This window comes from Actinocrinis sp., assembly GCF_035946395.1.
Lineage (GTDB): Bacteria > Actinomycetota > Actinomycetes > Streptomycetales > Catenulisporaceae > Actinocrinis.
In genome coordinates, this window is the sequence record NZ_DASYZI010000109.1 from 1 (window position 1) to 52,201 (window position 52,201).

The window sequence follows — 52,201 nt, forward strand, 5'->3', positions numbered from 1 at the left end:
GATCCGGTCCTCGGTGAGGGGCACCAGCTCGCCGGACGTCGCGATGCTCTGGAGGCCGAGCCGCACGGCGGGGTCGTTCGCGGCGAGCCAGGCGAATCGCTCCACGATGAAGAGCCGGTCGGCCCACGGCCTCGGCGCGAGTTTCTGCCAGACGCCGCCGGGCTTGACGGCCAGCCGAGGCACTCCCCCAGCCCACGGCACCGGCACGGCGTCGGCGGGAAGAGCGCTCACCGCCAGCTGCGCCGCGCTGATCACGCGCTCGCTCTCCTCGTGCGGCAATTTCAGGCAGACGAGGTGAAGCGCCTTCCACAGTCGGCGGACGTCGTAGAGGTCGCCTGTGGCCGGCAGTTCGCCATGCGGGTGGCAGTAGCGGCCGTAGGCGGGCTGAGCGCGAAGCCCGTCCCACAAGCTTCGCAACGCTGCGGCGGCGGCCGGCTCGGGCGCGGGTTCCGGATCCGGGTCGACGACCGCGACGGGCGGCGCGGGGTCGTTCAACACCGGGTCATTCAACACCGGGTCGTCCAACACTGGGTTATTCAGCGCGGGGTTATTCAGCATGGGGCCATGCAGCACGGGGTCATTCAACACAGCGTCGCCCAGTACAGGGGCACTCGGTACAGGGTCGTTCAGCGCAAGATCATTCAGTACGGGGTCGTTCAGTACAGGGTCATTCGGTCCGATGTTGTTCGGCACGGCGTCACTCGGCGCCGTGCCATGCGGCGGGCTGTCGTCTGTCAGGGCTTCGACTGTCAGAACTTCGTCTGCCGCAACCGGCACCGCGGCGCCCTCCTTTGCCGGAGCCCCCTCGGCCGGAATCACAGTGTCCTGTGTCGACGCTTCCCTGACCTGGGCGCCGGTCTCTTGGCCGCCACCGGCCGATTCCGGATCGCGCGTCCGGTCGTGCAGGCCCATGAGCCGGTCGGCCAGCGCGCGGGCCGCGGGATCCCGGTCGCCGGCGGTCTCCTCGTTGATCAGCCAGATGAACAGTTCCCTGATCCGCTGCCGCAGCCCGGGGGCCAGCCTGCCGCCGCTCAGCGCGGCGAGCAGCAGGTCGTCCAGGGGCGGCGGCGCCGTCGACTGAGCCATGCTGCTTTTCCTCAGTGCCTTCCGTTGAAGGGGTCCCACAGGGGATCGCGTTCGGGGTCGTCGTGCCGCATCGCGCAGCGCAGCACGGCGCCGGGGTGCGCCTCCACGTCGCGCAGCGTGCCGGCCCTCCAGAAGGGCGGGTAGCCGCGGTGCAGGCTCAGCCTGCCGCGCAGATCGAGGGTCGCGGTGTAGCGGGTGGTGTTCCGGTTCCAGGCCGGGACCTGGATCGCGGCGACGTCGACGTCCACGCCCTCAGCCGACCTCAGCACGAGCCAGTAGTCGCGGCCGTCCTTCGGTGCGGGCAGCTCGGGGCAGATTCGGCCCGGGACGGCCACGTCCTCCATGCCCGCGTGCTCGTGCAGGTACTCCGGGAAGTACGCGGCGACCGGACCGTCCGGGGCCGGATCCCAGGCCGGGAAAAGCACCTGTTCACCCGTCGGATTGTCCTCACTGGGCTCACCGACGAGCACCACCGAGGCCGGGAACCTGCGCAGCCGCGACTCGCGCGGGTTCCAGCAGTCGCCGGGCAACACCGGACGCAGTTCGTAGCCGCCGGCCGGATCGACCAGGTAGTGCGGGCGTCCCTGGCTCAGGTGGAGCGTCGGGGTGAGCTTCTCGTCGATTTCGAGCTGGGCGTGCACACGGGCGCCACGGCCCGAGGAGTCCGCGAGCCAGACGGCCGGAACGGGCCGGAATCCGCGCTCGAACTTGGCCTCGCGCTGGAAGTGGTACGTGCCCCAGCACTCGGTCTTGCCCTCGCGGATCGGCCGGTGCACCTCGAAGGAGGGCACCAGCGTCGGCCACGGCTCCCGGTCGGACCACTCGCGCCGCGCCGCCAACCGCCCGTCCCGGTCGACCTCGGCCAGCGGGGTCCCGGCCGACAGCAGCGTGGACTGGTCGTCCTGGTTGCGCAGCAGGACGAACTCGCAGGGCAGCGAGGTGAACACGTCGCCGACGTCCACGGCCAGCACGCTGCGGCCGCGGGACAACTGGTCCCACTCGCCCTCCAGCCCCCTGCGCCGCCGGGACTGCACGTAGGCCCACGCGGCACCGATCGAGGCGGCCTGCTTGGCGTATTCGCGCTCGACGCTGACCGCGCCGGGATCCCAGGGCATGCCGCCCTCGGCGGCGTCGACCGCGAACTGCCGGCTGATCGCCTCCGCGACCAGGGGCATCCGGCTGGTCTTGCCGGAGAGCATCACCCGGTCGAGCCGCTCGCGCGACCCGGCCGGGAAGGAGCGGCGCACCAGCCAGCGGGCCAGCCCGGCCGCTTGGTCGAGCACCGGGCTCATGAGCGCGGCGAAGTCGGCGCGCGACAGCACGATCCCCTCCGGCGCGATCAGTGCACTGTCACGACCGAGCGGGTTCAGCACCTCGGCGACCAGTTCGCGGTCGAGCACGACCGCGCCCTCCGCGCCGTCGTCCCCGCCATCCGTGCTGTCCTGCGCGTCCTGCGGCGCGGCGAGCCTGACCTTGATGTCCTCTGCCAGGCCCCACAGCGCCCAGAACGCCTGCCTCGCCTTGTCGTCGCCCGCGCCCCCCTTTCCCCAGCGCGTGGGCATCAGGGCGTGCAGGATCGGGGCGATCCGCGCGGGCACCGGCGTCTCGGCGCCGTTCGCCACCACCATGGCCGCCAGCCGTGGCACGGTCCCGTCGCCCGCTCCCGTCTCCTGCCCCGCGCGGTCGAGCAGTTCCTTCCGGGCGGCCACGTGGTCTTGGCCGAACAGCAACGCGTCGGCGATCGCGGCCTTGAGCCAGTAGAAGACCCGCAGCGTCAGGTAGTTCCCGCCGAGCTGCGGATGGCCGGTGGAATTGACCACCTGCGGCGAGATGGCGTAGTACCTGCCGAGCACGGAGTCAGCGGGGGCCGGTTTCGCGCCCTGCCCCGGCACCGGCGGCGGCGCGGCGACGGACGCCTCACGCAGCGTCAACCTGACCAGCGCGATGTCGGTGGTGCCGGCGCCGATGTCGACCACCAGCATGTTCTGGCTCCAGGCCGGGTGGCCGCCGGGCACCCGGCGCGAGCGGGCGCGCAGCGCCTCGGCGCCGAACTCCGCACGGTTGCCGCCGAAGTCGCGCATCAGGAAGTAGAGCGCGGCGGCCACCGCCTCGTCGTACTGCACGAACGGCTGCGGGATGTCGAGCGTGCGGCTCATGATGCGGGTCAGCCGCTCACGGCTGGCGGGCGGCGTGATCGTCGGGAACGTCACGACCAGTTCGGCCAGCGCCCACGCCTCGTCGTCGTCGGACAGGCGCAGCGAGTCCTCGGTCAGGCCGATCAGCTTGTTGTACACGTGCGCGATCAGGTCGTCCGTGGTCGCGTCCTTGCCGTCGATCCCGCGGCGGCCGTCGCCGAGCGGCTCGGGCCTGAACAGCTTGGCCTTGACGTCGTGCAGGTTGTTCGCGCCCTGCGCCGCGAGCTCGATCTGGATCGGGTCGTCCTTGATCACGGCGACCGAGGTCGGCAACTCGTGCTTCTTGCCGGCGACGTCGAGGAGCACCGACCGCAGCGAGAGGGTGTCGAGCGGCGGGACCGAGAACGCCTCGTCGTAACAGTCCAGCAGCCGTGGTGCCAGCCAGGACTTCAGCGCGGCGTCCGCCTCGCTCAGCCGCGCCTCCAGTTCGGCGCACACCGTGTCGAGCAACGGGTCCGACTGCCCGTCAGCGGCGGCGGCCGGGGAGCGCAGCCCGGCGAACAGCGCCATGACCGAAGGCTCGAAGTCCGGCGTGACGGCGGTGACCGCGTCGGCCAGGTCGAGGACACACTTGTTCCAAGCGGACGCGAGGTGCGCCGGTGCGCCGGTCTCGAACAGGGCGGCGAGTTTGGCGCGCAGCCGGGCCGCCTGCCCCGGATCCATGTCCCGGCGCACCCGCGACCTGGTGTCGTACACGGTCACCGTCGAGGAGGAGGTGCCGAAGTCGACGGCGGCGAAGTTGGCGAAACGGCGGCGGGTCCCGATGCTGCGGATCGGTGCGGGAACGCCCTCGCGTTCGGCGTCGGGGTCGAGCATCGCGCGCCGGGGCGGGGGCCGCAGTCCGGGGCGCGCGAACTCAAGGCTCGTCTTGCGCGACGGGTACGCCTGGACGCCGTTCGCGTCGGTGTACGAGTAGCGCCATTCGACCTCGATGACGAGCGCCTCGTCCGGTCCGGCTGGGCGGGCCGCTTCGACCAGCCGCGCGGGCACGGCGCAGTCACGGGCCAACACGTGCCGGGCCGGGACGTGTTCGAGACCACGGCCCGTGCCCGGCGCCCACACCCGCCGGATCTCCTCGCACAGGCGCGGCGCGCCGATCCGTCCGGCCGAGACCTCGGCGATCACGACCTCCCCGACCTGCACGGACGCCGTGCCCACTTCGGTGGTGAGCACGACGTCGGGCAGCGGGTACGACTCGCCATTCTGATAGAGGACGTAGCGATACGCGCCGCGCGGGTCGACGTGCGGATCGGCCGCCTCAAATGCCAGGTCGAGCATTGCGTGCCCTCCATTCGCGCAGCAGTGAGCGCAGCGGCGAGCCCGCGGGCCGCGGGCCCCCGCCGCCGCCGGGATCCGCGGCGGCCTCGCCCGGGTCCTCGGGCGGCAGCGGGAACATCTCGCGCACCTGCTCGGGCTTGGGGATGTAGTCGTAGAACCTCTGCAACGCGCCGCCGAACTCGGCGGCGAACGCGGCGATGTCCGAAGTGAGCGTGCGCGACACCGCGTACGAGCCCGCCGTCGCCAACTCGCGCTGGGTCCGGAACACGTGGCTCTGGTGGCGCAGCCAGGCGTGCTCGGGGTCGCTGTTGCCGTCGTACATCGCCGGATGCCAGGGCAGCGCCCGATCACGGCGCAGCGGGAACACGGCGGCGATCTGGTCCTGGCCGATCGCACCCGGCAGCGTCTTGTCGAGCCGCTGGCGGGCCCAGCCGAAATCCACCAGGGCACGCAGGGCGCCCGCCCAGTTGACCAGCGGGCCGCCCGCCGCAGCGAGCCGGCTGCGCCCCGCCGCGAACAGACTCGCCACCTGCGGATCGTCGAGGCGGTCGCGCAACGCGGCGCAGTCGTCCTCCTGACGGCGGGTCCACTCGGCCACGGCGAACTTGAGGTCGGCGCGCGCCTGTTCGACAGCGGCCGAATACGCGGTGCTGAACCGCCCGAAGAGGGCCTCCGTCGTGTCGCTGCTCGTCGTGTCGTCCAACTGGCCGAACACATCCGTGATCCAGCCGAGCGAATCGTTCGAGGACTGCGCGGCGGTCCACGGAATCACGCCGCGGTCGGCGCGCTGGATCAGGTTGTGCCATTCCTGCCACGTCATCACCTCGGTGACGCAGCCCGACCTGGCGGACTCGATCACCGGGGCCCCGGCCGCGGCCAGCCGCAGCGGCTCGCGGAAGATCGCGGCGTTCTCGGTGAGCGCGGCGTGCCAGCGGCGGAACTCGTCGCAGAGCTGGTCGATCAGGATGCGGTCGCGCGCGGCCTCGTCCGCGCCGGTCTCTTCAGGCGGCAGCAGGGACTCGACCTGTTCGAGCGCCTCCTCAAGCCGCCGCCGCTTGGTGCGCAGCGCGTCGATCTTGTTGGCCAGGCCGTGCGCGCGGGCGTGGCTGCGGATGAGCTCGCGCAGCGACGCGATCCCGCCGTCGTCGGCGAAGGCGGCGAGGGACGCGGCCCATGGATTGCCGGGCTCGCCCGCTTCGAGGCGCCGCCCGATCCGGCCCCACTGCCACTGCCGATCGGCGGCACTCTGCCGAGCCTGCTCGAAGACCGTGCGCTGATGCTCGCTGAAGTCGGTCGGATAGCCGTACTTCCCCACCGCGACCACCGAGGAGACCAGCCGGATGCGGGAGTCCTGGTGCTGGATCAGCTCCGATGCGTTGACCGCCAGGTCCGCGAACCGCTGCGAGCCGTGCTTCACGTCGTCGAGGGTCAGCGGCGCGTCGTGCGAGAACTCGGGGGCCGGGATCACGTCGAAGGCGTTGCCCACCGCGATGATGTAGTCGCGCAGCCGGCCGGCGTCGTGGCCGTGGCTCTCCAGCATGCTGAAGAAGGTGTGCGGCACGTTGTTGCCGGGCTTGGCCGACCCGAAGACCGTGATGATGGTGTGCACCCTGCCGAGTTCGGTGCGACTCAGGAAGCGGTCGCGCCGGTCGGAGCGCGTCGAGGTCAGCCCGGGGAAGTCCAGCAGCACGATGCCGTTGCGCCCGGTCAGGCCGTCGAGGCGCCAGCACTGCGGGTCCACCTGGACGGTGTACGACACCCGCCGGATGAGCGGGAAAGTCCTGGCCAGCGCGGCGGAGTCGCGCGGGACGTCGTCCAGTTCCAGCCCCGGGCGCACGTCGCGCCGCGGGAACGACCGGGGCACCGCGTCGAGCGAGCCGAGGTCGAGCGCGGCGCGCACCACCTTGTCCGCGACGTCCACCCGGCCGCCGAGCACCGCGGCGGCGCTGAGGTGGGCGTCGCGCAGGGCGAGCAGCTCGGCGGCGATCTTGCGCGGTTCGAGGCTGCCGGGCTCGTCCGGCGCCGGCCAGAGCACGCGCTGGCACCACTGCTCCACCGCGTCCCAGCCCTCGCGCACCGGATCGCGGTCGAGTATGGCGGTGACGTCGGTGCCGTGCCTGACTTCCAGCGTCTTGGCGGCCAGCTCCTGGCACATGAAAACCGCGCAGTCCGCGAGTTCGTCCAGGGTCAGGTAGTGCACGGTCGCGCGGTCGGCCTTCCGCGTCGGCGTGCCCGGCGTGCCCGGCTCCAGATAGAGCGCGGTGATGTTGCCCGTGGTGGCACGCTCCTCGACCGGCAGCAGGTCGGGGCGGCCGAGCAGGGTGCCGACCAGCATCGACTTGCCGACGCCGAACTCGCCGACGATGCCGATGGCGATCCGGTCCCTGGCCTCCCGGTCCAGTTCGGCGGCGAGCCGCGCGGCCTTGTCGCGCAGCCTGCCGATCTCAGGCCGCTGCGGCGCCGGCTCCGCGAGCAGCGCCTGGTGCGCATCCTGCGCATCGGCGCCGATGCGGTCCACCACATCGTCAGGGTGTTCCGAAGTAGCGTCAGCCGCCTCGGTCATCTGCCACGTCCCCCCTTCTGCGCGGAGCGTGACGCCCGTGGCCGTCGCACGCCGTCACCGCCGCCGCCTCCATCCGATTCTCAGCGGGTCCCGCGCCGCGGAAATCGGCTTTTGACGGTTTCTCGGCGAATGGCCGGTGCTGTACTGAGGGCACCGCCTCACGTGGCGGCCATGGGTGGGGAAGCGCGTGAAAAGGGGTGGGCGATGGCGGTCGCGGCCGACGGGAAGGTGACTGCGCAGCCGGCCTGGGACCGGGCGGCCGACGAGGCCGGCGGCGCGATCAGGACCCTGGCCGGAGAGAGCGGGCTCGACCAGCGGTACCGGCGCAGGCTGTACGCCCTGGCCGACGTGCTCGACGGCGGGGCCAAACGCGGCAGCACGACAGGCGGCGCCACGGCGAACGGCACCGATCCCCACGAAGCGGAGGGCTGGGCCGAGCTCGATCTGGCGGCGGCCATCGGGCCGCCGGTCGCGGCCGCGTCCGAGCCCCGGCGGCCCCGGCTGCGCGCATTCGTCGACGCGGCTCCGTCGGTGCTGGTCTTCCTGCCGATCGTGCTGACCTGGCTCGGCCTGGCCGCGGCCGTCCACGCATACCAGAGTCTTGAGTCGGATGCCACACGGCGGGCCGCCTTCGCGGGCCGCAGCTTCCTCGAACTGTGGCAGGAGGGTTTCGGCGGACGGCTGCCGGCGCCGCTGGACTTCGGCTGGGTCGCGATGTACACGGCAGGCGTCATCGGGACGCTGATCTTCGCCACGATCGGCGGATCATGGCTGCGGCGGCAGGACGAGAAGGCCGAGGCCGCCGCGCTCGCTTCGGTGCGCGGCGCGCTTCCCGCGGCGCTGTTCGAGGCGCAGCTCGTGCTGAACCGGCGCCGCCTGGCGTCTCCGGCGCGGTTCGCCGCGGAACTGTCGCGGGCCGCCGACCGGCTCGCCGGGCTGATCGAGCACACCGAGCGCGTCCACGGCGAGGCGAAGCGGCTCAGCGAGCTCAACATCCGGACCTCGGGCCAGATCGCCACCGCGGCTCAGCAGCTGGGTGCGGCGGTCGGCACCCTCGACGCGTCCGCGCGCGACGTCGGGCGGGCCACCACGGTCATCGCGGACGCGAGCGAACTGCTGCGACGTCAGATCGCCGACGGCGTCAGCAACGCCGCGCAGCGGCTGGACACCGCGTCCACAGAAGCCGCCGAACGGCTGGACAACGCCTCCGCCGCGGCCGCGGCCCGGGTGCGCTCGCTCCAGGAGACGGGCGAGGCCACGCTCGACGGCGTCACCGAGCGCTTCGAGTCCTCGTTGACCACCGTCAGCGCACAGGTCGACAGGGCGACCACGGCGCTGCGCGACACCGCGCAGCGGCATGCGGACGCGGTCGACGAGGCGTCCGGGCGTGCGGCGACTCGGATCGGCGGGACCTACGAGGCGGCGGTGGAGGCCGCGGCGGTCTCCCTGGCCAGTCAGATGGTGCAGGCCGGGAGCGAGCTGCGCGCGCTGCTCGACGAGGTCGGGGAGGCGGCGCGGGAACACACCGCGGCGGCGGAGCGGACCGAGCGCTCGGCCTCGTCCCACACGCGGGTCGTCGAGGCCGCCGGGCTCGCCATGGCCGAGACTCTCGAAGAGCTTCGCAGCACCCTGAGGGAACACGCGCGGCAACTCCAGGCGCTGGGCGACCGGATGGCGGCGGCCACGGCGGACCTGCGGCCGGTCGTGATCGAAAGCCCGCGAGCCGGCGCCAAGCACGACACTGGGCGCGATGGCACTGGGCGCGATGACGCTGAGCAAGGTGACGCCGGACAGGGCAAGACTCGGCAGGACGACGCTGTACAAGCGGATGCATGGCACGTAGACCCGGGACCAGTAGACACAGTGCCCGTAGACACAGTGCTCACAGACTCTGGGCCTATAGACACGGTGCCGATAGACACAGAGCCGATAGACACAGAGCACCCAGACCTAGGGCTGCCAGCGGACGAGCCGTCGGACGACGGGCGCAACTCCGCGGCGGAGCAGGAGCCTGACTTGTTCGTCGAGGAGGCCGGCTAATGGCAGCGTTCGTCATCATTCTCGCGGCCGTGGTGGTGGTTCTGGCGGCACAGGTGGCGTGGTTTGTGAAGCACCCGCGGGTCGTCGAAGTGCCCGTCTCCGTGCCCATCTCTGTGCCTGTCGCCGCCCCTAAGCAGCCCGCGGCGCCGTTACCCGGACCGAGCGCGCCGACGCAGCCGCAGCCGAGCGTCCGCGTGGTCACCAAGTACCTGCGCGAGCCGGAACCGGAGATTCCCGCGCACGGCAGCGAGCACCTGACCGAGCCGCAGGCCCTGCCGGACCCGCCGCTCGGGCTGCCCGACAGCACCGTGGACGGCGTCCGGCTCGGCACGCTGAGCGTCCGGGCCGCCGCGGTGCGCGGCGAGGTCGGCCGCCGCGACGGACGCCTGCGCAGGCAGGTCGCCGAGATCGCGATCCTGGACACGTTCAACCCGCCGGTGCTGCTGTCCGCGGTAGCGGCGGGCCGTCCCACCGCCCGATACTCGCAACTCGGCGCGGTTCACGCGATCCGCGCCGTCTACAACCGGCTGACCGATCGCAGTGCGCTCATCGACCAGGCGTGGCGCGAGACCGTCGACGGCGACGAGGACGGCGAGTCGGCCGCCTTCCTGGCGGGACAGCTGCGCGCGGTCACCGCGGCGCTCACCGAACCGCTGGCCGAGGCCGCCCGCCGCCGCGACCAGCCGCCCGAGGCGGTGGCCACCCAGCTCACCTGCCTGCTCAGCCGGATCGGAGACACCGTCGGAGACACCCGGCGACGCGCCCATCTGGCGTTCGGGGTCGGCGGCGGCCCGGTGCTGTCGATACGGTCGGGCTCCGGCTGGAGCGCGATCGAGCGCGGCGGCACGGGGCAACCCGCCGGGCACCGCTACCTCCCGTTCGATCACGCGGACACCTGGTTGCGGCATTTCGCCACCGATCCCGGCGATCTGCTCGTCGTGTGCAGCGCGACGAGCGACGGACCGATCCGCCGCCGGTCGGACCGGCTGAGCCGCGATTGGGCGCAGGCGCCGAGCTTCGCCGGGTTCCTTCACCAGGTCGGCCTGCCTGACGACGTGTCACGCGACGACCGGGCCGTGGTGTGCCTGTGGGAAGCGGCGCCGCGCGATGAATGACCGCGCGCCAAATAATCGTGCGGTGAACGACGGCACGATGAGTGACGACGTTTCGACCAGGCCGCGCCGCAGGGGCGTGGTGCACCTGGCCGGCTGGCTCTTCGCCGACCTGATGCTTGTCCTGTTCGTGACCTCCTTCTCCTCGATCGTGCTGGCCGCCCCGGCACATCCGGTCCCCCCGACACGGTCCGCGACGCCGTCGCCCTCGCCCTCCAAATCGCTGATGCCGCAAAAGCCGGTGCTCGTGCTGAATCCGCAGCCGTTCTACATCAACGTGGACGCGGCGGCCCTGGCGGCGAACGTGGTGACGGGGCAGGTGGCACAGAACATCATCGACCAGATGAACAGCCAGCTCGACGCACGCGGCTTTCGGAACGCGAAGGCCGGTCTGATCGAAACCTTCGGCTACACCCCCAGCCAGGGCTCCGCGAGCAGAGGCCAGGCGGAGGCCGCCAGCATCAACAAGATCATCACCGGCGGCATCCCGTCCCTCGCCGGCGCGCTGACCCAGCCCTACTGGGGCGGCGGGGACGACAACAAGGCAGAGGTCGAAGTCTTCTTCTTCGAGTAATCCACCCGATCCCGTCGTTTGATGAGGTTCGTCGTCTGCGACGGCCGCACACTCAGGCCTGACCCCTGGCGAGCACCGACCGGAGCGTGGCGATGAACGACGCGATCCTGGCAATCGACTTCGGCACCTCGACCTCGTCGGCCGCCGTCGTGGCGGACGACGAGGTCCAGCAGATCAGGGAACCCTGGAGCGGTTCCCCGTCCTGGCCGTCCGCCGTCTATCTCGACGGCGACACGCTGCTGGTCGGCACCCCGGCGGAGCGGCACAAGCGCGTCTCGCCGCTCAACTACCGGGCGCAGTTCAAACGGGATCTCGACCGGCAGCCCGGCATCGTGCTCGGCGACCCGGAGTCAGCCCGCAGCTTCACCCCGCAGGAACTGGTCGCCGAGATGCTGCGGGCACTGCGCGCCGAGGCCGAACAGCGGCACGGCCGGGGCCGGATCACCCGCGCGGTGCTGACCGTGCCCACCAGCTACGGCCCACAGTCCGCGCGCCGCCGGCTCATGATCGAGGCGGGCGTCGCGGCCGGGTTCGAGGCGGTGGAGCTGATCTACGAGCCGGTGGCCGCCGCCATGCACCGCCCGGCGGGCGAGCCGTTCGCCCCGGGCAGCCTGTTCCTGGTCTACGACTTCGGCGGCGGCACGTTCGACGCGGCACTCGTGCGCGGCACGGGGCCCGGACAGATCCACGACGTGCTCGGGCGCCGGACCCTGGACGAGTGCGGCGGCGCCGACATCGACGCGAGCGTCGTGCGGTGGCTGCGCGAGAACGCCGGCGCCGAACTGGCCGCGAAGCTCGACGGCCGGCAGCCCGACGGCAGCAGCGACCCGCTGGCGGCCCACCGCGCGAACGTCCAGCTCGACACGGTAGCCACCGCCCTGAAACACCAGCTCAGCGACCGGCCGAGGGCGGTGGAGCTGTTCGACCAGATGCTGGAGCTCTCGCTCGACCTGGGCACCTTCACCAAGCTCGCGGAGCCCACGGTGGACCGCACCGTGCGGTGCTGCACCGAACTGCTCGACGCCGCGGACGTGCCGGCCGGGCGGCTCGCCGGCATTCTGCTGGTCGGAGGCAGCAGCCGGATGCCGATGGTCGCGACCGCCCTCGAAGAGGCGTTCCGCTGCCCGGTACGCCGCGCCAGCGACCCCGAGAACGCGGTGCTGCTCGGGGCCGCGCAGTTCGCCCGGCTCGCCGGGCAGCGTTTCACCGTGCAGATCCCGGACGAACCCGCCGAACAGGCCCTGCGCTGGACAGTGCCCGGAGACACCGCGGAGCTGCTGCGCTGGCGCGTCGGCCTCGGCGAGGCGTACCCGGCCGGGGCCGAGCTGGCCGAGGCGAGGCTCGAATCGGGCGCCATATTCAGCCTGCGCAGCCGCGAGAGCGGCACGGTCCGCGCGTTGCACGCCGAGCCGGGCGCGCAGTTCGTCAGCGGCGACTGGCTGTTGACGGCCGACCGCACGTTCCGGCCCTGGCGCACCGGCCTGCACACCGTGTTCGGGCCGCCCGCGGTCCTGGGCGGGACGGTGTTCGCGTGCTGCCGCAACGGCCGGCTGGACGCGCGAGCCGTGCCCACGGGAGCGCCGCGCTGGCGCCGTGAGCTCGGCGTGGAGATCGCCGTCGCACCGACCGCCGTCGACGGGTGCGTATATATCGGCGCAAAGGACGGCCAGTTCCACGCCTTCGACGCGGCGACAGGGCAGCCGCGCTGGCGGCATCCGTACCAGACCGGCGACGCGATCTCCACCGCCGCGGACTGCGCGGGAAGCCTCGTCTGCTTCACAGCCAACGAATATGTGCACGTGCTGGACGCCGCGACCGGTGAACGCCGTCACCTCGTCCACGTGCGCCAACGGGTGAGCACCACCGCGGCCTTCGGCTCGAATCTGTATGTCGCGTGCGTGGACGGCATGCTGCTCTCCGTCGACCTTTGGTCCGGACAGGTGGGCTGGCAGGCTCAGGAGAAGACGCTCGGCGCGCCGCTGGTCGCCGGCGGCGCGGTGCTCGCCTGCTTCGACGACGGCACGCTGCGTCTTCTGGGCTCCGACGACGGCGGGCAGCGCTGGTCGGCGCCGTACGAGGTGAAGGCGAACCGGCCCCGCGCGGCGAGATACGTGCCGTATCCGCGGCCTGATCCTCCCGCGCTCGCCCATGATGTCTCGCCCGCCCACGCGTCGACCGTCTGTCTGGGCACAGGTGACGGCGCGGTGATCGCGTTCGACTTGGGGACCGGCGCGGAGCGGTGGCGCCGACAGGTGGTCAGATCTCCGATCCGCGGGCTGTCGGCGCATGGCGGGGTGATCTACGCCGCATCGGCCGACCGCGTTTTCGCGATGGCCGCCACGGAGCAGTCACCAATCGCGTCGTTCGGCACAGGCGGGAAGCTCCGCGGGAATCCGGTGGTGGACGGCGGCGTCGTCTACGTGTCCGTCGACGGCTTCCTCTACGCGCTCGAAGCCAAGACGTTGCAGGGCCCGGGCCCGGGGAGCGGTGCTTGAGCTGTGGGGCCGAGGTCGCGGCGCCTGTCACACACGCTCGCCGCGTTGTCGTGCCCCCGGTGCCGCCAGGCACCTTTCGCACACGGCCGGACCCCCAGTCCGAGCACGACGCTTCGCCTTGCGAGCGCACACGCCGGACACCGCGCCCTGATCCGGCCCCACAGCTCGAACACCCCCTGGCATGAACTGGCCCAACCGAGCGGAGGTACACGCGATGTCCGCCTACGACGCGCTGCGCCAGGAGGCGTTGTCGTTGTTCGGCGAGCTGGCTGCGGCCGCCGAACAATCCGCCGCCGCCAAGACCCGCCGCCGTCTGGAAGACGCCCGCAGGCAGCTGGCGGACGCCAGGCTGATGGTGGTGGTCTGCGGGGAGTTCAAGCGCGGCAAGTCCAGTCTCCTCAACGCCCTGCTCGAAGAGTCCGGCCTGTTCCCCGTGGACAACTACTACGCGACCAGCCTCACCACCTCGGTCATGTACGGACCCGAGGAGGACATCACGGTCCGGCTCGCCGATCCCGAGGCCCCCGACGAGGTGGAGGAGCGGCACGTCGAACGCGCCGACCTGGCGCAGTACGTCACCGAGAGCGGCAATCCGGACAACGCCAAGAACGTGCAGCACGTCTCGATCGAGCTGCCGAACCCGCGGCTCGCCTCGGGCCTGATGCTCGTCGACACCCCGGGCTTCGGCGGCACGTTCGCCGCGCACACCGCGGCCACGCGCGCCATCCTGCCCGGCGCGCACGCGATCGTCTTCGTCGTCGACAAGGAGCCGATGAACGAGAGCGAGCGGCGGTTCCTGCGCGAAGCGGCGCGGGCGGCCGGGGCGGGCCGGGACGGGGACGCGCTGATCTGCGTGCTGACGAAGATCGACCTGTTGAGCGACACCGCCGAGATCATCGCGAACACGCGCGCGAAACTCGCCGCGGACACCGGCCTGCCCGAGGACCGGGTGACGCTGGTGCCGGTGTCCAGCAGGGCGAAGCTCGACTACGTCGCCGGCGGCGACGAGGAGGACCTGCGCGACAGCAACTTCGCCGAACTGGAGCGGGTGCTGTGGAGCACGCTGGCCCGGCGCCAGGCCCGGGTGCTGCTCAGCGCGGCGCTCACCGATCTGGACCTGTCGGCGCGCGCGCTGCTGGAACCGCTCGAAGCCGAGGACGAGGCGCTGCGCGCCCGCCTGACGGACGACGCCCCCGGCCTGGAGTCCGCGCTCGCCGGCCGGCGCGACCGGGTGTCCGAGCTGGAGACCGGCGATCCCGGGTGGCGCGACAACCTGTACAACCAGGTGCTCAGCCTCGCCACCAAGGTCCAGGAGACGGCGCTTTTCGGCATCGACGCGGTCTGGAAGCGGCTGGACGAGAAGTACCTCGACGACGACGAACTGCTCGACGACCCGGTCCGACTGGTCGGCCTGCTGCGCGAGGACCTGGTCGGCGAGCTGGCCAAGGCCAAGCGGGAACTCGACGAGGGCGCCGCCGGGCTCCAGCGCAGGTTCGCACGGATCAACGCGGTGGACTCCGACCTGCCCGGGATCAGGGCGCTGCCCGACCCGCCGGTGCCGGAGGTGCCCGCGCTGCCCAGGCCGCGCGCTGCCGATCAGCCCTCGGAGATCGTCAGGGTGTGGAAGAGCAAGAAGACCGGCGCCAGGATCGGCATGAGCATCGGAATGGCCGCCGGGCGCACCGTGTTCACGGTCACTCTGCCCATTCCGGGAGCGGGCAGCTGGCTCGGCATGGGCATCGGCGGCGCGTTGGGCGGCCTGGTCGGCAGCGCCGTCGACCTGGTGGCGGCGGCCCGGACGGTCACCCGCGAAATGAAGCAGAACGAGCTGCGCAAGGCGCTGAAACCCTGGTACACGCGGCAGCGCAACGAGATCAAGGACTGCGTCCACAGCTCGTGGCAGGAGTTCGCCACCGCCATCGCCGCCGAGGTCGACAGCCGGCTGGCCCAGGCGCTCGACAGCGCGCAGGACGCGGCCCGCCGGGTTGACCTGGCAGGCCGGTGCACGGCGGACGAGGCCCGGACCCGGCAGGCCGAACTGGTCGTCGAACGCACCCCGATCGATCGGGCGCTCGGGCAGATCGCCGGCCTGGTTCAGGCGGTCGGGGAGTTCGCGCCGCCCCGCCGGGTCGATGAAGACGAATCGGCACAGCGGGAGGAGCGGAAGCCATGACCGACGGACCGGGTACCCTGCGGGACCGGGTGGACGCCGCCCTCGGGCAGGCGATCGCGTACCTCCCCCGGGACAAGACCGTCGCCGACCTGCGGCACCTGCTGGAGGATCACCGGCGGCGCTTCCCCGCCCCGATGCGCGTCGCCTTGGTGGGAAGGGTCAGCGCGGGCAAGTCGACTCTGGCCAACGCGCTGCTCGGCGGGCGGTTCGCGGCGACCGGGCGGACCGAGCTGACCTACAACGTCAACTGGTTCCGCAACGCCGCGACCGCGGAGCTGACGATCCATTACAAGGCGGGCGGCGCGGAGCGCGTCGCGCAGCCCACCGTCGAGGCGCTCATCGCGCGCACCGCCCGCGGCCGGGACGGCGACCCGCGTTTCCTCGCCACGATCGACTATTTGGAATTCGCACACCCCAACGCGCGCCTGAAGGCGTTCGACCTGATCGACACGCCGGGCCTCGAATCCGTGTACGTCGCCGACTCGGCGAACGCCCTGCGCTTCCTGGGCCTGGACGAGGAGGGCGTGCGGGTGACGAACGCGCAGCACACGGAGCGGGCCAACGCCGTGGTGCATGTGCTGCCCAAACCGTCGAGCGCCCGGGAATACGCGCTGCTCGGCGACTTTCTGAGCGCCGCACCGGGCAAGACGACTCCCGTGAAAGCCGTCGGCGCGCTGACCAAGATCGAGGACGAATGGAGCCCGGATCAGTGTGATGTGATGGCCGCGGGCCGGGTCCTGGCCAAACGGCTGATGGACGGCGGCATGAACCGCAAGCTGTACGACCTTCGCCCGGTGGCGGGGCTCGTGGGACAGGCCGCCGCGACGCTGACCACCGAGGAATTCGACGACCTGTGTGCGCTGGCGCTGCGCGCGGACCCGGCGACCCTCGTGCGGCAGGTCAAGTACGGCAACAGGTTCGGCCGGGCCGACAGCCGCGAACTGCCGGTTCCCCCGCAGCGGCGCGGCTCCCTGTTCGACCGGCTGGGCGCGTTCGGGATCACGCTGTCCTGCGACCTGATCCGCGGCGGCGTGGCGGATCGGGACACCCTGTGCGGGGAGCTGTTCGAACGCAGCGGGCTCGCCGCGTTCCACCGGCTGCTCGTGGACCACTTCGGCGCCCGTGCCGACCTCATCAAGCTCCAGGACGTGATCGCCGACGTCGAAGCGCAAGCGGAGAAGTCGGTCGCCGCGCTACGCGGCCCGGCCGGAGCGCGCACGCGCATCGCGGTCGAACGTGCCCGGGCCGAGATGATCCAGATGGCGTACCGGGAACGCGGTCTCGACGAACTCGACGTGGTGCACAAGTACTACGCGGGTGAACTGTCCTTCAGCGAGACCGACGCGCAGGAAGCACTGCGCATCGTCGGCGAGCACGGCACATCGCCACGGCAGCGCCTCGGTCTGCCGCCCATCGCGTCGACCGCCGAGCTCATCGCGAGCGCGCACCGGGCCAGACGCCACTGGGCGATGCTCATCGACTCCCCCGACGGCCGCGGCGGCGCGACCGGCGGCGCGTGCCGGGTCGTCCAGCGCAGCCTCGACGCGCTCATCGAAGAGCTGAGTCCATCCGTGTCGAGATAGTGGCGTCGAGCCAGCGACGGAACGCGGCCGACAGCCGTTATGCGAGTTCCCTATCGCCGAGGCCGGTGTCATCGATATCGCAGTCGTGGGTGTCACGGTTCGTCAATGTCACAGTCGTGGATGTCACAGTCGTCAATGTCACGGTCGCCTGGCGGCGGCAGCGCCAGGCTCAGGTAATAGCGGCCTTCCTGTGCGGTGATCCCGGCGGCGCACCAGTCGGCGGCGACCGCGTCCATTTCGTCATGCAGATGCGTGAGGTTCAGGCCCTCCAGCGCTTTCGCCAAGGTGGACGGGCGATCGCTCAGGTACGCGTACGCGGACGCCCACGGTTCCGGGATGTCGAGGGTCCTTGGCGACCCGGCGCGCCGCCGGTCTTCGACGCGGATCCCGCCGCCGGGTGCGGGGTGATAGACGAGAGAGGGCGCTTGCGCGCGCCACCTCGCCTGCCAGTCGTGCACGACGGCTTTGAGGTTTCCGAAGGCCGTCTCGGGGAGTGTGTTCTCCAGCTGGTAGTCGAAGAAGTAGGCGGCCTTGTCCAGGTCGATCGAGGCCGGATAGACGAAGCGGTATCCCTCCTGCGGCCGCACATGGCGGGCCGGGAAGCGCGCGCGGTCGAAGAAGAGCGGGCTGAAGCGCTCAAGCCAGATGCGGCCGACGCCCAGCGGCGGCTGTAGGTGGAACAGGTCGCCCATGAGCGCGGCCTGCCCGTCGTGGTCCTCCCGGGTTTCCTCCGGGAATCCGTAGAGGACGTTCCATTGGACGTCCACGCCGTAGTACCGGCACCAGCGAAGAGTGTTGACGTTCTGGAGCCCGGTCACGCCCTTGCGCATCAAGGCGAGCACCGGTGTGCTGAGGGATTCGATGCCCGGCTGGACACAGCGCACCCCCGCGTCGCCGAGCCGGCGGATCTGGTCGCGGCGCAGATTCGACTTCAGCTCGTAGAAGAGGTCGTATTCGCCGCCCCGCCTCGCGAGCGCGGGAAGCAGGGAATTGAAATAGGACATGTCCATGATGTTGTCCACGGCCACGAAGGCGGTCACGCCGTGCCGGCCCGAAAGCTCGCCGAGCTCCCGCTCGACGCGGCCGGCCGACTTGGCCCGGAACGCGATCCCGTTGGCGTTGAGGCCGCAGAAGGTGCAGTGCTTGCGCTCGCCCCACCAGCAGCCCCGGGCGCTCTCGAACGGAATCGACGTGGACTGCCGGTGCGCCGCGGGCAGCAGGTTCAGGAAGCTGAGCCGCTCGGCCCGGTCGAAGAACTCGTGGTAGTCGGGAATCGGCAGGTCGTCGAGCCGGGTCGTGGGGGCGGCCGCGGCCCGCCGGGTCACGTCGCGGCGATCGCGGCAGACGACCCCCGGCACGAGCGACGGGTCGCCGCCGCGGGCCAGGGCCGCGAGCAGTTGGGGGAAGGAGGCGTCCGCCTCCCCGGCGACCGCGTAGTCGATCCAGGGAACGCGGCGCACGTACTCCGTTCCCATCTCCTCCTCGAAGTTCGCCCCGCCGAAGACCACCGACACCGACGGGAACTCCTCCTTGATCCGGCGGGCGAGCGCGAGGGAGGCGACGTTCTGCTGGAACGTGGAGGTGAAGCCCACCACCCGGAACCGTCCCCAGTCGACGACCCGCATGAGGCTGTCGAGGTACTCGGGGACGATCTCGTGCCGGATGGCGAGCAACTCGCCCCGGGACCTTCCGGTCGAGCTCAACAGCCCGGCCGCCTGCTCGTCGCAGAAGTCCAGGAACGCTCCTCGCGGATCCGGCGCCTCGTCGTCGAACGCGGCGATCGAGAACAGCCAGTCCCCCAAGGGGTAACGCCCGTCGTTGCACAGGTTCTCGTAGACGGAGGGTTTGATGGCGGCGGCGAAATCCAGGTAGAGGTGAAACGTCTCGACCGGGAATCCGTGCGCTTCCGCGATCGGCTTGAGCAGGCCGAGCTGAATCGAGGGGTGAAGGTGCGAGACGAAGGGCATTGAGACGAGCGCGACCGGGAACGAACCGTGCGTTTCACGGTCCTGGTCCGATGCCGCAAGCGGGGCGGGGACGGTGGAGAGCAGTGCGGCGGAAAGGACGTTCATCGCGCGTACACCCCGTTCGACCGCGCCGGCTGCGCCCGGGGATCGAGGCCGGGATCACCGGCGGGGCCCAGAGCGTCCGTGAACACGCTGAGCCGGGCGCGCATCGATGAGCCCGCAGGACCGAGGAGCTCACGCTGCAACGGTGTGGTGGCCAGTTCCCGGTACGGAGCGAGGCTGTCGTACGGATTGGCCACCAGGTATCCGGGTGCGTACTTGTAGACGAGGGCTCGCCGCCGGTGTTCCGCTCGCCACTGCCGAGTGCCGTGAATGAGGGCCTCGGTGAAGACGATCATGTCGCCCGCGCGGACGGCCGGGTTGACCACCAGGGGTGAGTCGAGAGGCGGCCGGTACGGCGTGTTCGCCCGATGACTGCCGGGAACGCAGATGAAACCGCCGTCTCCATCGTTCACGTCGGCCAGGACGTACATGGCGACGACCAGCCCGTTGTACATGCCGCCGTGAACCCATTGATAGTGCTCGGAGCCCTGATGGGACCGGGGACCGCCGTGCAGGTTCTCACCGACCGCGGTGTCGGCGGTCATCTGGATCCCCAGCCCGTGGTCGAAGCGCAGGTAGTCGCCGATCAGTGAGCGCAGGAGTTCCAGGGTCGCGGCGCGCGCCATGAGCTCCACGCACAGCGGGCCCAGATCGAGCAGCGGGAAGGCCACCGGAGGCGGCGCCGGCTGCACGAGGTCGAGCGCGCGGTTGAGCTCATCCACCTCGCCGGGCGAGAGCGCCCCGCGGATGACGACCACGCCGCGGGTATCGAACTCGAATAGCTGTTCCTCACGCACGGTCATGCTCCTTGCAGGTGGGAGTCGTCCCCGGCGTTCGGGCGCCAGAGCAGCACAGAGGGCACCCGCTGCGGATCGCACAGACGCAGGAGTTGGTAGCCGATGCCGGAGACACCGTTGAAGAGCCCGGGGCTGTCGGCCTCCACGGGATGTCCGGGCAGGAGGCGGAAGGCACCCGCCCGCGACCGCCGCCCGAGGACCGAGGCAGCCCGGGCCTTCGCGTGCTCCACCAGTTCCGGGCGGCCGAGTCGCAGGCCGGCGGCCAGAAGCAGTTCGGTGCGGCCGAAGGCGCCGCAGCACAGGCTGTCCAGGCCGCCGCCGCCCGCGGCCATGGCCGATCGCACCGCGATCTCGACGTCGGCGCGTGCCTCGCGGTCGTCGGCGCGGGCCAGCCTGCTCAGGCCGATTCCCGGGGCTCCGTGGCACCAGCCGTCGGCGTATCGAGCGGCGGAGTCGGAGCCCTCAGGGCGGTCCCGCAGATCAGGCCAGTTGCCCCGCTTCGGATCGAAGCGGGCGTTCTCGTAGGCGATGCCTTCCAGAGCTGCCGTCAGGAATGCGGCCTCCCCGGTCGCGTCGTACAGACGCATGAGGGCGTAAGCGATACCGGCGGCGCCGTGCGCGAACCCGGTCAGCGGCTCTCTCCCCCGGACAGACCATGCGCTTAGGCCAAACGGCGTCATGACACGCTGTGCCAGGAGGCGTCGGCCACAGCCGACTGCCCGTTCCAGCCATTCGGCGTCGTCCGTCCAGGAGGACAAGGCGAGCAAGGCGAGGATCGCCCCGGCGCAGCCGGAGATCACGTCGAGGTCTTCGTCCGCTTCGATCGACTCGGGGCCGATCGACCGGGCGGCGTGCTCGGCCAGTGCGACGAGCGCGGGTTCGGCGAGCAGTCGAGCGGCTGAACCCAGGCCGTAGACGATCGAGCCCATGCCTTGCGCGCCCCCGATGCCCAGTTCGGCGGCCAGGTCGTGCCGCGCGGACGGCAGCTCCAGGATCCGTCTGAGTGGATTGAGTGCGGCCAGCGCGAGCGAACGGAAACCGCCGTCGCACGGCTCGTCGAGCGCGGCGAGGAACAGCGCGATCCCGGCGGCCCCCTGGTAGAGGTCGAATCCGACCGGCTCGATGCGGTGCCGGCCGGTTTCACCCGAACGGAACAGGCCGAGCCAGGTCGCTTCGTCGCCGTCGCGCACGGCCTGATCCGCCAGTGCCCGCCCGATCTGCGCCGCCAGCCGCTCCGCTTCCGCGCGCGGTAGGCACGCAGCCTGCCCGCCGGCTGTCTCTCCATCGGCTGTCTCCGGCTCGTCAGCGCCGGAGACAACTGACAGTGCCAGCGCCGCCTGCTCCGTATAGAGGGCAGCCCGAATGATCCTGACCTGGTCGCGGCCGGATTCGGGACGTCTCGTCCGGTCCAGCCGCGAAGCCGCGGCGCCGAAGCCCGAACCGTCGAAGAGCACTGGGATGTCGCTGCCGAAGACCCCCTCTTCGAACGCGACCGTGGCCGGCGGCGCGGGGGCGGCCGACGCGCAGCGGTGGGCGGCCCTACAGCCGCACACAAGGCCACGGTCACGTTCGAAGAGCCCGAAGACCTCGTCCGCGCCGTCGACGGGGACGTCGAAGCGCGGGATGTCCAGCCGGGCGAGGGCCTCCTTCTCCGCGATGAGCAAGGGCCGCGCGCCGACGGCGGCGGGCCCGCTCGGCAGGTCGTGGGAGGCCTCGTCGAGGGCCGCGTCGAAATCGGCCGCGTCTCCCAAGCCGCTGGGCTGGAGCGCGCGATGAAGCAGACCGTAGTACTGAGCGGTCGGGCGCAGGATGAACCGCGTCTTCAGGCCGCGGAAGGCGGCGATCGGCCCGCCGGGGGCGATGAGCTCGTCGGCGTGCTCGGCGAGCAGCGCGGTCATCTCGCGGTAGCCGTCCACGATCTGGTCGGCATGTGACCGAGCGCAGAGCCGCCGGCCTTCGAGGCTGGGCAGGTTCTGCGACGCGCGAGTCCTGCCGGAGCGGTAGCGCAGCTTCATCGCGTCGGTGTTGACGTGCTCCCATTGCGGGACGAGCACCGGCGTGTCCTCGTCTCCGGCACCGCACAGCCCGCTGATGTCGAAGGCGCCGCCGGACGGACCGGACCGCCAGTCGGGCAGCAGGCCGACACGCAGCACTGACTCGCCGAGAGTGCGCTGCGCCACTCCCGCCGCCCCGATGCCCGACAGGTCCGCGGCGGCTTGCGGATGGAAGAGGGTCTCCAGGTCGACGAGCACCGGGTGTTCGCCGCAGGCGACCAAGTTCTCCAGATGGCAGTCGGTTGCCCGCAAGGTGTGCAGCAGGCTCAGCAGTCGGCCGACGCTCTGGTAGTAGCGCCGCACGGCGGCCTCATCCGGGCAGGGGGCCGGATCGACGGCTTCCGCCCAGCCATGAGTGCGCCGGTCGAGCACCCGGGGTGTGCGCAGGTTCAGCCCGTGCTCGGCCAGCCAGTCGAACAGTCTCGACCAGACGGCGTCGACCGCGAGCGTGCGCGGCTTGTAGATCACCCGGTCGCCTGACGTGAAAGCCAGGCGGAGCACGCTGCGGCCGCCGTGATGGCGGTCGGACAGGTCCGCCTCGATCTCCTCGACCCGGCCCGGTTCCCTCCCGAACAGTTCGGCGCCGAGGAGCGCGCGATCGTCGCGTAGCCTGGCCAGGAACTCGCACGTGGCGTCGACATGCGACTCGACCAGCCCCGCCACGATCCGGGCCAGTACCGGGTACCGGCGGTAGACGCCGACCATGGCACCGTCCAGCAGGCCGGCCGCGAAAGCCCGATAGTGCGTGCGCCGTTCTCGCCCGTCCGCGGCGCCGAGCAGGCGGTCGAGCGCGCCCTGCCGTCGCATGCGGAACAGGGTGAATTCGAGTTCGAGGGCGGGTCCCAGGGTGAAGCCGGCCCAGCGCAGCAGGCTGCGATCGAGTTCGGCGAGGGCCCGCGGGGACACGAGCCGGCCGAGTTCCCGGCCGCACCTTTCCCGGATCCTCTCCGCCGCCGCCTCGACCAGGGGGACCACCAGTTCCTGGAATGCAACCGGCCGGGACGCGTCGAGATACGCGAGCCGCTCGGTGTCACCGTGTTCCAGGTATTCCAGTGGTGCGGCAGGGGACCGGTCGAACGACCGCGCGAGTACATCCGGCAACGCAGACGAACCCGAAGGCGGCGCGGATTCCAAGGCGGCCGAACCTGGTGGCGGCGCGGATTCGAATACGGCGGCGGGACTGGGCACTCCCTGATCGCCCGCGTACCAGGCGATGAGGGCCGCGAGCACCGTGGCGGAAGTGAACAGGCGGTTCTGATCGGCGACCAGCGGTCCGGCTGAAGGGCTGCGCCAGGGCTCGTACTCGCTCGGCGGCGGCACGCGCAGGATCGGCGCCGACGGCCAGCCGCCGTCCTCTTTCTGCGTGCCGAGCAGTCGGCGCACGCCCCGTTCGGCCGCTCCGAGAAGCGCTGCGCGGTCGGGTCCCGTCGTTCCACCGGCGACGAGAACCAGGGTCGCGACGGCCAGTGCGGTGGCGAACGCGGTGGGGTCCGCATCCCGGCCCTCCGCCCAGGCGCCGCCGTCCAGGATGGAACCGGCGACCCACTCAGCGGCCCGGCGCGCCTGCTCCCGGTCTCCCACGCGCACGAGGAGCCGGCATGCCCGATAAGTCGCGTAGAGCCGGCCGTGCCACCAGTAGGCCTCCCAGAATCCCGCAGGATCCTGTCGTGCTCGCAGGTAGTCGGCTGCGTCTGCCGCCTGCTTCCGGTATCGCTTCAGGCCCGAGGCGTGCAGTGCCTCTCCGGCCAGAGCCGTGACGCACGGCTGTGACCGGCACCAAGCGCTCCCGGTGTACAGCCAGCCGCCTTCTGCGTGAAGCGGCGCGTAGGTTCGAAAGCCGCCGTCTTCCTCGCAGCGGAATCCGGCCAGGACTTCGGCGGCCGCGGTCACGTCGCCCGGATCGTCGGCGGCCCCGCGCGTGTCGGCGAGCAGGAGCAGAGCATTGGCCGTCGAGTCGGCGTCCGGAGCCTGCTTGCCGTTGTAGCCCCAGCCGCTTCCCGGCGAGCCGGCTTCAAGGAGCCAGCCCCGAGCGGCCTTCACGAGGGGTCCGGCCGCGCGGATCCTGCGCAGGTTAGCCGCGACATAAGCCGTCACCCACTGGTCGCTCACTCCGGACTCGCGGATCGCGAAGTCACGCCAGCTTCCGTCCGGCTCTTGGCGGCCGGCGACATAGCCGAGGCCTGCGTGGATCGCGGCCCGCAGATCCGGGCCGACGCGGCTGCCGGTCCCACCGGTGCGGGATTGCGGCAGCACGGTCATGTGACCGCTCAACACAGTCATACGATCCCTCTCAGCAGACTCGCGGCAGTGACCCGTTTCCAGCCGCCGAAGTAGGCCTTCGCCTCGGCCAGCCGTCCCGCCTGGTACGCGAACTTCACGTGAGCGATGGCACGGACCAGCAGCTCATCGGCCGCGTCCTGCCCCGCCTCGACTCCGGGCCACCGGAGCAGCGCCTCGGCCTTCCGCGCCGAACACAGGCCGAGTCGGCCGGCGAATCCGAGCAGGCCATCCCAGGACGGCCCGTCCTGCGGCTCGGCGGACGCCGAGCACTCGATGCCCAGACGAGGTGCGATCCCGTCTTTCGTCACATCGAGGTCCAGGCACAGATGGGCGGCGTGCGTGCGGAGTTCGTCGAGGCAGGGCCCTAGCCGGGCCGGGTCGCCGGTCCAGCCGACGTCTCGCAGATATTCGCAGAACAGCTCCGCCGGCAGGCGGCGGACACACAGACGCACCGCTTCGGTGCGTCGGGCGAGCATCATGCCGACTTGGAAGATCTTGGCGTCCGCCGGCAGCGCGCGAAAACAGCGATCGATCCGGTCCGTGAGCGGTGGCGCAAAAGCCCCGGCGCCGAGCGCCCCGAGGCCGACCCTCGTGGCTTCGTGGTCCCTGGTCGGCTGCCGCTGCCGGCCCGGGAACGACGCGGCCCGAGTATCGGGGTCGTCGAGGCCGAAGAACACGCTGGGAACCGGAGCACCGATATGCGGCCGGTCCAGGTCGAATTCGAGCCAGAGGTTTGAGACGCCCCGGTGCAGACGGGACGCAGGCCGCGCCCACTCGCGCGCGAGGGAGCCCACCTGATGCCAGGCGCGGGCCGCCGCAGGTGTCGAACCGTCATATCCCGAGGCGCAGCTCAGCAGCGCTTCGCGCTCGCCCGGCCATGGAGTGACGCAGCACAGCAGGTCGGCCTGGTCGGCCGACTCCCGCAGCCGCGCCTCGAAGCCAAGCCGCGCCGTCATCGATCCCGGCAGCAGCCGGGTGACTTCCCGCGCGGCGGTGAGCGAGGCGGGCGGGACCAGTTCGGGTGGCAGCACGCGTTGCATGCGGCTCAGGAGCAGCTGCGCGGAACCCCGTGCAGGTTGCTCCAAGCCGGGGTTGAGGCCGCCGATGCCGGGCCTCTCCGACCGGTCGAGCTGGTCGGAGAGGCCGTCAGCACTCAGCGAGTGATGAGAGTGGAGTTGCCGCATGAACGGTTACGGCCGAACGTGCCGTGCTCTTTCTCTCAGCACTGACAACCGTTGGACTGGGCCGACCAGGTGACGCCCATCGTGTGGGTGTCCTTCTTGCTGGGAGCGTGTCCGTTGGAGGGCAGAACCAGGTGAGCGGTCTCCTGCGTGTCCTCCACGACCTTGATGTGGACGCTCGACGGGACGGCGATCCCCAGTTCCTGCCCGATCGCCTTGTGCGGGTCGCTCAGCAGCAACGCCTTGAATTCGGAGTCCCGCGCCGCCCGGGCGACGACACGCGTCTGCAAATCCTCACGCTGGTCCATATAACTTCTCCAATCGATTGAAGTAGTCGTCGGGCCCCCGACGATCAAGCTACCCCCTTGATCGAGAAGTCGAAGCGCGTACTACGCCGTATAGGCGATGGTTGTCTTGATTGCTTTGATACGACACGTGACCCTCGCACCCGCGGGCGCGAGGGTCACAGGAGGCTGCGTTGAGCTGACTGATTATTGGATGATCACGGGATGCTGGGCACCACCCACTGGATCATGCCGACCGACGCCGTGCCGTTGCCCTGCATGTTGATGCGCAGCTTGGAGGTCGTCACCGGGCCGAAGGTGATGTCGTTGAAGGTGTTGAGCGCCGTCGGCTGGCCGCTCTGGTTGCCGACGTTCACCCAGTTGCCGCCATCCCAGAACTGCACCGCCCACGAGGACGGCGCCCGCAGGCCGCCGCCGTCGTCGGCCCAGTAGACCTCGGTACCGTTGAATGCGCTCACGGGGCCAACCGTCCGGCTGTGGCACCTGCGCCGGGCCGAAATCCGAAAGGAAACTGATTTCCTACGCGCGAGTCGCGTCAACGGGCAACCAGACCCGCATCGTGGAGGGGCCGCGGTTCGCCCACGCGTGGTACGGCACCAGCGGTATGTCGGCTGTCTTGATCGGTTGTTCGGGCTTGTGCTCATCCCCGCGGGCCGAATAGGGCCAGTTGTGGTCGCGCGAGGCGAGGCCGTGGAAACGTACGACGACTTGGCCGTCCACCACGCGCGGCGGCGCACTGACGTCCACTCGCAGTGCGTCGACGGACGCCGTCCGCGGGACGTCCACGGACTCCAGCGCCATGACGAGCGGGCCGCGCTCGACCGCGACGCAGCCGCGGACGGCGTCGATCCGAGGGTCGGGATAGGTGAACCGCGGAGTCATCGGCAGGCGCAGGACGACCTCGTCGCCGGGCCGCCAGACTCTGCGCTCGGTGAGCGTGCCTGGACCGACCGGCCGCGTGTCTGCGCCCACGGTGACGGACGCCCCCCGCGTCGCCCAGCCGGGCACGCGCAGGGACAGCGACCAGGCCCGGTCGGCGCGGCTGTCGATGCGGACCCGGATCTCTCCGTCGTAGGGGTATTCGGTGGTGACGGTGACCCGCAGTTCCTGGCCGTCGGCACGGCTGTGGCTGACGGTGCCGGACATGTACTGGTGTAGCTGTAGGCCATCCTCGTCGGCGGTGGCCACGTAGGCGGCCAAGCTGGCCAGGGTCCGCGCGACGTTCGTCGGGCAGCACGAGACCTCGAACCACGGCGCACGCAGGGACGCCGCCGCGCGCACGCTGGGTCGGTCCGGGTCCGCGGGGCCGCCGAGTTCCCGGCGGTGCAGTGTGTTGGCGTAGAAGAACGCTCGTCCGTCCGCGGAGGGCGAGGTGGAGACCACGTTGAACAGGGTTCGCTCGATCAGGTCGGCGTACGCCGGATCGCCTTCGGCCAGCAGCAGCCGCCATGCGAGCATCACCGAGGCGACGCCGGCGCAGGTTTCCGAGTACGCGCGGTCCGGGGGCAGAACGAAGTCCTCCGCGAACGCCTCGTCCTGGTGGCGCGAGCCCATCCCGCCGGTGATGTACGTGCGCCGGGCGACGGTGCGCCGCCACTGCCGGGCGACGGCTTCGCGCAAGGCGCCGTCATCCGTCTCGTCCGCGAGGTCCACCGCGCCGGCGGCGAGGTAGAGCGCCCGCACCGCGTGGCCGCGGAAGACCTCTGCCTCGCGCACGGGTATGTCGTCCTGGAAGTACTCGCGGCCGAACTCGATCTCCTTGAGCACGTGGTGGCCGCGGCGGTCGACGAACAGCCGGGCCTGTTCGAGATACCGCCGGTCGCCGGTCGCCCGGTACAGCTCGACGAGCGCGGACTCGATCTGCGGGTGGCCGTCAACGGATTCGATCCCGTCCTCGCCGAACACGTCGCAGACCAGATCGGCGGCGCGGCGGGCGACTTCGACCAGCAGGTCTTCCGGGTGCCCGGTGCGAATACGCGCGACGGCCGCTTGGAGCAGGAATCCGACGCAGTAGAGCTCGTGCCCCATCTCAAGGTCGGACCAGCGCGGCTCCTGGCCGGGCCGGCCGAACCTGGTGTTGACGTAGCCGTCAGGCTCCTGAGCCGCCGCGATCCGCGCGACGATCGCGTCGAAGCGCCGCTGAAGGGCCGGATCGGGCCGCCGGCCCAGTTCCCAGGCCATCGCCTCAAGGAACTTGTAAATCTCGCTGTCGGAGAACTCGCGGCCCGCCCGGCCGGCCGGGAGCCGGTGCTCGCGGGCGGCGTCGAAGTTGCCGAGCCAACCGGTGCGTTCGAGCCAGTGGTCGATGTGCGGCAGTATCGCGCTCTGATTGCGGTGCTGAAGTTCGGCCCAGTACCCGGCGGTGATCCGGACGTCGGTGAGGGACAGGGGACGCAGCCTCGCCCCGCGCGGCATGACCGGGCGGCCGGAGTCCGGCGCGCGGTCGGCGTGGGGTGCTTGCAGGCGTGCGGTGTCGGTCGTCATCGATCAGCCCTTGAGTGCGCCGGACATGAACCCGCGGACGTACTGCCGCTGGAGCAGGATGAACAGGACGATGCAGGGCAGCGCGAGCACCACCACTCCGGCTTCGGTGGCGCCGTAGTCGATGACTCCCATCACCTGCGCGCGCAGGTTCGCGACGGCCACCGGCAGGGGCAGCTTGGTGGAGTCGCTGATCAGCACCAGCGGGGTGATGAAGTCGTTCCACGCCGCGAGGAACGCGAACAGGCCCACCGTCACCAGCCCCGGGCGCACCGCGTGCACGAGCACCCGGACCAGGGCTTTGAGAGTGCCGCACCCGTCGACCAGCGCGGCCTCTTCGAGTTCTTTGGGCACCGACTCGAACGAGATGCGCATCATGAACGTCGCGAACGGCAGCTGGAACAGCGTCAGCACCAGGGACAGGCCGAGCAGCGAGTTCTGAAGGCCGATCCGGTCGAGCAGCACGTAGAGCGGGATCAGCAGCGTGGCGTAGGGGACCATCAGGATCGCCAGCGTGAGCATGAACAGCACGTTCTTGCCCGGGAACGCGAACCGGGCGAAGGCGTAGCCGCCCAGCAGCGAGACGGCGAGCGTGAAGACCACGGTGAGCCCCGAGACGATGAAGCTGTTCAGGACGTACTGCCAGATGCCGGCCTGGTAGTGGGTGAGGGTGTCGTAGTTCCCCAGGCCCCAGCCGTGCACCTGGGCCGTGCCGGCCTGCGGCGAGACGGACCGGATCGCCGCCCAGAACAGCGGGAACAGGAAGATGATCGCCAGAGCGCCGGTCAGGACGTAGTACGGGGTGCGCACCGCCAGGTTCGCCACGCCCGTGGAGCGCGGGCGCGCCGCCCGGACGCTGTGGGTCGATGCCATGTCAATTCTCCTTGCCACGCAGCCAGCGGAACTGCCCGATGTTCAGCACGAGCAGGGCGGCGAGGACGGTGATCGACAGCGCCGCGGCGAGACCGAGGTCGTTGCGGCCCTGGAAGGCGGCGTTGTAGACGAGTTGCACGATCGTCAGGGTGCTGTTGTCCGGGCCGCCCTTGGTGAGGATGTAGAACTGGTCGAACGCGAGCAGCGAGCCGGTGACGCACAGGATCGTGCACAGCGCGAGAGAGGGGCGGATCAGCGGCAGCGTGATGTGCCGGAACCGCTTCCAGCGCCCGGCGCCGTCGATCTCGGCGGCCTCGTAGACGTCGGCCGAGATCCCCTGCAACGCGACCAGGAGCAGCAGCATGTAGAACCCGGCGTAGCGCCACACGATCAGCGCCACCGTGGACCACAGCGCGTGGCCGGGGGTGCCGAGGAACGAGACCGGCCCGTTGCTGATTCCGAGGTCCTGCATCACCTGCCCGAACGGGCCGCTGTCCGGCGAGTAGAGCGCGTAGAACAACAGCGACGCCGAGGCCAGGCCCAGGGCGCTGGGCACCAGGATGGCCGTGCGCAGCAGGCCGGTCCACCGGGTCGACTCCTGGACCACCAGCGCGAGCCCGAGCGCGCAGCCGATCAGGATCACCGTGGTGACCACCGTGTACTCGATGGTGAAGCGGACCGCCGGCCAGAACAGCCGCTGGTCGACGGCGGCGGTGAAGTTGTGCGGGGCGTTGAGGCCCTGATCACCGTTGAACAGTCCCCAGTCGGACACGGACATCTGCGTGACCAGCAGCAGGGGAAGGACGAAGAACACGACGACGAACGCCGCGGTCGGGGCGGCGTACGCCCAGCCGGCCGCGCGGCGCCGGCGACTGAGGCCGTGCCGGCGAGGCTTGAGCACCGACACGGTGCCTGGCGGACTGGGGGATGCAGAGTGTGTGGTCGGCGACTGAACGCTCATGGCTTTCCTGGTCGTTGACGGCGAGAGCTGCGCACAATGGGCTCTTCGAACTCGGCCGGGGCTTTGTGTGCGGCTGTAGGCTCGTCCGCCGCCGCGCGTCGGCCAACCCTGCGCTGCGGGCCCCGGCCGAGTTCGAAGAGCCGGAGTTCACTGGCCGAGGACGCCGTTGATGGCGCTGTTGTCCTGCGACAGGTTGTCCTTGCCGTTGAACACCTGGTCGCGAAACAGCGTGACCCAGGGGCTGCCCGCGGCGTTGAAGGCCTGCTGGAAGTCGATCGCGATCGGGGTCTTGCTGTTCGGCGATCCGGCGACCTGGTTGATGGCCACGACGCGCGGGTCCTTGACGGCGTACTTGTTGTTCGCCAGGTCGCTGCGCGAGACGATGCTGTCGTTCGCGGCCAGGACGTTGACCTGTGCGTCGTCGGACATCAGCCAGGCCAGGAAGTTCCACGCCTCGGCCTCGTGCCTGGAGTCCTTCGACACGCCGATGCCGTCGCCGCCGACGAAGGTCGACTCGCCGCCGTCCGGGCCCGGGATCGGGGCCACGCCCGCGTCGACGGTCTTGCCGACCGTGGGCAGCAGGGAGGCGGGGTACGGCATGATGCCGATCTTGTTCTGCTGAAAGGGGCCGACCCAGGTCGCGCCGGTCTCGTCCTTGCTGGCGGGATCGACGGCGCCCGAGTTCCACAGGTCCTTCCAGGCCGCGTACACCTGCTTCGCGGTGTCGCTGTCGAGCAGCGACTGGGTGCCGTCCGGGCTCAGGACGTCGTTGCCGGACGCCCAGATCATCGGGAACCAGGTGAAGACCCCGCAGCCGCCGCAGTTGCCGCCGAAGTACGTGCCGTAGACGCCCGGCTTCTTCAGCGCCGCGATGGCCTTGGCCTGCGTGACGAAGTCCGCGAGGGTGGTCGGGCCCTTGTCCGGGTCGAGGCCGGCCTCCTTGTACAGCGTCTTGTTCCACATCATCACGGACAGGTCCAGCACGAACGGCAGCACGTACTCCTTGCCCTGATACGTGCCGGCCGCCAGGTGGCCCTTGTTGATCGCGCCGGCGAAAGGCAGCTTGCCGATCTGGCTGGTGAGGTCCTGCCACAACCCCGCCTTGACCCAGTTGGGCGCGTAGACGATGTCCGAGGCGAACAGGTCGGGCAGCCCGCCGCCGCCCGCCGCCGCGCCGACCTTGGTGACGTAGTCGTCGTTCGGCACGATCGTCAGCTTGACCTGATTCTTGTGCGACGCGTTGTACGCCTTGACGAGCAGGTTGGCCTGCAACTCCAGCGGCGCGCGCGTCCACAGCGTCAGCGACGTGCCGTCGTCGGTGCCGTTGATTCCGCCCTGGGTGACCGATTCACCCTTCCCGCCGCCGCTGCTGCACGCCGCCAGGCTCATCGCGGCGACCGCGACCACGGCGACGACCGAGCGGCGGCGGCGCCGGCCCTCCGATCCTTCCGATCCTTCCGATCGAATGCTGATCATGGGCAGCACTCCTTGATCTCGCGCCCGCGGCCTCGCGGGGCTAAGTGTTTTCGGTTTGGCTTTCGTTCGGCCTGCTTGACACGTGGGATTCTTCGCGATATTCGACCACGTCGTACGACATGACATGGTCTTTTAGGTGTCCTGAGCCATCGACCTGATGGATCGGCGAATTCCGAAAAGGTTTTCCTCAAAGTAATCCCGGGCATGCTGCTGGTCAAGGCTTTGAAGAGGTATCGTTTTCACAACACCACCGGGACGAAGACGGGAGGGGCAGTGGCGAGGCGAGCTGCCCAGCGCTCGAACAGCCGCGCTGCCACGCTGGAGGACGTCGCTCGACTGGCCGGGGTGTCCATCGCGACCGCATCCAAGGCGTTGAACGGCCGCACGCATGTCTCGGCCACGACACGAACCACCGTGCTGGAGGCCGCCGCGCGCCTTTCGTACTCTCCGAACGCGCTCGCGCAGGGGCTGCGCGCCGTGCGCACCGGCATCGTCGGGCTGCTCACCTCGGACCTTGAGGGCCGGCTGTCGATCCCGATCCTCATGGGCGCGGAGGACGCGTTCGGCGTCGGCCGCACGAGCGTGCTGCTGTGCGACGCGCGCGGCGACGCGATCCGCGAGGCCCGGCATCTGGAAACCCTGCTTTCCCGCCGGGTCGACGGCCTGATCGTGGTGGGCGCCCGCCCGGACCCGCGCCCGTCGGTGGGCCGCGACCTGCCCGTGCCGGTCGTCTACGCGTACGCGCCGTCGGAGGATCCTGACGACCTGTCACTGGTCAGCGACAACGTTTCGGGCGGGCGGATGGCGGTGCGTCACCTGATCGACGTAGGACGCCGCTCGATGGCCCACATCACCGGCGACCCCAGCTACGGCGCGGCTCAGGACCGTGCCAAAGGCGCGCTCGCCGAGTTGGCCGAGCAGGGCCTCGAACTGGCCGGCGGCCGAGTGTACTTCGGCTCCTGGTCCGAGGCGTGGGGGCGCAGCGCCACCAGGATGCTGCTGTCCCAGACGCGGGGTGTCGACGCCGTCTTCGCGGGCTCCGACCAGATCGCGCGCGGTGTCATCGACACGCTGCACGGGGCCGGACTTGACGTGCCGGGCGACGTCGCCGTCATCGGCTTCGACAACTGGGAGATCTTCACAACCAGCTCCCCTCCCCCGCTGTCCAGCATCGACATGAATCTTGAGACCCTCGGCCGGGTCGCCGCGCAGCGGCTGTCGGCCGCGCTCGGCGGCGACCTCAGGACAGGGGTCGAGTCGTTGCCCTGCCGCCTGGTGCCGCGCGAGTCGACCACCTCCGGGTGAGCGACCCGCCGCTGGAGGCGCCGCACTCGCTGAAGGCACTGTGCTGGGGCGTGTTCGAGAGGCGGGGCCGGGGTCGTGGTGTCTGGCGCGCACGCTCGCCTCGTTGTCGGACTGTCCCATGACAACCGGCCTAGGGGCGATCCTCCGCCTTGCGATCGCACGCGCCAGACACCACGCCCTGATCCGGCCCTACTTCCCAAACACGCCTTAGCGCGGCGCGGCGACACTGTCTCGGGTGATCAGGACGGGCCCGAACGCTCGCCACCGCCACCGCGAACCCGGCCTCGGACGCCGACTGCTCGAACGCCGCCAGGAGTGAGGCCGGACCGAACAACGTCGTGTTCTGGGCAACCACGCCGATCACTTTGGAGCGCCCGGCGACGAGGGCGCGGAGGGCTACCAAGGCGGCGCCGGCAGCGGCTGCGTCGTGGCCACACCGACGCTGAGCAGTGGAGCGGGCAAGAGCGCAAGCCACTTCCCGGAGGGCGACGACACCGACAGCAACTGCTCCGACTTCATCGTCGGCGGCCCCACGCCGGGTGGGGAGAACACGTTCGCGCTGGATCCCGGACCGCTGGTGTCGATCCAGACGACCGCCACCGGCGGCACGTCGGACTTCATCAAGCACGACGACACCGACGACCTCGTCGTCACCGCACCGATCACGGCGAGCAGCGCGCAGACCGACAAACTGGACGCAACCTTCATGGAGACGCCCGGCCTGGCCGACCCGAGTTGCGTCTCGTTCGAGTCGGTCAACAAGCCCGGCAGCTACCTGAGGCACCAGAACTTCCAGTTCCACCTGCAACCCGGCGACGGCAGCACGCTGTTCTCCCAGGACGCGACGTTCTGCCCGCAGACGGGCAACAGCGGGACAGGCGTCTCGTTCCAGTCGGTGAACTTCACGACCAAGCACATCCGCACCTTCGACAACACCGTCTACCTCGCCAGCGACGGCGGAACCAACCCCTGGGACGACGCCACCACGTGGGCGACCGACTCAAGTTGGCTGGTAGCCCAGCCGTGGGCGCAGATCCCGTAAGCGCCTGATGCCTGACGCCCACGGAATCTGACCTGTAGTCCACACCTTGACGTGATCGCTCTCGGCACCGCTGTACCGGCGCTGAGAGCGATCGCGCGTTTACGCCCCTACCCCGAGCCGGGTTCAGAACGGCGGGACGAAGCCCACCGGACCGGTGAGCGGGAGCACCGGCAGGCACGGCACGTTGACGGGATGTGCGGGGTCGAGGGCGTTGAGCACGTCCGCCAGCGCCACCGGGTCGTATGGGAGTTCGAAGTGCTCGGTGTTGTCCAGTGCGCACTGATCGTTCACGGTGATGTTGGTGACGTTCGGCGCAGCCGACAGGAACGCGTTGGTGTACGGCGTGGTGACCTCGTCGCCCTTGTCCGCGATCACGGTGTAGTCGACCGTGGGCACCGTTGGCGTCGCGTTGAGCTTGGCGAGGAAGGGCGTGCCGATCTCCTGCTCCACACAGGCGTCGCACGCGATGCCGACGACGCTGTTGACCGGGACAAGCAGGTTGAGTGTGTTCAACAGGTTGATCAGGCCGTCGATGGTCGTGCCGTAGTTCGGCGGGGCGAGGCCGACGAGTTTGTCGACCTTCTGCGCGCCGCCGAGGAAGTTGATGTAGTAACGGGACATCATGCCGCCCTGCGAATGCCCGACGATGTCGACCTTGCCGGCCCCGGTGGCGGTGAGGACCTGGTCGACGAACGTCGCCAGCTGCTGGGCGGAGGCCGAGATCTCGCCGAGCCCCTGGAAGTCGTCGGCGGGCGAGATCAGCGCGCCGTAGTTCAGCGAGAAGACGCAGTAGCCGTGGTCGGTGAGGAGGGGTGAGGCGGCCTGCCATGTGTCGCTCATGTTGAGGTACGTCCCGTGCACCAGGATCACCGGGTACGGGTGCGCCGTACTGGGATGGCAGTTGAAGTCGTTGGCTCCCGGTGGCGGCTGCGTCGGCGTGGCGGCATGCGCGACGAACGCCGCCGTGAAGCTGTACGTGATCGGCAGGCTCGCGGCCTGCGCGGATACAGTTCCGGTGAGCGCGCCGCCGGTAAGTGTGGCCACTGTCACCGCGCTGAGAACGGCGAGCGCGGCGGTGCGGCGGCGGGCCGGGTGACGGCGCATCAGCCGCATGATCGCCTCCAGGAGTCGTAGGGTACTGTCACGATGTTCCGTAGTCCCGGTCGATGAGGGCGAACAGTTCGTCGTCCGTCGCCGATTCGACGGATCCGAGTACCGCGTCTTCGAGGGCTGCGTCGCCGTCGGCGGCGGTCTGCGCGGTCGCTTCGTGCGCGCCGCGCCATCTCCAGAGCAGCGCGTCCAGTCGTTTCGTGATCTTCGTGCGTGTTTCGTCGTCCGGCGTCAGCTCCATCAGGGCTCGTTCCAGGCCCTCGATTCCATCGAACACCGGCGGTGGCGCGTCCTGCCCGGCGTCACCGGGGTCCAGCCGGGTGTGCAGGTCGCGGGCGAGCTCGACGGGGGTGGGCCAGTCGAACACGACGGTGGCCGGAAGCTTCAGGCCGGTCGCGGCGGTGAGCCGGTTGCGCAGGTCGACCGCGGTGAGGGAGTCGAATCCGAGGTCGCGGAACGGGCGGTCCGCGGCGATGGTCCCGGGGTCGCCGCCGCCGAGGGCGATCGCGGCGTGGGTCTGGATGAGGCCCAGCAGGAACTGGTGCTGCTCGTTCTCCGGCAGCGAGGCCAGATGCCGCACGAGGGCGGCGCCGGTGTCGGCGACCCCGGCCCGGGCCTGAGGCTGGGCGGCGGTGCGGATGAGCCCGCGCCAGAGTGCGGGGACGGAGCCGGAGGCTGCCAGCGAACGCAACCGGTTGGCATTGACGTCAGCGGCGAGCAGCAGCGGATGATCGGTGGCGATCGCGGCATCGAAGAGCGCCAGCGCGTGTTCGGCGGACATCGGCGCGAGGCCGCGGTTGATGCGTGCCCGGTCGGCGACGCTGAGGTTGGCGGTCATCGCACTGGCCGGCGCCCACATGCCCCACGCCACCGAGATGCCCGGCAGCCCCTGCGCGCGGCGGCGATGAGCCAGGGCGTCCAGGAACACGTTCGCGGCGGCGTAGTTCCCCTGCCCCGGTGATCCGATGAGCCCGGCCGCTGAAGAGAAGAACACGAATGCCGACAGATCCGTGCCCGCAGTCAGTTCGTGCAGGTTGAGCGCGGCGTCCACCTTGGGCCGCAGCACCGCCTCAAGGTGGCGCGGGGTGAGCGAGGTCAGCGTGGCGTCGTCGATCATGCCCGCGGCGTGCACCACGGCGGTCAGCGGGTGATCGGCCGGGATCGCGGCCAGCACCCGGGCCAGCGCCTCCCGGTCCGCCGCGTCGCAGGTGGCGATGTGAACATCGGCGCCCAGCTCAAGCAGCCTCGCGCGCAGTTCGGCCGCGCCGGGAGCCTGGTCGCCGCGCCGACTGAGCAGCACCAGCCGCCTGATCCCGTGCTCGGTCACGAGACGGCGGGCGACCAGGGCGCCGAGCACGCCGGTGCCCCCGGTGATCAGCGCGGTGCCGTCGGGATCGAGCGGCGGCGGCAACGTCAGCACGATCTTGCCGACATGCCTGGCCTGGCTCATGTATCTGAACGCCGATACCGCGCGGCGCATGTCCCAGCTCGTAGTCGGCAGGGGTTGCAGGACACCCTTCCCGAACAGCTCCATGACGTCGCCGAGCATCTGCCCGAGGCGATCGGGTCCGGCCTCGCTCAGGTCGAATGCCCGGTAGCCGACGCCGGGGTAGACGCTGCCGAGTTGTCCGGGGTCGCGGATGTCCGTCTTGCCCAGCTCGATGAAGCGTCCCGTGGGGCGGGTCAGCCGCAGCGAGGCGTCCACGAACTCGCGAGTCAGGCAGTTGAGCACCACGTCGACGCCGCGGCCTGCGGTGGACGCGGTGAATCGCTGCTCGAAGCCGAGGTCGCGGCTGGAGGCGATGTCGGCCGGATCCAGTCCGGCGGCGGTCAGCACGGGCCACTTGCCGGGGCTCGCGGTGGCCAGGACCCGTGCGCCCCAGTGCCGGGCCAACTGCACCGCGGCCATACCGACCCCGCCGGCGGCCGCGTGCACCACCACCGTCTCGCCCGGCTGCAACGCGGCCAGGTCCGCGAGCGCGTAGTAGGCGGTCAGGAACGCCACCGGCACCGAAGCGGCCTGCTCGAACGACCAGCCTTCCGGAATCCTCGCCAGCAGCCGGTGGTCGGTCACCGCCACCGGGCCGAACGCGCCCGGCAGGACGCCCATCACCCGATCGCCGGGTCTCAGGTCGGGCACGCCGTCGCCGACCGCCGTCACGACCCCGGCGCCCTCGCCGCCGAGCGGTTGCCGCGCGGCGACCATGCCCAGGCCGACGACCACGTCACGGAAGTTCAACCCCGCCGCGCGCACCGCCACCCGGACCTCGCCCGGCCGCAGCGGGTCCATGACCTGCGGACAGGCCACCGGCGACAGGCCTTCGAGGGTTTGCGCCTCGGTGCTCTCCAGGCGCCATGCCGCCACCCCGGCGGGAGGCGTCAGGCTCTCGTCCGTCGCCGCGCCGGCCAGCCGCGGTACGAGCAGTCCACCGTCACGGACGGCCAGTTGCGGTTCTTCACACGTCGCGACAGTCGCCCACACCGGATCCGGTATGACAGCGAGTTCCTGATCCCGGCTCAGATCCAGCAGGACGAACCGGTCCGGGTGTTCTGCCTGCGCCGACCGCACCAGTCCCCATACCGAGGCGGCCGCCAGATCCGGGACGTCCTCGCCGGTCCGCGCCGCCACCGCGCCTCGGGTCGCAATCACCAGCGGGCACGGATCCAGGCTCTCATCAGCCAACCATGCTTGCACCGCGGTCAATGCCTCGGCGGTCACCGAGCGGACGGTGCATGCGATGTCGTCGGCGGAATCGGGGGCGTCGGCAGATGACTGCGAAACGCACGTCCACACCGCCGCCGCGGGCATCGGCGATCCGCCCGCGATGGCCGCGCCCAATCCGGCAGCACTCGGATACCGCTGCACCACCGCGCCGGAGGCTCGCAGCGCCTCCTCCAGTTCCGGCTCACCGTCCCCCAGCAGCGCCCATGGCCGGTCGGCCGACGACATCGGCGACGCGGACGGTGCCGAGTCGACCGGGACCCAGTCGAGCCGGAACAACGAATCGCGCACCGCGTGATCGGCCGCGCGCAACTGCTGCGCCGACACCGGCCGTACCACGATCGACTCCACCGACACCGCGGGCCGCCCGGTGAGATCCGCCGCCATCAGCGTCACCCGGTCCGGTCCCGTCGAGCGCACGTTCACCCGCAGGTCGGCGGCGCCTGCCGAGAACAGCGACACGCCGTCGAACACGAACGGCCGCCATATCCCCTCGCTGGTGGCCGCCTGCTCGCCCGCGACGATGACGCCAAGGCCCGCTGCCTGCGCCGCGGCGTCCAGCAGCGCCGGATGCACGCCGAACCCTCCGGCCTCGCCACGCTGCTGCGTCGGCAGCGACACCTCGGCGAAGATGTCGTCGCCCCGCCGCCAGGCCGCGCGGATCCCGCGGAACGCCGGACCGTAGCCGTAGCCGCGCTCCTTGTATCCGTCGTAGAGCTTTTCCACGGGCAGCGGCACCGCGCCCGAGGGCGGCCAGACCGCCAGGCCGCTGAAGTCCCCCGGCACAGCCACATCGGTCACCGCGCCAACGGCATGGCGTGTCCACGCGCCGTCGAGCGAGGTTTCCTCAGGACGCGAATAGACGCTCAGGGCACGCCTCGCCGATTCGTCCGGCGCCCCTACGACCACTTGGATCTGCATCGCGCCGTGCGGCTGGATCAGCAGGGGTGCTTCGAGCGTCAGGTCCTCGACCCGGCCGCGGCCCGCAGCCGCCGCGGCGGTCAGCGCCAGTTCCACGAACGCCGCTCCCGGCAGCAGCGCCACGTCGCCGATCACGTGATCAGCAAGCCACGGATGGGAGCGCACGGAGAGCCGACCGGACAGGATCACGCTGTTGCCGTCGGCCAGTTCGGTGATCGCGCCGAGTAGAGGATGGCGACCGGGATTGAGCCCCGCCATCGCGACCGCGTCCCCGGACGGCTGCGCGGCCTGCACCCAGTACCGCTGCCGCTGGAACGCATACGTCGGCAGTTCCACGCGCGCATCGGCCTGGCCGGGCACGATCGCCCGCCAATCCAGCGCCGCACCGTTGACATACGCCTGCGCTGCTGCGCTCGTGATCGCCACCGACTCCGGCCGGTCCTTACGCAGAGCCGCGACGAACACAGCCTTGCCGGAGTCGTAGTCGTCCACGCACTCCTGGCCCAACGCGGACAGCTCGCCGCTCGGGCCAAGTTCCACGAACAGGTTCACACCCTGATCCGCCAGCCAGCGGACACCGTCACTGAACCGCACCGGCTGACGTACCTGTTGCGCCCAGTACTCCGGCGAGCACAACTGCTCGTCCGGCACCGGCTCGCCGGTGAGGCCGGAGACGACCGGAATGCGCGGCGGCTGGAACGACAATCCCTTGGCCACATCCCGCAACTGGTCAAGCATCGGCTCCATCAGCGGGGAGTGGAACGCGTGCGAGACGTTCAGCCGCTTCGTCTTGCGGCCCAGCGCCGCCCAGTGGTCGGCGATCCGGCGCACTGCGTCTTCGTCGCCGGACACCACCGTCGCCATCGGGCTGTTCAGCGCGGCGATGCTCACGGCTGCGGCGGCCGCAGCCGTGCTCACAGCCCCGGCCGCGTCCGCCAGTGACGACACCACTTCCTGCTCACCGGCCTGCAACGACACCATCGCACCGCCTGCCGGCAGCGCCTGCATGAGCCGGCCGCGCGCCGCCGTCAGCGCACAGGCGTCCGGCAGCGACAGGACTCCCGCGCAGTACGCCGCGGCCAGCTCGCCGATCGAATGGCCCAGCAGGAATTCCGGCTGGGCGCCCCACGACTCCAGCAGCCGGAACAGCGCGGTCTCGATCGCGAACAGCCCGGCCTGGGTGAACACCGTCTGGTTCAGCAACTGTGCCTCGGCGGATCCCGCCGGCGCGAACAGGACGTCCTGGACCGACCGGCCGAGATGGCGGTCGAGGTGGGTGCACGCAGCGTCGAGTGCGTCGGCGAAAACCGGAAACGCCTCGTACAGTTCCCGGCCCATGCCGAGCCGCTGGCCACCCTGCCCGGAGAACAGGAACGCCAACCGGCCCGAGCCGTTCACCGTGCCTGTCACCACGTCGGCGGCGCTCTCTCCCCGTATCACCGCGCCCAGCCCGGCCAGCAGCCGCTCCCGGTTCGGCCCGAGCACGACCGCTCGACGCGAGAGCGCCGCCCGCCTCGTCAGTGAGCGTGCGATCTCCGATGGGTCGAGAGTGGAGTCGGCGGTGACGAATTCCAGCAAGCGTTTCGCCTGGTCTCGCAGGCCTTGCTCGCTTCGGCCTGTTAATAACCACGGCACTACCGTCGGCGCGGCGGTCGCGGCCGATGCGTCGTCGGGTGCTGATTGCCGGTCGTCGGGTGCTTGTTCCAGGATCACGTGGGCGTTGGTGCCGCTGATGCCGAACGAGGACACCCCCGCACGCCGCGGCCCCTCTCGCGGCGGCCACGGCATCGTCTGCGTGGCGAGCCGGACCGCGCCGGAGAACCAGTGCACGTGCGGGCTGGGCTCGTCGACGTGCAGCGTCCCCGGCACCATCCCGTGCCGCAGCGCCATCACCGTCTTTATGACACCGGCCATCCCGGCCGCGGCAGCGGTGTGCCCGATGTTCGACTTCACCGATCCCAGCAGCACCGGCCGATCGGCGGGCCGGTCCTGGCCGTAGGTGGCCAGCAGTGCCTGCGCCTCGATCGGGTCGCCCAGCGCCGTGCCCGTCCCGTGGGCTTCCACGACGTCGATCTCGCCCGCCGAAACTCCCGCGCCGGCCAGCGCCGCCCGGATCACCCGCTGCTGCGACGGGCCGTTCGGCGCCGTCAGGCCGTTGCTGGCGCCGTCCTGGTTCACTGCGGAGCCGCGCACCACGGCCAGGACCCGGTGCCCGCGCCGGTTCGCCTCCGACAGCCGCTCCACGACGAGGACCGCCGCCCCTTCGCCGGCGCCGAACCCGTCCGCCGCGGCGGCGAACGACTTGCACCGGCCGTCCGGGGCCAGCGCGCGCTGGCGGGAGAGCTCGACGAAAGTCTGCGGGGTCGCCATCACCGCGACGCCGCCGACCAGCGCGAGCGAGCACTCGTCCGCACGCAGCGCCTGACTCGCCAGGTGCAGCGCCACCAACGATGACGAGCACGCGGTGTCCACGGTGATCGCGGGGCCTTCGAACCCGAAGGTGTAAGCCACCCGGCCCGAGATGACGCTGAGCGCGCCGCCGCTCATGGCGTAGCCCTCGACCTCGGGCGGGACGCTCGCCGCGCTGGTCAGGTAGCCGGAGCGGGAGGCCCCGACGTAAACGCCGGTCTGGGGTCCGCGGATCGACGCCGGGTCGATCCCGGCCCGCTCCAGCGCCTCCCAGGAGACCTCAAGCAGCAGCCGCTGCTGCGGGTCCATCGCCAGCGCCTCACGGGGCGAGATCCCGAAGAAACCCGCGTCGAACCGGTCCGCGCCGCGCAGGAAGCCGCCAGCGCGCACGTACGTGGTGCCCGGCGTGTCCGGGTCCGGATCGTGCAGCGCGTCGAGGTCCCAGCCCCGGTCGCGGGGGAACTGCGAGACGGCGTCCCCGCCCGCCACGACCAGTTGCCACAGCTCATCCGCGGATTCGACGCCGCCGGGGAACCGGCAGGCCATTCCCACGATCGCGATCGGTTCGCGCGCCCGTGTCTCCATCTCCTGCACGCGCCGTCTGGAGCGCATCAGGTCCGCGGTGACCCGCTTGAGGTATTCCAGGGACTTCTCGCCGTCGTTCGCCATTGCCGCCGCTCCCGGATGCCCGAGTGGAGATTGCTGCGTTACGTGGTTCAGAGGTCACGCGGATCAGAGGTCAGCCGGCGCCGAGCTCCTTGTCGATCAGGTCGAAGACCTCGTCGGCCGTCGCCGACTCCAACAGATCCAGATCGAGCGCGCCGCGGGCGTCCTCGGCGGCCCCGTGCCGCGACCGCAGCAGTGCTTCCAAGCGCTGCGTGGCGCGAACCTGCACGTCGCTGTCCTGCGGGAGCGCCGCCAGGGCGGCTTCGAGCCTTTCGATGTCCGCCAGCACCGCCGACACCAGCACTCGCGGGGAGCCGGCGCCGTCGTCGGGCCAGATGCCCGCTTCGAGATGGCGGGCGAGCGCGGTGGGGGTGGGGTGGTCGAACACGAGCGTCGCGGGCAGGGACATGCCGGTGGCCGTGGACAGCCGGTTGCGCAACTGCACCGCGGTGAGCGAGTCGAACCCGGCCTCCCGGAACGCCCGGCCGGGATCGATCTCCCGGGGATCGTCCAGCCCGATCACCGCCGCGGCCTCCGTGCACACCGCCTCCACGAGCCGGCGGCTGCGCTGCGCCGACGACAGACCGGCCAGCCTCCGCACCAGCGACGGATCGGCCCGTTCGGCGGCGGGCGCGGCCTGCCCACGGTTCGGGGCCTGCCGCAGCTCGGGCAGCTCGCCGATCAGCGGGCGCGGCCGGGCCGCGGTGAAGGTCTCGGCGAACCGCTCCCAGTCCATGTCCGCGACCGCGACGAAGGTCTCGTCGTGATCCAGCGCGCGGGCCAGTTCCCGGATCGCGAGATTCGGCGCCATCGACCGCACGCCCCGCCGGCTCAGGTACTCCTTGTGCGCGGGGTCGGCGAGCATGCCGTCACCGTCCCAGGCGCCCCAGGCCAGCGACGTGGCGGTCAGGCCGCGCCCGCGGCGATGTTCGGCCAACGCGTCCAGGTAGGCGTTCGCCGCGCAGTATGCCCCCTGGCTTCCGCTGCCCCAGACGCCCGCGTTGGAGGAGAAGAGCACGAACGCGTCGAGCGGCTCCCGGCTCTCCAGCAGTGCGTCGAGATTGGCCGCGCCCGCGACCTTCGACGCGAAGACCTCTGCGAAGTCGGCCGCGTCGACATCGGCCAGAGCGGCGAACCGGCCGTTGACGCCCGCGGCGTGGACGACCGCGGTCAGCGGGTACTGCGACGGAATGTCGGCCAGGAGCGCGGCCAACGCGTCCCGGTCCGCGACATCGCAGGCCGCGACGGTGACCTGGGTTCCCGATTCGGTCAGCTCCGAGGTCAGCTGCGCGACACCGGGTGCGTCACCGCCCCGGCGGCTGACCAGCAGCAGATGCTCGGCACCGCGGTCGGCCAGCCACCGGGCGACATGCGTGCCCAGCCCGCTGGTGCCGCCGGTGATCAGCACCGTGCCTCTCGGCTTCCATTCGCGTGCGGCCGGCCGGTCGCCGAGCGGGGCGTGCGCGAGCCGGCGCACCAGGATTCCCGAGGCCCGCACCGCCAGTTGGTCCTCATCGGCCGGCGCGGCCAGCGCCATGCACAGGCGTGCCTGCGCCCGCTCGTCCACCCGCCCGGGCAGATCGACGTGGCCGCCCCAACGCCGCGGATCCTCCAGACCCAGCACTCGCCCCAACGCCGCCACCTGCGCCTGATCCGGGCTGGTGAGCCGCTCTCCGGGCTCGGCTGAAACAGCACCCTGCGTCACGCACCAGAGCGGAGCGCCGAGGTCGGCGTCGCGCAGCACCTGCGCGAGCACGGCCGTGCCCGCCACGCCGCCGGGGACCACCGGATGCTGCGCGTGCGCGGTCTCGGCCAGCGCCAGCAGCGACAGCACACCCGATATCGCGGCGCCGTCCGCGAGCAACTCGCGCAACCGCCCGGCCAGCTCCTGCCGATCCGGCCGCGCGGCGTCCACCGCCAGCCGTAGGACTCGGGCGCCGTGCCGGACCAGCGCGTCGGCGCACCCTGCGATCCACTGGTGGTCGGGCTCCGTGTCGGGAACCGCCAGGACCCACGTCCCCGACAACGCAGGTGTCGGCGCGTCGGCGATCGGCTTCCAGTCGATCCGATACCGCCACGAGTCGCCGACCGCCTGCCCGCGAGGCGCGGCTGCGGGCGCCGCCGGCTCCAGCCAGTAGCGCCGCCGCTGGAACGCGTACGTGGGCAAAAGGACTGCGGCGCCGCGCCCGGGCAGCACTGCGCTCCAGTCGACGTTCACACCGTGCACGTGCGCCTGCGCCATCGAGGCCAGGAACTGGTCCGCGCCACCCTGATCCCGGCGCAGCGAGCCGATGGCCGCGGCGTGCGCGCCGACGGCGTCGATGGTCTCCTCGATCGCCACGGTGAGCACCGGGTGCGGGCTGGCTTCCAGGAACATTCCGTGCCCGCCCTCAAGCAGAACACGGATGGCAGCCTCGAACTCCACGGGTTGGCGCAGATTGCGATACCAGTACCCTTCGTCGAGGGTCGTCGTGTCCGCCTGCCCGCCGGTGACGGCCGAATAGAACGGGATGTCGGCCTGCCGGGGCGTGATCCCGGACAGCGCTCGGCGCAGCCGACCGCGGATCTGCTCGACCTGCGACGAGTGTGACGCGTAGTCGACCGGCAGGATCCGCGCGCGGACCTCGGCCGCCTCACACCAGGCCGCCAGTTCCTTGACCGCATCCGGGTCGCCGGACACCACCACCGAGGAAGGCCCGTTCACGGCCGCGATCTGCAACCGCTCACCCCATGGGGACAGCTGCCGCTGCATGTCCGTACGCCCGAGCGCCACGGAGATCATCGCGCCCAGACCCGACAGTTCGACGATCGCCCGGCTGCGAAGCGCTACCGCCCGCGCCGCGTCCGGCAGCGACAACGCTCCCGCGACGCAAGCCGCCGCGATCTCGCCCTGCGAATGCCCGACCACCGCGGCCGGTGTCACGCCGACCGACCGCCACAGGGCGGCGAGCGACACCATGACCGCGAACAGCGCGGGCTGCACCACGTCGACGCGCTCCAGCCCCGGAGTGCCGGCCTTCCCGCGCAGCACGTCCAGAACGGACCAGCCGGTGAGCGGCGTCAGCGCCTGATCGCATTCCTCCATCCGCTCGCGGAAGGCGGCGGCCGAGTCCAGCAGTTCGAGTCCCATGCCCGCCCACTGGCCGCCCTGGCCGGGAAACACGAAGACGACTTCGCTGGCCTGCGGCAGCGTCTGGCCTTGTACGACGCCGGATGCCGTCTCTTCCCGGAGCACCGCGCCGAGCCCGGCCAGCAGTCGCTCCCGGTCCGATCCGAGCACCACCGCGCGATGCGACAGCCCCGCCCGGCCACTGGCCAACGACCGCGCCACCTCCGCCACGCCCAGGCGGTCGTCGGCCGCGACAAAGTCACGCAGCCGCTCGGCCTGCCCTCGCAAGCCCTCCTCGCCCCGGCCCGATATCAGCCAGGGCACGGTAGGTGTGGCGATCGGGTGCATATCGTCGCCGGGCTCCGGCGTTTCGTCTTCCGGTGCTTGTTCAAGGATCACGTGGCCATTGGTGCCGCTGATCCCGAACGAGGAAACCGCCGCGCGCCGCGGCCCCTCCCGCTGCGGCCAGGGCGCGGCCTCCAGCGCGAGCCGCACCGCGCCGGAGGACCAGTCGATGTGCGGGCTCGGCTCGCCGACATGCAGCGTCGCGGGCACCACAGCATGCTGCAACGCCAACACCATCTTGATCACACCGGCAGCACCCGCAGCAGCCTGCGTATGACCGATGTTCGACTTCACCGACCCCAGCAGGATCGGCCGGCCCGCCGGCCGCCCCCGGCCGTAGGTCGCGAGCAATGCCTGCGCCTCGATCGGATCGCCCAACACCGTCCCGGTGCCGTGCGCCTCGACCACATCGATGTCGTTCGCCGACACCCCGGCGCTGGCCAGCGCCGCACGGATCACCCGCTGCTGCGACGGACCGTTCGGCGCGGTCAGCCCGCTGGAGGCACCGTCCTGGTTGAGCGCCGATCCGCGGACGACCGCCCAGACCCGATGACCGTTGCGCCGCGCGTCGGACAGCCGCTCCACCAGCAGCAGGCCGATTCCCTCGGCCATGCTCATCCCGCTCGCGGCGGCGGAGAAAGGCTTGCACCGGCCGTCCTCGGCCAGGGCGCGCTGCCGGCTGAACTCGACGAACCCCTTCGGGCTCGACATCACCGACACCCCACCGGCCACCGCCAGCGAACACTCCCCCGCACGCAACGCCTGGCCGGCGAGGTGCAACGCGACCAGCGACGACGAGCATGCCGTGTCGATCGTGACGGCAGGCCCCTCCAAACCGAACACGTACGCCACCCGACCGGAAAGCACACTCCCGGTGCTCCCGGTCACCGCATAACCCTCGACAGCCTCCGGCACCTCACGAAGACCGGTGACGTAGTCGGACGGGCCGGCGCCGATGAACACGCCGGTGCGGCTGCCCTTGAGCGCCTCCGGAGCGATTCCGCCTTTCTCGAACAGCTCCCAGCAGGTTTCCAGCACCAGCCGCTGCCGCGGATCCATGGCCAGCGCCTCGCGCGGCGAGATGCCGAACAAGCCCGCGTCGAACTGCGCCGCGTCGTGCAGGAAGCCGCCGGCGCGCACGTACGACGTGCCCGGCCGGTCCGGATCGGGATCGAACAAGCCGTCGAGGTCCCAGCCCCGGTCCACCGGGAAGCCCGAGACCGCGTCGCGCCCCTCGGCCACCAGCCGCCACAAGCCTTCCGGCGAGTCGGCGCCCCCCGGGAAGCGGCACGCCAGCCCGACGATCGCCATCGGCTCCCGCAACGCCGCGGTGAGCTCGTCCCGCTGCTTGCGCAGCCGCCGGGTTTCCTTCAGCGACTCGCGCAACGCCTCCGCGAGCCGTTCGGTCGCAGTGGTCTCGGTCGTAGGCACCGCGGTAGCCGATTCGGTCGATGCGGTCATCGCGCGCTCCGTCCCGCAGGGCTGTCGAGTCCGTCGTCGTCCCCGTGCACGGCCCGGATGAGCTCCTCCAGGTCCATGTCATCGATCGCTGCGATATCCGCGTCGTCCTGCGCCGCGGTGGGCTCGGCTTGACTGCCGCCCCGTCCGTCGGTCTGCTCGTCCGGCGAGACGTCGGGGCTGAGCCGGTCACGCAGGTGGTGCGCCAGCGCGACGGGGCTGGGGAAGTCGAACGCGAGGGTCGCCGACAACCGCAGCCCGGTCGCCGCGGCCAGCCGGTTGCGCAGTTCGACGGCGGTGAGCGAATCGAAGCCGAGGTCGAGGAACCCGCGGCCGCCCTCCAGCGCGACCGTGGATTCATGTCCCAGCACGGCTGCGGCGTGCGTGCGCACCAGGTTCAGCAGCATGCGCTGCCGTTCGGCGCCGGTCGCCGCGGCCAGCCGCTGCGCCAAGTCGGCGGGCTGGTCCTGTCCGGCACCGGCGCTGTCGTGCAGGGTCGGCCGGATCGGGACGCGGACCAGGCCGCGCAATACAGCGGGCAGCGTGCCTTGCCGGGCTTGGGCACGCAGCGCCCTGGCATCCAGCCGCGCGGCGACCAGCAGCGGCTCACCGGCACGTACGGCGTCGTCGAAGAGAGCGAGCGCCTGCTCGGCGGGCATCGCCGCCGCACCGGAGCGGGCCAGCCTGTCCCGATCCGAAGCGACCAGTCGTCCGGTCATCCCGCTGTCCGGCGCCCACAGCCCCCACGCGATCGAGGTGGCCGCCTGCCCGCGCGCCCGCCGGTTCGCCGCGAGCGCGTCGAGGAAGGCGTTGGCCGCGCTGTAGTTGCCCTGCCCGGGATTGCCGATCACGCCGCCGGCGGCGGAGAAGAGTACGAACATCCCCAGATCCGCGTCTCGGGTCAGTTCGTCGAGGTGCACCGCCGCGTCCGCCTTGGGCCGCAGCACCGTGGCCATCTGCTGCGCGGTCAGGGAGGTGACCACGCCGTCGTCGAGTTGCCCGGCGGTGTGGACGATGCCGGTCAGCGGATGATCGCCCGGAATCGCGGCCAGCAATGCGGCCAGCGCGGCGCGGTCGGCCACGTCGCAGGCGGCCACGCGGACGGACGCGCCGAGTTCGCGCAGCTGCGCTCGCAGGTCCGCCGCACCGGGCGCCTGCTCGCCGCGGCGGCTCGCCAGGATCAGATGCCTTACTCCCCAGGCGGAGACCAGGTGCCGGGCCACCAGTGCGCCGAGCGTCCCGGTCCCGCCGGTGACCAGCACCGTGCCGGACGGGTCCGGCAGGCGCGGCATCGTCAGGACGAGCTTTCCGGTGTGCCTGCCCTGAGACATGGTCCGGAACGCCTGCCTCGCCTGCCGGACGTCCGTCGCGCGCACCGGCAGCGGCCGCAGCGCTCCGGCCCGCGCAAGCGCCGTGATCTCGGCCAGCATGCTGTGCAGAAGTTCCGCATCGGCGTCCCGCACGAGGTCGATCGCCTGATACATCACCGCGGGATGGGCCTGCGTGACCTGGTCGGGGTCGCGCAGGTCCGCCTTGCCCAGCTCGACGAAACGCCCGCCGCGTGGCAGCACGCTGAGTGACGCGTCGGTCAGTTCGCCGACCAGCGAGTTCAGCACGACGTCCACGCCGACGCCCGCGGTGGCGGCCAGCACGCGCCCGGCGAACTGCGGATCCCGCGACGAGGCGATGTGGTCGTCGTCGAGGCCCATCGCACGCAGGACGTCGTGCTTCGCAGGGCTCGCCGTCGCGTAGACCTCGGCGCCGAGGTGCCGCGCGATCTGGACCGCCGCCATTCCGACGCCCCCGGCGGCCGCGTGCACCAGCACCCGCTCCCCCGCCCGCACTGCGGCCACGCGGGCGAGCGCGTAGTAGGCGGTCAGGAACGCGGTGGGCACCGTCGCCGCCTGTTCGTACGACCATTGCGGCGGCATCGGTACCAGCCAGCGGTGATCGGTCACCGCCAGCGGGCCGAACGCCTGGGGCAGCATCCCCATGACCCGGTCGCCGGGCTTGACCCCGGTGACGCCCGGGCCGGTCTCCAACACCACGCCAGCGCCTTCGTTGCCGATGAACGCCTCGCCCGGATACACCCCGAGCGCGACGAGGACGTCCCGGAAGTTCAGCCCGGCCGCACGGACGCGAACCCGTACCTCGCCACGCTCCAGGCGACGGCCCGCCTGTGGCCATGGCACCAACGACAAGCCCTCAAGCACACCCGAGCCGTCGGTCTCCAGCCGCCACGGACCGTCGGCCGGCGGCACGAGCGCCTCCCTCCGCGGGTCCGCCGGCGCCAGGCGAGGGATCAGTACCCTGTCTTCTCTGATCGCGACCTGTGGCTCGCCGCAGGTGAGCGCGCGGCCCAACGCGGCCGGCGAGGTGTCCGCCGCGGCCAGGTCGACGAGGACCAGCCGACCAGGGTGCTCGGCCTGCGCCGAACGCACCAGCCCCCACACCGACGCCGCCGCGAGATCATCGATCTCGTCCGCACCGGTGGCGTCCACCGCCGACCGGGTCACCACGACCAACCGCGAACGCGCGAGCCGCTCGTCGGCGAGCCAGCTCTGAATCGTCAGAAGCGCGGCAGCGGTCAGCTCGTGGACCGCGTCGGGAAGCCCGGCGGCACCGCGCGCGGACAACACCAGGGTGTCCGGAGCCGCTGCGCCTGCCGCGACTACGCCTGCGACAGCGGTCACGTCAGGGTACGAGGTCACGGACGCGCCCGCCGCCCTCAGCTGCCGCGCCATGTCCAACGGGTCGTCGCCGAGCATCGCCCACTGGCCGGAAAGGGATGCCGCCGCGTCAGGCAGCGCGGTCCAGTCCACCCGCAGCAGCGCCCGGTTCGACCCGCCCCGGACGGCGTTGAGCCGGTCCGGGTCCACGGGGCGGGAGACCAGCCGGTCCACGATCGCCACGGGACGGCCCGACCCGTCGGCCACCGCCACCCTCACCGCGTCCGTGCCCGCGGGCGACAGATACACCCGCAGCGCCGTCGCGCCGGAAGCGAGCAGCGACACGCCGCTGAGGGCGAACGGCAACCTGGCTCGTGCGGCTGCCGGCCCTTCACCCGCGGCGCCGTCCATGGGGCCGTCTGCGGCGAACGCGCCGAGAAGCATCGCTTGGAAAGCGGCGTCGAGCAGCGCGGGATGCAGCCCGTACCGGCCCGCCTCGTCGTGCAGCGGTTCGGGCAGGGCCACCTCCGCGAACACTTCGCCGCCGCGCCGCCATGCCGCCCGCAGCCCCTGGAACGCCGGACCGTAGGTGTACCCGGAATCCTGAGCCTCGCGGTAGAACTCGGCCGGGTCGACCGGCACCGGCACCGCGCCCGGCGGCGGCCATTCCCGAAGGTGCAGCGCTTCCCCGTTCAGCTCCCGCCGGACGGCGGCGAGCGTGCCGGATGCGTGCCGCGTCCAGCTGTCGGCCAGGCCGGCTTCCTGCTCCGAGCGGGCGTATATCGCCAGCGGCCGACGGCCCGCGCCATCCGGCGGACCGACGGACAGCTGTACTTGCACCGTGTCCTCGTCCGGCAGCACGAGCGGCGCCTCAAGCGTCAGCTCCTCGATCTGCGGGCAGCCCACCTCGTCGGCGGCCCGCAGCGCGAGTTCGACAAATCCGGTTCCGGGCAGCAACGCCACTCCGGCCACCGCGTGGTCGGACAGCCACGGCTGGGCACGCGCCGAGAGCCGGCCGGTCAGTACCGTGCCGGTTCCGTCGGCCAGCGTCACCTCGGCGCCCAGCAGCGGATGGCCGGTCGCGCCCACTCCGAGGGCCGCCGGATCGGCGGTCGCCGCACGCGGGTCCTCCAGCCAGAAACGCTGGCGGTCGAAGGCGTAGGCAGGCAGCGGCAGGAGCTGCGCGGCGGGGCCGAACAGAACGGACCAGTCGAGCTGCACTCCTGCCGTCCACGCCTCGGCAAGCGAGGCGACGAACCGCCGGAGCCCTCCCTCACCGCGGCGCAGCGAGCCCACCGCGACCGGTTCGGCGGCATCCTCGGCCAGTTCGGCGGCGTCCGCCACGGCGATGGCCAGGACGGGGTGCGGGCTCGTCTCGACGAACACCCCGAAGCCGCGCCCCCGTAGCGCCCGGGTGGCCGCCTCGAACTGAACTGGTTGGCGCAGGTTCTGGTACCAGTACTCCGCGTCGAGCCGCGCGGTGTCCAGCAGACCTGCGGTCACCGCGGAATAGAACGGCACCTGCGAGGTCCGCGGGGTGATTGCGCCCAAGTCCGTCAGCAGCGACTCTCGCAGTTGTTCCACCTGAGCGGAGTGCGCCGCGTAGTCCACCTCGATCCGCCGGGCACGAACGCCTGCCGCAGCGCATTCGGCGACGAGTTCGTCCAGCGCGGCGCCGTCACCGGACACCACGACCTGCGACGGACTGTTCACCGCCGCGACCTCCAGGCGGTCGCCCCAGCGCGACAGCCGCTGCTGAATCTGTTCCCTGCCGAGCTGAACAGAGGCCATGCCCCCACCGGCGGGCAATGCGGTCAACGCTGCGGACCGCATCGCGACCACTTGGGCGGCGTCCCGCAGCGACAGGCCGCCGGCCACGTAAGCTGCTGCGATCTCGCCTTGGGAGTGTCCGACGACTGCGGCGGGCTCGACCCCGTAGTGGCGCCACAACCCGGCGAGCGACACCATCACCGCGAACAGCGTGGGCTGCACGACGTCCACGCGGTCCAGCGACGGCGCGCCGGGGGCTTGGCGCAGCACTGCGGTGAGCGACCAGTCCACGAACTCGGACAGGGCTTGTTCACACTCTTGTATCCGCTCGGCGAAGACCGGGCTCGTGTCCAGCAGCTCGGCCGCCATCCCCGGCCACTGGCCGCCCTGCCCGGGGAAGACGAAGGCCACGCGCGGCCTGCCCCGGGTGACCGCGCTGACCGTCGCGGCGGTCGGCTCGTCACGCTCCAGCGCCGCCAGCCCGCTCTCGAAACCGTCCCGATCCGAGGCGAGCACCACCGCGCGGTGGGTCAGCTGCGCCCGGGCGCTCGCCAGCGACCAGCCCGCGTCCGCCGGCGAGAGCGAGGGGTTCTCGGCCACGAACCGGCGCAGCCTGGCCGCCTGGCCGCGCAGCCCCGCCGCCGAGCTTGCGGACAGCGGCCAGGCCAGTACCGCGGCGGCCTGCTCGTCCGGTTTCGCAGCGTCCAGATCCAGGGTGTTCAGATCCACAGTGTTCAGAGTCACAGTGCCCTGATTCACAGTGTCCTGATTCGCAGCGTCCAGGCCCAGCGCGTCCAGGCCCCGCTCGTCGTCAGGCTCTGCCCGCTCATCGCCGCGCTCTGATGGTCCGCTGTCCGGCGCCTGTTCGAGAATCACGTGGGCGTTGGTGCCGCTGATCCCGAACGACGACACCCCCGCACGCCGCGGCCAGTCCTGCTGCGGCCAGGGCACGGTCCGAACGGCGAGTTCCACCGCGCCGGAGGTCCAGTCGATGTGCGGGCTTGGCGCATCCACGTGCAGCGTCGCGGGCACCACAGCGTGCTGCAACGCCAACACCATCTTGATCACACCGGCAGCACCCGCAGCAGCCTGCGTATGA

General features: G+C 71.2%; 24 protein-coding genes and 2 pseudogenes. 8 read left to right on the forward strand and 18 right to left on the reverse strand.

Translation table 11 applies throughout. From position 1 onward, the window contains the following. The 3 genes and pseudogenes from VGS97_RS07170 to VGS97_RS07180 form a co-directional block, all read right to left on the reverse strand. Positions 1–1,086, reverse strand: a pseudogene (locus tag VGS97_RS07170) (hypothetical protein); the annotation flags it as partial. Positions 1,087–1,097: 11 nt separating this feature from the next. Then, positions 1,098–4,559, reverse strand: coding sequence for a hypothetical protein (locus VGS97_RS07175; protein ID WP_326852455.1), 3,462 nt, complete (start codon positions 4,557–4,559; stop codon positions 1,098–1,100). Then, positions 4,540–7,122 (reverse strand): hypothetical protein, encoded by a 2,583-nt coding sequence (locus tag VGS97_RS07180; protein WP_326852456.1) that lies wholly within the window; start codon positions 7,120–7,122, stop codon positions 4,540–4,542. The genes VGS97_RS07175 and VGS97_RS07180 overlap by 20 nt, the downstream gene beginning before the upstream one ends. Before the next feature lie 204 nt (positions 7,123–7,326). Here VGS97_RS07180 and VGS97_RS07185 point away from each other — a divergent pair, with 204 nt between their 5' ends. The 6 genes from VGS97_RS07185 (at position 7,327) to VGS97_RS07210 (ending at position 17,099) form a co-directional block, all read left to right on the forward strand. Continuing rightward, entirely contained in the window at positions 7,327–9,162 is a 1,836-nt protein-coding gene (locus VGS97_RS07185) for a hypothetical protein (RefSeq protein ID WP_326852457.1), read from the forward strand. After that, a complete protein-coding gene (locus tag VGS97_RS07190; protein WP_326852458.1) occupies positions 9,162–10,277 on the forward strand; it encodes a hypothetical protein in 1,116 nt (371 codons plus the stop codon). The genes VGS97_RS07185 and VGS97_RS07190 overlap by 1 nt, the downstream gene beginning before the upstream one ends. Before the next feature lie 37 nt (positions 10,278–10,314). Beyond that, the gene (locus tag VGS97_RS07195) at positions 10,315–10,848 is read left to right on the forward strand and encodes a hypothetical protein (protein ID WP_326852459.1); all 534 of its coding nucleotides are present in this window, start codon (positions 10,315–10,317) and stop codon (positions 10,846–10,848) included. Positions 10,849–10,940: 92 nt separating this feature from the next. Next, a complete protein-coding gene (locus VGS97_RS07200) occupies positions 10,941–13,343 on the forward strand; it encodes a hsp70 family protein (protein WP_326852460.1) in 2,403 nt (800 codons plus the stop codon). Positions 13,344–13,557: 214 nt separating this feature from the next. After that, positions 13,558–15,516, forward strand: a complete 1,959-nt coding sequence (locus VGS97_RS07205) for a dynamin family protein (RefSeq protein WP_326852461.1) — start codon at positions 13,558–13,560, stop codon at positions 15,514–15,516. Then, positions 15,513–17,099, forward strand: a complete 1,587-nt coding sequence (locus tag VGS97_RS07210; protein WP_326852462.1) for a dynamin family protein — start codon at positions 15,513–15,515, stop codon at positions 17,097–17,099. The genes VGS97_RS07205 and VGS97_RS07210 overlap by 4 nt, the downstream gene beginning before the upstream one ends. 92 nt (positions 17,100–17,191) lie before the next feature. Here the strand turns inward: VGS97_RS07210 and VGS97_RS07215 are convergent, their stop codons facing one another. The 10 genes from VGS97_RS07215 to VGS97_RS07260 all read right to left on the reverse strand — a co-directional run bounded on the left by VGS97_RS07215 (position 17,192) and on the right by VGS97_RS07260 (position 31,576). Then, positions 17,192–19,171 (reverse strand): RiPP maturation radical SAM C-methyltransferase, encoded by a 1,980-nt coding sequence (locus VGS97_RS07215; protein ID WP_326852463.1) that lies wholly within the window; start codon positions 19,169–19,171, stop codon positions 17,192–17,194. After that, positions 19,168–19,971, reverse strand: a complete 804-nt coding sequence (locus tag VGS97_RS07220) for a phytanoyl-CoA dioxygenase family protein (RefSeq protein ID WP_326852464.1) — start codon at positions 19,969–19,971, stop codon at positions 19,168–19,170. The genes VGS97_RS07215 and VGS97_RS07220 overlap by 4 nt, the downstream gene beginning before the upstream one ends. After that, positions 19,968–24,299, reverse strand: coding sequence for a type 2 lanthipeptide synthetase LanM (lanM, locus tag VGS97_RS07225; RefSeq protein WP_326852465.1), 4,332 nt, complete (start codon positions 24,297–24,299; stop codon positions 19,968–19,970). The genes VGS97_RS07220 and lanM overlap by 4 nt, the downstream gene beginning before the upstream one ends. Beyond that, on the reverse strand, positions 24,296–25,339 hold the full coding sequence (locus tag VGS97_RS07230; RefSeq protein ID WP_326852466.1) for a hypothetical protein: 1,044 nt from the start codon (positions 25,337–25,339) through the stop codon (positions 24,296–24,298). The genes lanM and VGS97_RS07230 overlap by 4 nt, the downstream gene beginning before the upstream one ends. Positions 25,340–25,518: 179 nt before the next feature. Continuing rightward, positions 25,519–25,788, reverse strand: coding sequence for an NHLP leader peptide family RiPP precursor (locus VGS97_RS07235; protein WP_326852467.1), 270 nt, complete (start codon positions 25,786–25,788; stop codon positions 25,519–25,521). A gap of 194 nt (positions 25,789–25,982) precedes the next feature. Further along, entirely contained in the window at positions 25,983–26,243 is a 261-nt protein-coding gene (locus VGS97_RS07240; RefSeq protein ID WP_326852468.1) for a hypothetical protein, read from the reverse strand. Positions 26,244–26,304: 61 nt separating this feature from the next. Further along, positions 26,305–28,269, reverse strand: a complete 1,965-nt coding sequence (locus VGS97_RS07245) for a glycoside hydrolase family 127 protein (protein WP_326852469.1) — start codon at positions 28,267–28,269, stop codon at positions 26,305–26,307. A 3-nt stretch (positions 28,270–28,272) separates the two neighbouring features. Next, positions 28,273–29,139 carry a carbohydrate ABC transporter permease gene (locus tag VGS97_RS07250; RefSeq protein WP_326852470.1) on the reverse strand — a complete coding sequence of 289 codons (867 nt, stop codon included), beginning with the start codon at positions 29,137–29,139 and terminating at the stop codon, positions 28,273–28,275. A gap of 1 nt (position 29,140) precedes the next feature. Further along, positions 29,141–30,100: a carbohydrate ABC transporter permease gene (locus VGS97_RS07255; protein WP_414641658.1), complete on the reverse strand. Its 960-nt coding sequence runs from the start codon at positions 30,098–30,100 to the stop codon at positions 29,141–29,143. 147 nt (positions 30,101–30,247) lie between these two features. Beyond that, positions 30,248–31,576, reverse strand: coding sequence for a sugar ABC transporter substrate-binding protein (locus VGS97_RS07260; RefSeq protein WP_326852472.1), 1,329 nt, complete (start codon positions 31,574–31,576; stop codon positions 30,248–30,250). Between the two features lie 273 nt (positions 31,577–31,849). Here VGS97_RS07260 and VGS97_RS07265 point away from each other — a divergent pair, with 273 nt between their 5' ends. Beyond that, positions 31,850–32,881, forward strand: coding sequence for a LacI family DNA-binding transcriptional regulator (locus tag VGS97_RS07265; RefSeq protein ID WP_326852473.1), 1,032 nt, complete (start codon positions 31,850–31,852; stop codon positions 32,879–32,881). A gap of 250 nt (positions 32,882–33,131) precedes the next feature. Here the strand turns inward: VGS97_RS07265 and VGS97_RS29455 are convergent. Then, positions 33,132–33,278, reverse strand: a pseudogene (locus VGS97_RS29455) (LacI family transcriptional regulator); the annotation flags it as partial. 30 nt (positions 33,279–33,308) lie between these two features. Here VGS97_RS29455 and VGS97_RS07270 point away from each other — a divergent pair. Beyond that, positions 33,309–33,923, forward strand: a complete 615-nt coding sequence (locus VGS97_RS07270; RefSeq protein WP_326852475.1) for an AbfB domain-containing protein — start codon at positions 33,309–33,311, stop codon at positions 33,921–33,923. A 123-nt stretch (positions 33,924–34,046) separates the two neighbouring features. Here the strand turns inward: VGS97_RS07270 and VGS97_RS07275 are convergent, their stop codons facing one another. The 4 genes from VGS97_RS07275 to VGS97_RS07290 form a co-directional block, all read right to left on the reverse strand. After that, a complete protein-coding gene (locus VGS97_RS07275; protein ID WP_326852477.1) occupies positions 34,047–35,027 on the reverse strand; it encodes an esterase/lipase family protein in 981 nt (326 codons plus the stop codon). A gap of 37 nt (positions 35,028–35,064) precedes the next feature. Beyond that, on the reverse strand, positions 35,065–41,754 hold the full coding sequence (locus tag VGS97_RS07280; RefSeq protein ID WP_326852478.1) for an SDR family NAD(P)-dependent oxidoreductase: 6,690 nt from the start codon (positions 41,752–41,754) through the stop codon (positions 35,065–35,067). A 70-nt stretch (positions 41,755–41,824) separates the two neighbouring features. Continuing rightward, the gene (locus tag VGS97_RS07285; protein WP_326852479.1) at positions 41,825–46,666 is read right to left on the reverse strand and encodes a type I polyketide synthase; all 4,842 of its coding nucleotides are present in this window, start codon (positions 46,664–46,666) and stop codon (positions 41,825–41,827) included. Then, positions 46,663–52,201 (reverse strand): type I polyketide synthase (locus tag VGS97_RS07290; RefSeq protein WP_326852480.1); only part of this gene is annotated, 5,539 nt, incomplete at its 5' end. The genes VGS97_RS07290 and VGS97_RS07285, both read right to left, overlap by 4 nt.

Coding starts and splice junctions, on each gene's coding strand:
- VGS97_RS07195 (WP_326852459.1), top strand. CDS start 10,315: ATGAGTGACGACGTTTCGACCAGGCCGCGCCGCAGGGGCGTGGTGCAC.
- VGS97_RS07275 (WP_326852477.1), bottom strand. CDS start 35,027: ATGCGCCGTCACCCGGCCCGCCGCCGCACCGCCGCGCTCGCCGTTCTC.
- VGS97_RS07245 (WP_326852469.1), bottom strand. CDS start 28,269: ATGACGACCGACACCGCACGCCTGCAAGCACCCCACGCCGACCGCGCG.
- VGS97_RS07255 (WP_414641658.1), bottom strand. CDS start 30,100: ATGAGCGTTCAGTCGCCGACCACACACTCTGCATCCCCCAGTCCGCCA.
- VGS97_RS07260 (WP_326852472.1), bottom strand. CDS start 31,576: ATGATCAGCATTCGATCGGAAGGATCGGAAGGATCGGAGGGCCGGCGC.
- VGS97_RS07205 (WP_326852461.1), top strand. CDS start 13,558: ATGTCCGCCTACGACGCGCTGCGCCAGGAGGCGTTGTCGTTGTTCGGC.
- VGS97_RS07220 (WP_326852464.1), bottom strand. CDS start 19,971: ATGACCGTGCGTGAGGAACAGCTATTCGAGTTCGATACCCGCGGCGTG.
- lanM (WP_326852465.1), bottom strand. CDS start 24,299: ATGACTGTGTTGAGCGGTCACATGACCGTGCTGCCGCAATCCCGCACC.
- VGS97_RS07235 (WP_326852467.1), bottom strand. CDS start 25,788: ATGGACCAGCGTGAGGATTTGCAGACGCGTGTCGTCGCCCGGGCGGCG.
- VGS97_RS07215 (WP_326852463.1), bottom strand. CDS start 19,171: ATGAACGTCCTTTCCGCCGCACTGCTCTCCACCGTCCCCGCCCCGCTT.
- VGS97_RS07210 (WP_326852462.1), top strand. CDS start 15,513: ATGACCGACGGACCGGGTACCCTGCGGGACCGGGTGGACGCCGCCCTC.
- VGS97_RS07200 (WP_326852460.1), top strand. CDS start 10,941: ATGAACGACGCGATCCTGGCAATCGACTTCGGCACCTCGACCTCGTCG.
- VGS97_RS07285 (WP_326852479.1), bottom strand. CDS start 46,666: ATGACCGCATCGACCGAATCGGCTACCGCGGTGCCTACGACCGAGACC.
- VGS97_RS07190 (WP_326852458.1), top strand. CDS start 9,162: ATGGCAGCGTTCGTCATCATTCTCGCGGCCGTGGTGGTGGTTCTGGCG.
- VGS97_RS07185 (WP_326852457.1), top strand. CDS start 7,327: ATGGCGGTCGCGGCCGACGGGAAGGTGACTGCGCAGCCGGCCTGGGAC.
- VGS97_RS07250 (WP_326852470.1), bottom strand. CDS start 29,139: ATGGCATCGACCCACAGCGTCCGGGCGGCGCGCCCGCGCTCCACGGGC.
- VGS97_RS07180 (WP_326852456.1), bottom strand. CDS start 7,122: ATGACCGAGGCGGCTGACGCTACTTCGGAACACCCTGACGATGTGGTG.
- VGS97_RS07280 (WP_326852478.1), bottom strand. CDS start 41,754: ATGGCGAACGACGGCGAGAAGTCCCTGGAATACCTCAAGCGGGTCACC.
- VGS97_RS07230 (WP_326852466.1), bottom strand. CDS start 25,339: ATGCAACGCGTGCTGCCACCCGAACTGGTCCCGCCCGCCTCGCTCACC.
- VGS97_RS07175 (WP_326852455.1), bottom strand. CDS start 4,559: ATGCTCGACCTGGCATTTGAGGCGGCCGATCCGCACGTCGACCCGCGC.